Annotated in this window: 47 protein-coding genes and 1 tRNA gene; 33 read left to right on the top strand and 15 right to left on the bottom strand. The window is 55.3% G+C overall.

Annotated elements, in window-relative coordinates; genetic code table 11:
* Positions 1 to 149 precede the first annotated feature (149 nt).
* Positions 150 to 1,691, bottom strand: coding sequence for a catalase KatB (gene katB / locus GHN86_RS18475; protein ID WP_153379842.1), 1,542 nt, complete (start codon positions 1,689 to 1,691; stop codon positions 150 to 152).
* A gap of 270 nt (positions 1,692 to 1,961) precedes the next feature.
* On the opposite strand from katB, the gene mscL reads away from it, so the two are divergent.
* Positions 1,962 to 2,375 (top strand): large-conductance mechanosensitive channel protein MscL, encoded by a 414-nt coding sequence (gene mscL, locus GHN86_RS18470; protein WP_153379844.1) that lies wholly within the window; start codon positions 1,962 to 1,964, stop codon positions 2,373 to 2,375.
* 53 nt (positions 2,376 to 2,428) lie between these two features.
* On the opposite strand, the gene GHN86_RS18465 is transcribed toward mscL, so the two are convergent.
* On the bottom strand, positions 2,429 to 3,205 hold the full coding sequence (locus GHN86_RS18465) for a ferredoxin--NADP reductase (RefSeq protein WP_153379846.1): 777 nt from the start codon (positions 3,203 to 3,205) through the stop codon (positions 2,429 to 2,431).
* Between the two features lie 438 nt (positions 3,206 to 3,643).
* On the opposite strand from GHN86_RS18465, the gene GHN86_RS23985 reads away from it, so the two are divergent.
* Complete coding sequence (locus GHN86_RS23985; protein ID WP_323369990.1) at positions 3,644 to 4,273, top strand: autoinducer binding domain-containing protein; 630 nt, start codon at positions 3,644 to 3,646, stop codon at positions 4,271 to 4,273.
* 168 nt (positions 4,274 to 4,441) lie between these two features.
* Positions 4,442 to 5,566: a methyltransferase gene (locus tag GHN86_RS18455; protein ID WP_153379850.1), complete on the top strand. Its 1,125-nt coding sequence runs from the start codon at positions 4,442 to 4,444 to the stop codon at positions 5,564 to 5,566.
* A gap of 59 nt (positions 5,567 to 5,625) precedes the next feature.
* Here GHN86_RS18455 and glyA read toward each other — a convergent pair whose 3' ends face one another.
* Both glyA and GHN86_RS18445 read right to left on the bottom strand, forming a co-directional pair.
* Entirely contained in the window at positions 5,626 to 6,879 is a 1,254-nt protein-coding gene (gene glyA, locus GHN86_RS18450) for a serine hydroxymethyltransferase (protein WP_153379852.1), read from the bottom strand.
* Positions 6,880 to 6,978: 99 nt separating this feature from the next.
* Positions 6,979 to 10,425 (bottom strand): EAL and GGDEF domain-containing protein, encoded by a 3,447-nt coding sequence (locus GHN86_RS18445; RefSeq protein WP_153387087.1) that lies wholly within the window; start codon positions 10,423 to 10,425, stop codon positions 6,979 to 6,981.
* A gap of 280 nt (positions 10,426 to 10,705) precedes the next feature.
* Between GHN86_RS18445 and ettA the strand changes: the two genes are divergently transcribed.
* Entirely contained in the window at positions 10,706 to 12,373 is a 1,668-nt protein-coding gene (gene ettA, locus GHN86_RS18440; protein ID WP_153379856.1) for an energy-dependent translational throttle protein EttA, read from the top strand.
* A gap of 387 nt (positions 12,374 to 12,760) precedes the next feature.
* A complete protein-coding gene (gene gdhA, locus GHN86_RS18435) occupies positions 12,761 to 14,098 on the top strand; it encodes an NADP-specific glutamate dehydrogenase (RefSeq protein ID WP_153379858.1) in 1,338 nt (445 codons plus the stop codon).
* Here the strand turns inward: gdhA and GHN86_RS18430 are convergent.
* Positions 14,095 to 14,589 (bottom strand): GreA/GreB family elongation factor, encoded by a 495-nt coding sequence (locus GHN86_RS18430; protein ID WP_153379860.1) that lies wholly within the window; start codon positions 14,587 to 14,589, stop codon positions 14,095 to 14,097. The two genes, gdhA and GHN86_RS18430, sit on opposite strands and share 4 nt — an antisense overlap.
* Before the next feature lie 458 nt (positions 14,590 to 15,047).
* Here GHN86_RS18430 and GHN86_RS18425 point away from each other — a divergent pair, with 458 nt between their 5' ends.
* The 4 genes from GHN86_RS18425 (at position 15,048) to GHN86_RS18410 (ending at position 18,368) form a co-directional block, all read left to right on the top strand.
* Positions 15,048 to 15,896: a sugar phosphate isomerase/epimerase gene (locus tag GHN86_RS18425; RefSeq protein ID WP_323369397.1), complete on the top strand. Its 849-nt coding sequence runs from the start codon at positions 15,048 to 15,050 to the stop codon at positions 15,894 to 15,896.
* Positions 15,897 to 15,990: 94 nt separating this feature from the next.
* The gene (locus tag GHN86_RS18420; protein ID WP_323369398.1) at positions 15,991 to 16,704 is read left to right on the top strand and encodes an AzlC family ABC transporter permease; all 714 of its coding nucleotides are present in this window, start codon (positions 15,991 to 15,993) and stop codon (positions 16,702 to 16,704) included.
* Positions 16,701 to 17,036, top strand: coding sequence for an AzlD domain-containing protein (locus GHN86_RS18415; protein ID WP_153387085.1), 336 nt, complete (start codon positions 16,701 to 16,703; stop codon positions 17,034 to 17,036). Before GHN86_RS18420 ends, GHN86_RS18415 begins: the two co-directional genes overlap by 4 nt.
* A gap of 45 nt (positions 17,037 to 17,081) precedes the next feature.
* Positions 17,082 to 18,368, top strand: a complete 1,287-nt coding sequence (locus GHN86_RS18410; protein ID WP_153379864.1) for an aminotransferase class I/II-fold pyridoxal phosphate-dependent enzyme — start codon at positions 17,082 to 17,084, stop codon at positions 18,366 to 18,368.
* Between the two features lie 85 nt (positions 18,369 to 18,453).
* Here GHN86_RS18410 and GHN86_RS18405 read toward each other — a convergent pair whose 3' ends face one another.
* Together GHN86_RS18405 and GHN86_RS18400 are read right to left on the bottom strand one after the other, a co-directional pair.
* Entirely contained in the window at positions 18,454 to 20,307 is a 1,854-nt protein-coding gene (locus GHN86_RS18405) for a DUF4105 domain-containing protein (RefSeq protein ID WP_153379865.1), read from the bottom strand.
* A gap of 75 nt (positions 20,308 to 20,382) precedes the next feature.
* Positions 20,383 to 20,871, bottom strand: a complete 489-nt coding sequence (locus GHN86_RS18400; RefSeq protein WP_122785855.1) for a DUF3015 domain-containing protein — start codon at positions 20,869 to 20,871, stop codon at positions 20,383 to 20,385.
* Positions 20,872 to 21,143: 272 nt separating this feature from the next.
* On the opposite strand from GHN86_RS18400, the gene GHN86_RS18395 reads away from it, so the two are divergent.
* The gene (locus GHN86_RS18395; RefSeq protein ID WP_153379867.1) at positions 21,144 to 23,585 is read left to right on the top strand and encodes a Lon protease family protein; all 2,442 of its coding nucleotides are present in this window, start codon (positions 21,144 to 21,146) and stop codon (positions 23,583 to 23,585) included.
* A 259-nt stretch (positions 23,586 to 23,844) separates the two neighbouring features.
* Complete coding sequence (locus tag GHN86_RS18390; RefSeq protein WP_153379869.1) at positions 23,845 to 24,162, top strand: hypothetical protein; 318 nt, start codon at positions 23,845 to 23,847, stop codon at positions 24,160 to 24,162.
* Here the strand turns inward: GHN86_RS18390 and GHN86_RS18385 are convergent.
* Positions 24,159 to 25,991: a hypothetical protein gene (locus GHN86_RS18385; protein ID WP_153379871.1), complete on the bottom strand. Its 1,833-nt coding sequence runs from the start codon at positions 25,989 to 25,991 to the stop codon at positions 24,159 to 24,161. The genes GHN86_RS18390 and GHN86_RS18385 overlap by 4 nt on opposite strands.
* A gap of 139 nt (positions 25,992 to 26,130) precedes the next feature.
* Between GHN86_RS18385 and GHN86_RS18380 the strand changes: the two genes are divergently transcribed.
* On the top strand, positions 26,131 to 26,619 hold the full coding sequence (locus GHN86_RS18380; protein ID WP_153379873.1) for a TIGR00645 family protein: 489 nt from the start codon (positions 26,131 to 26,133) through the stop codon (positions 26,617 to 26,619).
* Positions 26,620 to 26,766: 147 nt separating this feature from the next.
* The gene (locus GHN86_RS18375) at positions 26,767 to 27,384 is read left to right on the top strand and encodes an FKBP-type peptidyl-prolyl cis-trans isomerase (RefSeq protein WP_122785850.1); all 618 of its coding nucleotides are present in this window, start codon (positions 26,767 to 26,769) and stop codon (positions 27,382 to 27,384) included.
* A gap of 62 nt (positions 27,385 to 27,446) precedes the next feature.
* Here the strand turns inward: GHN86_RS18375 and GHN86_RS18370 are convergent, their stop codons facing one another.
* The 3 genes from GHN86_RS18370 to GHN86_RS18360 form a co-directional block, all read right to left on the bottom strand.
* Complete coding sequence (locus GHN86_RS18370) at positions 27,447 to 27,719, bottom strand: hypothetical protein (protein WP_153379875.1); 273 nt, start codon at positions 27,717 to 27,719, stop codon at positions 27,447 to 27,449.
* Between the two features lie 189 nt (positions 27,720 to 27,908).
* On the bottom strand, positions 27,909 to 28,250 hold the full coding sequence (locus tag GHN86_RS18365; RefSeq protein WP_094999352.1) for a zinc ribbon domain-containing protein YjdM: 342 nt from the start codon (positions 28,248 to 28,250) through the stop codon (positions 27,909 to 27,911).
* Positions 28,251 to 28,395: 145 nt separating this feature from the next.
* Positions 28,396 to 29,364 carry a polyprenyl synthetase family protein gene (locus GHN86_RS18360; RefSeq protein WP_153379877.1) on the bottom strand — a complete coding sequence of 323 codons (969 nt, stop codon included), beginning with the start codon at positions 29,362 to 29,364 and terminating at the stop codon, positions 28,396 to 28,398.
* A gap of 240 nt (positions 29,365 to 29,604) precedes the next feature.
* Between GHN86_RS18360 and rplU the strand changes: the two genes are divergently transcribed.
* The 5 genes from rplU to GHN86_RS18335 all read left to right on the top strand — a co-directional run bounded on the left by rplU (position 29,605) and on the right by GHN86_RS18335 (position 33,371).
* The gene (gene rplU, locus GHN86_RS18355) at positions 29,605 to 29,919 is read left to right on the top strand and encodes a 50S ribosomal protein L21 (protein WP_007901869.1); all 315 of its coding nucleotides are present in this window, start codon (positions 29,605 to 29,607) and stop codon (positions 29,917 to 29,919) included.
* Positions 29,920 to 29,953: 34 nt separating this feature from the next.
* Positions 29,954 to 30,229, top strand: coding sequence for a 50S ribosomal protein L27 (gene rpmA, locus GHN86_RS18350; protein WP_003443913.1), 276 nt, complete (start codon positions 29,954 to 29,956; stop codon positions 30,227 to 30,229).
* Positions 30,230 to 30,426: 197 nt separating this feature from the next.
* Entirely contained in the window at positions 30,427 to 31,653 is a 1,227-nt protein-coding gene (gene cgtA / locus GHN86_RS18345) for an Obg family GTPase CgtA (RefSeq protein WP_153387083.1), read from the top strand.
* A gap of 123 nt (positions 31,654 to 31,776) precedes the next feature.
* The gene (gene proB, locus GHN86_RS18340; RefSeq protein ID WP_153379919.1) at positions 31,777 to 32,895 is read left to right on the top strand and encodes a glutamate 5-kinase; all 1,119 of its coding nucleotides are present in this window, start codon (positions 31,777 to 31,779) and stop codon (positions 32,893 to 32,895) included.
* Positions 32,896 to 32,909: 14 nt separating this feature from the next.
* Positions 32,910 to 33,371 (top strand): CreA family protein, encoded by a 462-nt coding sequence (locus GHN86_RS18335; RefSeq protein WP_153379881.1) that lies wholly within the window; start codon positions 32,910 to 32,912, stop codon positions 33,369 to 33,371.
* Positions 33,372 to 33,646: 275 nt separating this feature from the next.
* On the opposite strand, the gene rpsT is transcribed toward GHN86_RS18335, so the two are convergent.
* Complete coding sequence (rpsT, locus tag GHN86_RS18325; RefSeq protein WP_003443902.1) at positions 33,647 to 33,925, bottom strand: 30S ribosomal protein S20; 279 nt, start codon at positions 33,923 to 33,925, stop codon at positions 33,647 to 33,649.
* Between the two features lie 250 nt (positions 33,926 to 34,175).
* On the opposite strand from rpsT, the gene murJ reads away from it, so the two are divergent.
* The 6 genes from murJ (at position 34,176) to ispH (ending at position 41,565) form a co-directional block, all read left to right on the top strand.
* Entirely contained in the window at positions 34,176 to 35,714 is a 1,539-nt protein-coding gene (murJ, locus tag GHN86_RS18320; protein ID WP_153387081.1) for a murein biosynthesis integral membrane protein MurJ, read from the top strand.
* Between the two features lie 118 nt (positions 35,715 to 35,832).
* Entirely contained in the window at positions 35,833 to 36,783 is a 951-nt protein-coding gene (gene ribF / locus GHN86_RS18315) for a bifunctional riboflavin kinase/FAD synthetase (RefSeq protein WP_153379887.1), read from the top strand.
* Entirely contained in the window at positions 36,780 to 39,611 is a 2,832-nt protein-coding gene (gene ileS / locus GHN86_RS18310; RefSeq protein ID WP_153379889.1) for an isoleucine--tRNA ligase, read from the top strand. The genes ribF and ileS overlap by 4 nt, the downstream gene beginning before the upstream one ends.
* Positions 39,604 to 40,122 carry a signal peptidase II gene (lspA, locus tag GHN86_RS18305; RefSeq protein ID WP_153379891.1) on the top strand — a complete coding sequence of 173 codons (519 nt, stop codon included), beginning with the start codon at positions 39,604 to 39,606 and terminating at the stop codon, positions 40,120 to 40,122. Before ileS ends, lspA begins: the two co-directional genes overlap by 8 nt.
* Positions 40,115 to 40,552, top strand: a complete 438-nt coding sequence (gene fkpB, locus GHN86_RS18300; RefSeq protein WP_153379893.1) for an FKBP-type peptidyl-prolyl cis-trans isomerase — start codon at positions 40,115 to 40,117, stop codon at positions 40,550 to 40,552. The genes lspA and fkpB overlap by 8 nt, the downstream gene beginning before the upstream one ends.
* A gap of 65 nt (positions 40,553 to 40,617) precedes the next feature.
* On the top strand, positions 40,618 to 41,565 hold the full coding sequence (ispH, locus tag GHN86_RS18295) for a 4-hydroxy-3-methylbut-2-enyl diphosphate reductase (protein WP_153379895.1): 948 nt from the start codon (positions 40,618 to 40,620) through the stop codon (positions 41,563 to 41,565).
* On the opposite strand, the gene GHN86_RS18290 is transcribed toward ispH, so the two are convergent.
* Positions 41,562 to 42,077 carry a GspH/FimT family pseudopilin gene (locus GHN86_RS18290; RefSeq protein WP_323369399.1) on the bottom strand — a complete coding sequence of 172 codons (516 nt, stop codon included), beginning with the start codon at positions 42,075 to 42,077 and terminating at the stop codon, positions 41,562 to 41,564. The genes ispH and GHN86_RS18290 overlap by 4 nt on opposite strands.
* A gap of 251 nt (positions 42,078 to 42,328) precedes the next feature.
* On the opposite strand from GHN86_RS18290, the gene pilV reads away from it, so the two are divergent.
* The 5 genes from pilV to thiO are packed head-to-tail and all read left to right on the top strand — an operon-like array spanning position 42,329 to position 45,568.
* Positions 42,329 to 42,781: a type IV pilus modification protein PilV gene (pilV, locus tag GHN86_RS18285; protein ID WP_397462751.1), complete on the top strand. Its 453-nt coding sequence runs from the start codon at positions 42,329 to 42,331 to the stop codon at positions 42,779 to 42,781.
* Positions 42,778 to 43,473, top strand: coding sequence for a PilW family protein (locus tag GHN86_RS18280; protein ID WP_153379899.1), 696 nt, complete (start codon positions 42,778 to 42,780; stop codon positions 43,471 to 43,473). The genes pilV and GHN86_RS18280 overlap by 4 nt, the downstream gene beginning before the upstream one ends.
* A 7-nt stretch (positions 43,474 to 43,480) precedes the next feature.
* Positions 43,481 to 44,023 carry a pilus assembly PilX family protein gene (locus GHN86_RS18275; protein WP_153379901.1) on the top strand — a complete coding sequence of 181 codons (543 nt, stop codon included), beginning with the start codon at positions 43,481 to 43,483 and terminating at the stop codon, positions 44,021 to 44,023.
* Between the two features lie 11 nt (positions 44,024 to 44,034).
* Positions 44,035 to 44,436, top strand: a complete 402-nt coding sequence (locus GHN86_RS18270) for a type IV pilin protein (RefSeq protein WP_323369400.1) — start codon at positions 44,035 to 44,037, stop codon at positions 44,434 to 44,436.
* Between the two features lie 31 nt (positions 44,437 to 44,467).
* Positions 44,468 to 45,568 carry a glycine oxidase ThiO gene (thiO, locus tag GHN86_RS18265; RefSeq protein WP_153379903.1) on the top strand — a complete coding sequence of 367 codons (1,101 nt, stop codon included), beginning with the start codon at positions 44,468 to 44,470 and terminating at the stop codon, positions 45,566 to 45,568.
* 51 nt (positions 45,569 to 45,619) lie between these two features.
* Here the strand turns inward: thiO and GHN86_RS18260 are convergent, their stop codons facing one another.
* Positions 45,620 to 45,841 (bottom strand): PP0621 family protein, encoded by a 222-nt coding sequence (locus GHN86_RS18260; RefSeq protein ID WP_153379905.1) that lies wholly within the window; start codon positions 45,839 to 45,841, stop codon positions 45,620 to 45,622.
* A 119-nt stretch (positions 45,842 to 45,960) separates the two neighbouring features.
* Positions 45,961 to 46,974, bottom strand: coding sequence for an outer membrane protein assembly factor BamD (locus GHN86_RS18255; protein WP_153379907.1), 1,014 nt, complete (start codon positions 46,972 to 46,974; stop codon positions 45,961 to 45,963).
* A gap of 148 nt (positions 46,975 to 47,122) precedes the next feature.
* Here GHN86_RS18255 and rluD point away from each other — a divergent pair, with 148 nt between their 5' ends.
* From rluD to GHN86_RS18235, 4 genes are all read left to right on the top strand, one after another.
* A complete protein-coding gene (rluD, locus tag GHN86_RS18250; protein WP_153379909.1) occupies positions 47,123 to 48,085 on the top strand; it encodes a 23S rRNA pseudouridine(1911/1915/1917) synthase RluD in 963 nt (320 codons plus the stop codon).
* On the top strand, positions 48,082 to 48,816 hold the full coding sequence (gene pgeF, locus GHN86_RS18245; RefSeq protein ID WP_323369401.1) for a peptidoglycan editing factor PgeF: 735 nt from the start codon (positions 48,082 to 48,084) through the stop codon (positions 48,814 to 48,816). The genes rluD and pgeF overlap by 4 nt, the downstream gene beginning before the upstream one ends.
* A 120-nt stretch (positions 48,817 to 48,936) precedes the next feature.
* Positions 48,937 to 51,504 (top strand): ATP-dependent chaperone ClpB, encoded by a 2,568-nt coding sequence (gene clpB / locus GHN86_RS18240; protein WP_153379912.1) that lies wholly within the window; start codon positions 48,937 to 48,939, stop codon positions 51,502 to 51,504.
* A gap of 307 nt (positions 51,505 to 51,811) precedes the next feature.
* Positions 51,812 to 51,884 (top strand) — tRNA-Asn (locus tag GHN86_RS18235).
* Position 51,885 lies beyond the last annotated feature (1 nt).

The raw sequence follows: 51,885 nt of genomic DNA, 5'->3' as shown, positions 1-51,885 counted from the left end.
TATCAGGGAAATCGCTTCGCTAACTGTTCGCTATGTCTCCGAACAAAGTGTTCGCGATGTCCCCGGTCCATACACTCTCGGAGGGAGAGGGGACTGACACTCATCAGCTCCATCTCCCTGCGGGAGAGGGTTGGGGTGAGGGTAAAAAGTTAATCCACTAACTTGGCAGCCAGCGCTTTAACCCGCGCCAGATCCCCTTTTGCGACTTTGGTGACACCGGTGCCGTACTCAGGGTCAGCTTTGTAGAGGAACGACAGGATGATGTGCTTGCTGACGTCATCGGTGGTTGCCAACGAACCGCCAAAGCTTTCAATCAAATCACTGCGCTCTTTCTTGCTATACGAACGGTACAAATCACCCGCTTGCTTGAAGTTTTGCTCACGCTGGATCTTCGCTTGCTGGGTAGTGCCTGATACCGGCATCTGGCTGTAAAGGGCAGATTGCGGCTCTTCACGGGGCATCAAGCGGCTTGGCTGGTAGTTCACACCCGTGGTGGTGTGACCGGCATTCATCGCACCGTCCTGATTGCCGTTGTTCACTGCCACACGTGGGGCGTTGATCGGCAATTGCATGGCGTTCGCACCCAAACGGTACATCTGGGTGTCGGCGTACGAGAACACGCGACCTTGCAGGAGGCGGTCTTCAGACGGCTCGATGCCAGGCACCAGGTTTGCCGGCGCCATTGCAACTTGCTCGGTTTCCTGGAAAACGTTGGCCGGGTTACGGTTCAGCACCATTTGACCGACTTTACGCTCAGGGACGTTGGGCCAGATTTTAGTAGCGTCCAAGGGGTCAAAGTCGAAAGTTTTCAGGTCTTCAGGTTTGAGCACTTGTACGTAAAGATCCCATTTAGGGAAGTCGCCCTTGTTGATGTGCGTGACCAGATCATGGGTCATGTGGCTGTAGTCTTGCCCCTGAACCTGAGTCACTTGTTTTGGATCAAGGTTGTTCAGGCCTTGCAGGCTTTTCCAGTGGAATTTCACATAGCGCATATTGCCTTTGGCGTTAACCAATTTGTAGGCGTGTACACCGTTGCCGTCCATTTCGCGATAGCTGGCCGGTGTACCCGCGTTGGAGTACAGCTCGGTCAGCGTGCGGGTGGCTTCCGGGACGTGCGAGAAGAAGTCAAAACGGCGTGAGTCATCATCAAGGTTGGTGCGTGGGTCAGGCTTGAAAGCGTGAACCATGTCCGGGAACTTGATGGCATCACGGATAAAGAACGTCGGGAAGTTGTTGCCTACCAAGTCCCAGTTACCGTCAGCGGTGTAGAACTTGGTGGCAAACCCACGTGGGTCGCGCAAGGTTTCTGGCGAATGAGCGCTGTGCACCACGGCCGAGAAACGCACAAATACCGGGGTGGTCACGCCAGCGGCGAACACTTTGGCTTTGGTCAGGTCGCTCAGGTCGTTAGTGACGGTAAACGTACCGTGAGCACCCGTGCCGCGCGCATGCACGACGCGCTCCGGAATACGCTCGCGGTCGAAGCGTTGCAGTTTTTGCAGCAACTGCACGTCTTGCAGCATCACAGGGCCGTTGGCGCCAGCTGTTTGGGAGTTCTGGTTGTCGCCAACAGCGGCACCGTTGTCGCGCGTCAAGGTCGCTGCGTTAACTGAAACCGACAGCAGGCTGGCGCTTAAAACACACAGCAGGCGACCCTGCGAAAGCAGTCCTGAGCCTAGGGGGGTGGTCATGCGTAAGTCCTCTGGTTATTTGTCTGCGCATCAAGGCGCTGAGCAAAGGCTAGAGGCCTGGAGCGAAAACTCTAAATAGAAAGGTCGCACACACTCGATTGAAAAAAAGGTCTGGCCCTAACGCGCGTAAACGGTTATTTAGCGCGTCTTTTCTTAAACTTTTGCGCCCTCTGTCGGTCAATCGCTGAGCATAAAAGAGGACTGGCAGGCAAGATCTGTCAGGCTGATTTACACTTCACCCTCAACCTCATCTGTAACAAGGAATAACCTATGGGCGTGATAAGTGAGTTCAAGGCCTTCGCGGTCAAAGGTAACGTGGTCGATATGGCCGTTGGTATCATCATCGGCGCAGCGTTCGGCAAGATCGTTTCCTCCTTTGTAGGCGATGTGATCATGCCGCCCTTGGGGTTGTTGATCGGCGGGGTGGATTTCACGGATCTGGCCATTACCCTCAAAGCTGCAGCGGGGGATGCGCCTGCCGTGGTGTTGGCCTATGGCAAGTTTATCCAGAGTGTTATTGATTTTATTATCGTGGCCTTCGCCATCTTTATGGGTGTAAAGGCAATCAACCGACTTAAACGTGAAGAAGCAGTGGCTCCAAGTGCGCCACCGTTGCCTTCCAAAGAAGAAGAACTGCTGGGTGAGATTCGTGACTTGCTCAAAGTACAGAACACCAAGCCTTAAACGGTTTGTTTAAACAGCGGCGCCTTAAGGCGCCGTTGTTTATAGGGCCTGAATCACCAGTAGTTTTCAACGGCCACCTGACCGGGGCGGCGCGTCAGGCTAAGTTGCAAATTGCGCTCTTTAAGAAGTTTGCGCGTGTCGTCAATCATTTGCGGATTGCCGCACAGCATAACCCTGGAATGTTCAGGGCTTAGTTCAACGCCAGCAGCACGTTCTAACTCACCACTCTCAATCAATGTGGTGATGCGGCCATTGAGTGCCCCCGGCACGTGTTCGCGAGTCACTATCGGGATATAGGTCAATTTGTGCACGTGTTCAGCAAGGTATTCGCGTTGGGCCAAATCAGCTATCAGGTCCTGATAGGCCAGTTCGCGTGCTTCGCGAGCACTATAGACCAGCACGATCCGTTCAAATTTCTCCCAGACCTCAAAGTCCTGAAGGATCGACAGGAAAGGTGCCACTCCCGTGCCCGTGGCCAGTAACCACAAGTCACGACCGTCAATAAATCGGTCCAGCGTTAGATAGCCATACGCCTGTCGCTCAACCATTAGTGTGTCACCGACCTTGAGCCGGCTCAGCTCACTGGTGAATTCCCCTCCTGGCACCACGATGGAAAAGAACTCCAGAAACTCGTCGTAAGGTGATGAGACAACCGAATACGCTCGCCATACGGTGCTTCCATCGGCTTTGGTAACGCCCAGCTTGGTGAATTGCCCGGCGCGGAAACGAAACCCTCTGTCGCGAGTGGTGCGCAGCGTAAACAGGCTGGGTGTCAGAGGGTTTACCTCAAGCAGCGTCTGGCGTGTGAACTTGTCTGCACTGTCGGTCATGGGGCGCTCCGTGTTGGCTGAGGCGCTAGTGTCGCGCAAACCTGCTCGTGAGAACACCTGCAATGAGTGGTGGCTTAAGGCGTTCTGACGTGCCGCTTCTAACTATGCAACGAGTTATATAGTTGTAGCTCTCAACTAAAAATAGAGTATTCGCCCTATTTGTTTTTTCGCAAAGCAAAAAATTGACGCCATATATCTAACTAACGGGCGCTCTTTTAAGTACTTTTTAATATGTCGATCCGCTCATCAAAAAAGTTTATTTTTTTGTGCGGGGTGGTGTAATTTCCTACAGTGATTCTACTAGTACCCTACTCTAAATTCCGTATTCGTCATTCTCATTGGTGCGGTCTATCTCATGAGCATTAAGTGCATACCCGATGAAAAACAATATGTTATCAAGCTGAATCCGAATAGCTTATATGAATACACTCACCATGAATTCAGTGTTATGGGTTTGAGTATTTCTACTTGCGCTTCACTGCTCACCCAAAAGACACTCATATGAGTGTAAAAAATATTACTAACTATCCGAATGAACTTGCTGAGTATTATAAAAGGCTTGAAGCCTCTCTTAAAAATCCATTAGTCAGTCATTGCCAGCGTTCCATTGATCCACTTATTTGGAGTGAGTCCGTTTTTCGGGGCATCCCCGAACTCTGGAAAAAAACTCGGGCTCACGGGCTGAACTATGGCTGGTCACAAGCGGTGCATGACACTCAGGGCAGGACCAGTATTCTGAGCATGGCCAGAAGTAAACCGATTATTACGAAAGATGAATTTCATGAAAAAGCAGCCGATGTGTTGTGGTTGTGCAATCAATTACATAGCGCTGTGTTCGCCCAGCTTTCATCCGAACAAAAGCCTCACGCTCTTCTTGAGCCTTTGTCCCTGCGTGAGGCAGAGGTGTTGAGGTGGACAGCTCAAGGCAAAACCGCTTCGGATGTCGGCATGATTCTGGGGCTGACCACACGAACGGTGAATTTTCATATCAGCAGTGCGATCAGAAAACTGGGTACCAGCAATAAGACTTCCGCGGTAGTACTCGCTACTCAACGCGGTTTTATTTAGTTCAGCGCGCTTTAGAGCTGTTACCTCGTCAGCGCGCTCAATCGCATCAGGCAATTAGCCTTAAAAAAAAGTAAAATCAGCGGCATCTGTAAAACCCACCGGTCTCGATAGCCTGTCAAACCGCCCCAAGGCGATTTCATGGGTATCGATGCCCCAGAGTTTGTATAAATGCCTGTGCTCGAAAGCCCGTTCGCCCAACTCCGTTTGATCCGCCAACCTGAACAGCAGAATGAGCCGTTGCAGGCCTTTGATGCTGCGGATGAATATTTACTCAACCATGTGGCCGAACAGGGATTACCCGTTGATAGCCGGGTACTGATCCTCAATGACAGCTTCGGAGCACTGGCAATCAGCCTGGTGGCTACGATGAAGGTCACCAGCAGCAGCGACTCTTTTCTCGCCATTCAGGCGCTGGAGAAGAATCTGGTTCTCAACGGTCATGCATTTGATGCGGTCACGATTATCCCTGCCAGTGAGCCACTAACAGGCCCTTTCGACTGCGTGTTGGTGCGCGTGCCGAAAACCCTGGCGCTGCTTGAGGAACAGCTCATCCGTCTGCAAGGCCAACTGGCGCCGAACGCTCAGGTGATTGCGGGGGCGATGGTCAAGCATTTGCCGCGCGCTGCAGGTGATCTGCTGGAGCGATATATCGGGGCGGTGCAAGCGTCATTGGCGGTCAAAAAAGCCCGCTTGCTGATTGCCACCCCTGAAGTTAAAGAGCGGTTTGTTTCGCCGTACCCATCGCGCTATAAGCTGGACGAGCCGCCGATTGAGCTGCTCAACCATGCCAACGTTTTCTGCCGAGAAGGGCTGGATATCGGCACTCGCGCTTTTCTGCCCCATCTGCCCAAAAACCTGGGGGCTGGACGTGTTGCTGATGTGGGGTGCGGTAATGGGGTGTTGGCGATTGCCAGCGCTCTGAATAATCCTCAGGCTCACTACACGCTGGTTGACGAGTCGTTTATGGCGGTGCAGTCCGCCCGTGAAAACTGGCAGGCTATTCTGGGTGATCGTGAGGTCATTGTGCGGGCCGGTGACGGCTTGGCCGGGCAAGCGCCGAACTCTCTGGACGTGGTGCTGTGCAACCCGCCGTTCCACCAGCAGCAAGTGGTAGGCGACTTTCTGGCGTGGCGCATGTTCCAGCAAGCCCGTGAAGCGCTGGTCGTCGGAGGTGCTCTGTATATTGTCGGCAACCGTCATCTGGGTTATCACAGCAAACTGGCCAAGTTGTTTCGCGGTGTAGAACAAGTGGCGGCCACGCCCAAGTTTGTGATTCTCAAAGCCCGCAAGTAAGCCATCGCGCACAAAAAAGCCCGGCTCAAGAGCCGGGCTTTTTGTTCAGCGATTTACACTTAGTTGCCGTAAACCGGCAGCTTGGCGCAGATGGCTTTTACTTTTTCGCGAACAGCATCAATCACGGCTTCGTTATTAATGTCGTCGAGGATGTCGCAGATCCAGCCCGCCAGTTCACGGCACTCTTCAACTTTGAAGCCGCGAGTGGTGACTGCCGGAGTACCGAAACGCAGGCCCGAGGTTACGAACGGGGAGCGTGGATCGTTCGGCACGGAGTTTTTATTCACGGTGATAAATGCTTTGCCCAGTGCGGCGTCAGCGTCTTTGCCGGAGATGTCTTGCTTGATCAGCGACAGCAGGAACAGGTGGTTTTCAGTGCCGCCCGATACCACGTCAAAACCGCGCTCGATAAATACCGATGCCATGGCTTGAGCGTTTTTCACCACTTGCTGCTGGTAAACCTTGAACTCAGGTTGCAGGGCTTCTTTGAAGCAAACTGCCTTGCCCGCAATCACGTGCTCCAGTGGGCCGCCTTGCGAACCCGGGAAAACAGCCGAGTTCAGCTTTTTCTCTATTTCAGGGTTGGCTTTGGCCAGGATCAGGCCACCACGTGGACCGCGCAGGGTTTTGTGAGTCGTGGTGGTGACCACGTCTGCAAACGGCACAGGGTTCGGGTAAACGCCCGCGGCGACAAGACCAGCTACGTGAGCCATGTCGACGAACAGGTAAGCGCCTACTTTGTCGGCGATGGCGCGGAAGCGCGGGAAGTCCAGAATCTGCGAGTAGGCAGAGAAACCGGCCACGATCATTTTTGGCTTGTGCTCAACAGCCAGACGCTCGACTTCGTCGTAGTCGATCAGGCCGTTGGCGTCGATGCCGTACTGAATGGCGTTGTACAGCTTGCCCGAAGACGAAACGCTGGCGCCGTGGGTCAAGTGACCGCCGTGAGCCAGGCTCATGCCCAGAATGGTGTCGCCTGCCGACAGCAGCGCCAGGTAAACAGCGCTGTTGGCTTGAGAACCGGCGTGCGGTTGAACGTTGGCGTAATCGGCGCCGAACAGTTCCTTGGCGCGGTCGATGGCCAGTTGCTCAACCACGTCGACGTATTCGCAGCCGCCGTAGTAACGCTTGCCCGGATAACCTTCGGCGTACTTGTTGGTCAGTACCGAGCCTTGAGCTTCCATGACCGCAGGGCTGGTGTAGTTTTCCGAGGCGATGAGCTCAATATGTTCTTCCTGACGCTGAGCTTCTTGCTCCATGGCGGCAAAAAGGTCGGCGTCGAACTTGGCAAGTGTCAAATCACGGCTGAACATGGCGGTCCTCAAGGATCGGGGGGCAGAAAAGGAGGGCATTCTAACTCAATGGGTTTTTTCTGGCATATGAATGCGATTCATGGTGACGAGCTGCCAACTTCACGCGGTCAGCTCGCAGCTGGCTGCCTTTAGTTGCAAGGCTAACTGCTCGGCAGGCACCGGTCGGCCAAATAGATAACCCTGCACCTCATCGCAACCGTGCTCACGCAAAAAATTCAGTTGTTCATGGGTCTCGACGCCCTCGGCGATCACCGACAGGTTCAGGCTGTGGGCCATCGCAATTATGGCCCGGGCAATTTGCGCATCCTGCTCGCCCAGCGGCAGCCCATCGACGAAGGTGCGGTCAATTTTCAACACGTCGATGGGGAACTGTTTGAGGTAGTTGAGCGACGAGTAACCCGTGCCGAAGTCATCGACAGCAATACTCAGGCCGAGGTTTTTGAGGCTGGCCAGAATGTGCAGGGCTTCGCTGACTTCACGCATCAGGATGCTTTCGGTCAGTTCCAGCTCCAGACAGGCCGGAGGCAAGCCCGTCAGCTTGAGGATGTTGGCGATGCGTGTTCCCAGTTGCCCATCGGAAAACTGCCGCGCCGAGATATTGACCGACACTTTAGGGACCCGCACTTTGGTCTGGTGCCAATGTTTGAGCTGTCGACAGGCTTCTGTCAGCACCCAGTCACCCACTTCGACCACCAGCCCCAATTCTTCCAGCACCGGGATGAAGTCCCCCGGCGGCACTAGCCCGCGCCGCGGGTGATTCCAGCGCAGCAAGGCTTCGACCCCGGTCAGGCGTTTGCCGTCGCCGCTGAATTGTGGCTGGTAATAGAGGATGAACTCTTGCAGATCCAGCGCGTGGCGCAAGTCACTCTCAAGTTCGAGGCGCTCCAGCGCGCTGGCGTTCATGTCGGCCTGATAGAACTGGAAGTTGTTTTTACCGCGCTCCTTGGCGTGATACATCGCCGTGTCGGCGTTCTTCATCAGTTGGCTGAGTTCTTTGCCATCCTGCGGGCTCAGGGCGATGCCAATACTGGCTGTCACGAAGAACTCGCGGCTTTCGAGGACAAAAGGCTTCACCAGGCTGGCGAGAATTTGTTCGGCAACATGCACGGCCCGATTCAGGGCCAGCTCACGGGTATCGCGCGGCTCCAACAGTAACGTGAATTCGTCCCCGCCCATGCGGGCCACGGTATCGTCGTCGCCAACACAGGCCAACAAGCGAATGGCCATAGCTTTGAGCATGCGATCCCCTGCGGCATGCCCCAACGAGTCATTGATAGGCTTGAAACGGTCGAGGTCGAGGAACATCAATACCACCCACGATTTGTGCCGCTCGGCCTGTTGCAACGCCGTGTGCAGTCGGTCCTGAAACAGTGTGCGGTTCGGCAGATGAGTCAGGGCGTCGTAATACGCCAATCGATGAATGCGCTGTTCACTGGCCTTGCGTTCGCTGATGTCGCTGAAGAAACACACGTAACTGGCCAAATCGCCTTCATCATCCAGCACCGCGGTGATTCCGACCCACGCCGGATAGTGCTCGCTGTTGCGCCGTTTGAGCCACACCTCGCCTTCCCATGAGCGATGCTGGCTGAGTTGTTTGAAGATGTAGCGCAAGTGCGCCTGCTGTTCTTCGTCCACGGTGAGCATGGTGGGCAGTTGATCAAGTACCTGTGACACGGCGTAACCGCTGACTCGGCTGAAGGCTTCGTTGGCCTGCACGATAAACCCGTCAGGGTCCGTGATCAGGATGGCCGAGGTCGAGTGCTCGAACACGGTGGCGGCCATGCGTAAGGATTCGCTGGCTTCAACCTGGTCGGTGATGTCTTTGGCCACCCCGATGATCCGCGTGACCTGGTCGCGAGCGTTACGGGTCAAGGCCTGTTCGCGTATATCAAAACGTCGCCACATGCCCGTACGATGGCGAAAACGCAACTGGCACTGCAACAGTTGGCTGTAGGCGTTGGCACGTTGCAGGATGCGCCGCTGTTCGTAACGTTCGGCGTCCTCGGGGTGCAGCAGGATTTCCCAGAAATAAGCGCCCATCTGGTGCAATTCAACGTCGTTGTAGCCAAGGCTATAACCCAGATGGTGATTGCTGAAAATCATCATCTGACTATTTACGTCTTGAACGTACAAGTGGTCAGGCACGGTGCGCACGACTTCGGACCAGAAGCGTTCTCGCTCTTGCAGGGATAACTCAATCAGCTTGCGGCTGGTGATGTCGGTAATGCTCAGAATGACCGCGTGATAGTCCTGCTCGGTCTCCGGGACGCGAACCACCAGCCATAAGTGTTGGTCTTCACCCTTGGCATCACTCAGTTTAATTTCCAGCTCAAGCTGATGCTGATGGGTTATTACGGCTTCAATCAACCGATAACCAATCGCAGCAGTGTTTTTTGGGCAACCGTTAATCAGTTTTAACCAGGCGCCTTCTTCAGATTCGACCTGCAACAAGTGCATGGCCACCTGATTCACTTCGGTAATGCGCAACTGTTCAAATAATGACGGGTAATGCGCCGGGTTCGCGATCAGCCAGCGCGCCAGAGCGTCTGTACTGTTCAATTTTTCGCGCTCAAGAAAACCCGGCAAGCTGGCCAGATCAAGCACGCACAGCGCCACTCCGGTGCCTTCAAAAATATCGTGATAACGCCGACGTCCTTCATGTAACTGACGTTGGCGGCGGCGCATGTTCATCAGCGCGACAATCGGCAGTAATGAAAACAGCAAGCCCAGCAGGCACTTGCCAATCAGCCCGGGCAGTAAAGCTTCAAGGGTTTTCTGTTCGTTGAACAACCCCCGCAGTTGCCAGTCGCTGTGACTCAAGGGCGTCAGCAGTACGGTCTCTTCCTTATCCGCCAAAGTCATGGCTGAGCCCGGACGAACGGATTTGTCGCTATGGCTGAGCACTCTGCCGGTTTGCATGTTTTCAATCAGCCATTGCGGGCGGTTGGCTGCGGCGCTCTGGCGTGTCAGGTTTTGCAGCAAGTCCGGGGTCATGCGCAGCAGCCAGTAACCCTTGGTCGGGCCGCTGGGCTGACTCAGCAATAAATAAGCAAGACTGGCGTCACGGTTGCTGGCGTAGTAATAACCGTCGGTGCGGTGGTTGGGTTGACGGTATTTGATCCAGTCAGCGAGGAAGGCGGCATCGGGGCTAATGCCTGTGCTATCGATCAGCACTTCACCGCCCGGGGTTAGCCAGGCAAGGCTATGCAGGGACGGCAAGGATTGGCGCAGTCGATTGACCAGTGCTTGCTGCTGGCGCGGGGTGGTTGGCTGCTCGTACTGAGGTAACTGGTTCAACGCGATTTCGGCTCTGAGGGCCATATTCAGGCTGATGTTGTCAGCCAGATCCGCGCTGTAATTAATACTCCAAAGCCGCTCTTGCTGAAGCGTTTCCTGGAATTGCTCAATTAACAACCAGAACAACAAGCCCAGCAGCAGCAGCACCAGTGTCGCCAGTGCCCCTTTGAGCGTACCGCGCACAGGCGTGCCAGTGCGTTGGCCTGGGTTGGGTGCGCGAGTGGACGTTGACGCGTTGACGTTGGGCAAGCTGTGATCCTGCGGTTTGGCTGTATGGCTATAAGCCTACGCCCAGAGGACGCCTAGCATGCCTTGGGTTGTGGCAAAGTGCCAGCTCTGTGGTGTCGGTTGGTTTGCCCTGATCAGCGCATTCAGGTAGCTTTGCCGGTTACGCGGGAGCATTCGATCTCCTACACTTAGGCTTTTTGTGCGAGCAGGTATTGATCCATATCAATCCCTGACTGACCGCTATGGCCTGATCCGGGCATTGCTCGCGCTTTATTCATCAGTCACAGACGCTAGGTTCTCCATGGCCCAATACGTTTTCACCATGCATCGGCTGAGCAAAGTTGTTCCGCCGAAGCGGGAAATACTGAAAAACATCTCCCTGTCGTTTTTTCCGGGCGCCAAGATCGGCGTACTCGGTCTGAACGGTTCGGGTAAATCCACCCTGTTGAAAATCATGGCTGGCGTTGACACCGAGTTTGACGGTGAAGCCCGTCCAATGCCGGATCTGAACATAGGCTATCTGCCACAAGAACCGCAACTGGATCCAAGCAAAACCGTTCGCGAAGTGGTCGAAGAAGCCGTTAGCGTGATCAAGGACGCCCAGGCGCGTCTGGATCAGGTGTATGCCGAGTACGCAGACCCGGATGCCGACTTCGACAAGCTGGCCGCTGAACAGGCCAAGCTCGAAGCCATCCTGCAAGCGAGCGACGGTCACAACCTTGAGCGCCAGTTGGAAGTCGCAGCCGATGCGCTGCGCTTGCCGGCTTGGGATGCCAAGGTCGAGCACCTGTCGGGTGGCGAGAAGCGCCGTGTGGCTCTGTGCCGCCTGCTGCTGTCGGCCCCGGACATGCTGCTGCTCGACGAACCGACCAACCACCTGGACGCTGATTCGGTGGCCTGGCTGGAGCACTTCCTGCACGACTTCCCGGGTACCGTGGTTGCGATTACGCACGACCGTTACTTCCTGGACAACGTGGCGGGCTGGATTCTGGAACTTGACCGCGGTGCGGGCATTCCTTACGAAGGCAACTACTCGGGTTGGCTTGAAGCCAAGTCCGACCGTCTGGCTGCCGAATCCAAGCAGCAATCGGCCCATGAAAAGGCCATGAAAGACGAGCTGGAATGGGTTCGTAAAGGCGCGAAAGCGCGGCAGTCCAAATCCAAGGCACGTCTGCAACGTTTCGAAGAACTGCAATCGCAGGAATTCCAGAAACGCAGCGAGACCAACGAAATCTACATCCCGGCCGGCCCGCGCCTGGGTGACAAGGTTATCGAGTTCAAAAACGTCTCCAAGGGTTACGGCGATCGCGTGCTGATCGACAACCTGTCGTTCGCCATGCCTAAAGGCGCCATCGTTGGCGTGATCGGCGGTAACGGTGCCGGTAAATCGACCCTGTTCCGCATGCTGATGGGCAAAGAACAGCCGGATTCGGGCAGCATTGAAATCGGCGACACCGTGCAACTGGCCTGTGTAGACCAGAGCCGTGACGACCTGGATGGCAGCAAAACGGTATTCCAGGCTATTTCCGATGGTTCTGATGTGATCCGCATCGGCAACTATGAAATTCCGTCGCGTACCTATGTGGGTCGTTTCAACTTCAAAGGCGGCGATCAGCAGAAGTTCGTCAAGGACCTGTCCGGTGGTGAGCGTGGTCGCTTGCACCTGGCCCTGACCTTGAAAGAGGGCGCCAACGTGTTGCTGCTCGACGAACCGTCCAACGACCTTGACGTTGAGACCTTGCGTTCGCTGGAAGAAGCGCTGCTGGACTTCCCGGGCGCCGCCATTGTGATCTCTCACGATCGGTGGTTCCTTGACCGCGTCGCGACTCACATCCTGGCGTACGAAGACGATTCCCAAGCGATCTTCTTTGAAGGCAACTACACCGAGTACGAAGCGGACCGTAAAAAGCGCCTTGGCGAAGCGGCCACCTTGCCGCACCGTGTGCGTCACAAAAAACTGGCCCAGTAAGGGCGGTTGCAACACAAGACGGCGCCTTCGGGCGCCGTTTTTTGTTGGGGGCACTGACCTCATTTCGTAGCAGCTGCCGAAGGCTGCCTCCGGCGGCGAAGCCGTCGTAAAGGCAGTGTTTCTGTGAGTATGCGGATACGAACCTTGCGATCGCTTCGCAATCGGACGCAGCCTTCGGCAGCTGCTACGAATTGGGTTTCGATGGTGCAAAACTGGGTACAACAATCCCTTTTTTAGTGCGCAAAACTCCATAAAATCAGCTCTATTTATATAAAAGCACCATTTAAATTCAGAACTGCGACATTTTGCGCTGTCGCGGTGCGACATGAATTGATAAAGTTCTGGCCAATCGCCTTCTAACGACAACAAATTTGCCGAGACTTTTCCATGATCGAATCCGTCGACCACTTCCTTGCCCGCCTGAAAAAACGTGACCCGGACCAACCAGAATTCCACCAGGCTGTGGAAGAAGTACTGCGCAGCCTTTGGCCTTTTCTTGAAGCCAACCCGCACTACCTGACCTCAGGCATTCTTGAACGCATCTGTGAACCTGAGCGCGCCATTGTGTTCCGTGTCTCGTGGGTGGATGACGAAGGCAAAGTGCGGGTCAACCGCGGTTTCCGTATTCAGATGAACAGCGCCATTGGCCCGTATAAAGGCGGGTTGCGCTTCCACCCGTCGGTCAACTTGGGTGTGCTGAAGTTTCTGGCCTTTGAACAGACCTTCAAAAACTCCCTGACCTCGTTGCCCATGGGTGGCGGCAAGGGTGGCTCGGACTTCAACCCTAAAGGCAAAAGCGACGCAGAAGTCATGCGCTTCTGTCAGGCGTTTATGAGCGAGCTGTATCGTCATATTGGTTCGGATGTGGATGTCCCTGCGGGCGATATCGGTGTCGGCGCACGGGAAATCGGCTTTATGTTCGGCCAATACAAGCGTCTGAGTAATCAATTTACCTCGGTGCTGACCGGCAAAGGCATGAGCTACGGTGGCAGTTTGATTCGTCCGGAAGCCACCGGTTTTGGCTGTGTGTACTTCGCTCAGGAAATGCTCAAACGCAGCGGTCAGCGAATTGACGGCAAGCGGGTTGCAATCTCCGGTTCCGGTAACGTGGCGCAGTACGCGGCACGCAAAGTGATGGATCTGGGCGGCAAAGTGATTTCGCTGTCTGACTCTGAAGGCACGCTGTACTGCGAAGCGGGTTTAAGCGAAGAACAGTGGGAAGCACTGATGGCGCTCAAAAACGTCAAGCGCGGCCGTATCAGCGAATTGGCGACACAGTTTGGTCTGGAGTTTCTGGCCGACCAGCACCCGTGGAACCTGGCGTGCGACATTGCCCTGCCTTGCGCGACCCAGAACGAACTCGATGCTGATGCGGCACGTACGTTGCTGCGCAATGGCTGCGTGTGCGTGGCTGAAGGCGCGAACATGCCGACCACCCTTGAGGCCGTCGATCTGTTTATTGAAGCGGGTACGTTGTTTGCGCCGGGCAAGGCTTCGAATGCTGGTGGTGTGGCCGTGAGCGGCCTGGAAATGTCGCAGAACGCCATGCGTTTGCTGTGGACGGCGGGCGAGGTGGACAGCAAGTTGCACAACATCATGCAGTCCATTCACCATGCGTGTGTGCACTACGGTGAAGAGAACGGTCGCATCAACTACGTTAAAGGCGCCAACATTGCCGGTTTCGTCAAAGTGGCTGACGCCATGCTGGCACAGGGTGTGGTTTAAGCCGGTTCAATCCTGATGATTTCGACCTGCAGGTTACCAGCAGGTCGAACCCACAGCACCTCATCGCCCAACTGCGCGCCCAACAATGCGCGGCCCAGCGGTGAGCCCCAATTGATGAGGCCATGTGCAGCATCGGCCTGATCTTCGCCGACCAGTTGTACCCTCTGCTCAACGCCGTGTTCATCGGCAAACGTCACCCAACTGCCAATCTGCACCTCCTGCGTTGATGTGGCAGGTGGTACAACCTGGGCTGTTTTCACGCGTTGAATAAAGTAGCGCAAGTCGCGTTCAAGCTCGGCTATTCGCTGTTTATCGACCTGCTCGCCGCGCGCAGATTCTTCACTGTGCTGGCGCTGTAACTCGCTGACTTTGGACTGCAGGAGGGCAAGCCCCTCGGCGGTCACCCGGTTGGGCTGGTCGCTGATGTGGCGCTCGATGGGCGTGTTGGCCTGATCGGCAGCGTTGTCTTCATTTACAAAAGCACGACTCATGATTGGTCTTCCTTGTAAATAGGTAGTAGTTATATGAGCCCGTGCGGACGCAAGGGTTCAGAATAATAAATTACCGAAATATCAGGCGATCTAGGGGCAATAGCGCTGTGTGACTTTTGTGTGCGAGGGCTGGATAACTTGGTATTGTTTGTAGGGTTGTTATTAGAGAAACGTGTGAAAGTTTTCTTAAGTAGGTAAGTGGCTTTTAAGTGTCAAGCTGGCCGGCCGTTAATGCGCAGTGAGATTTAAGGGCACATGAAGTGCACTCATATTTTGTATTATTTGATGTTGGTTATTTTTGAGAGTGATCGTTTATGGTGGCTGTGTGCTTAGTGTTTGCGGATTTTAGTGATAAGTTTTTTTGCGTGCGCTAAATAAAGCGGGTGGTTGATGGCGAGTTTCGCCCTGGCTACGGGGCGCAAGTTAGTGTTGAATATATAAAAATGGAGAGTTGAACAGTGGATGTCATTAAGCATGCGGGCCAAGTGCCTTGGCCGTCATATATAAGTGCGGCAGCGCAACAAGATTATTTGAAAGCTGAAGACGGCATTCTGAAGGCGGCTGAGCAAGGCTACAGTCATTGGTACATAGATGGAAGTTTGCCTGGGGAACGGCCCGGTGACTGGAATAGCCAGCGTATTGGCACGCTCAATGAGACGATTGCAAAGGTCGGTGTAAAACCGATTTATCACGGTAATTTTAAGGCCCCTCTAGGCAGTGACGTTCCGGAGTTGGGGCGTGCGGCGTTAGAGTATATAAAACGCGAAGTGGATTTAAGCGCTGCAATAGGTGGTGCGCCCGTCATTGTCCATGGCGGCGGCATAGTTGAGCCTCGTCGTGTTATTGAAGCCCGGCGCAGTGGGTTGTCGATGTTGATCAAGAACGTGGCTGAGCTGGTTGAATACGCCCGTCAACAAAACGTGGAGATATGGCTGGAGAACTTGAGTAATTACACGCGGTTCCACCCGTTTTATTATGTGTGTGTGACGGAAGACGAATATGCAGAAGTCCTTGAAAGCGTGCCGGGACTAAAATTTTTCTTTGATGTGTCACATGCGCATGTGAATGACGGAGATCCAGTCAAGGTTTTCGAGCGGTTACACGGTTCTATGGTAGGCATGTCCTTTAGCGATAATAAGGGCGAACGTGATTCGCACTTCCCATTGGGGAAAGGTACGTTGGATTACTCGGGTCTTGTGTCCTGTATAAAGAAACATAAATGGCAAGGCTTGGTGGGTTTTGAAACGCGAGGCAGTGTGCTGTCAGAAAGCATGGCCTATCTAAACCGCCTAGGATGCGAAACGTAATACTCTCCCGTTTGGCGTCTGATACTGAAGAGGACTGTCTCTCTGCGATGGGTTTGAGATAAATATTTAACGATTCATATCTCAGGTATTTCAAGTGTTTGCATTGTTCAATAAAAATCGCGGCCGTGATAGAGACGATTTCGTACAGGGATGCATTGACTCAGCGCCTGTCTGTATTGCTTTTGTCTTTATGTTCTTCTCAATTGGCGTGCTGTTGGCGTCAGCAGGTTTTTCGTTCTTTGAGTCCGTCATGATGACGGTGTTGGTTCATGCTGCACCATTGCAAGTTTTTATCGGCCAGTCAGGTGGGGACGCAGGGCTGTGGGCATTAGTGGCAGTTACACTGTTAGTTAATTTCCGTTTTATGATTATGTCGTCAGTGTTGTGTGAGCAGTTCAAGTCGGTATCGCTGATGAAAATGATACTTTCCGTTCAGCTCTTGTCAGTGTCCACCTTTACATTAGCCAGCGCACGCAAAGATAAAGTGTTGGACAGTTATCGTTACTATCTGGGATGTGGTATTAGCAGTTTGTCCGTGGCGGTTATTTTTACAGGTGTCGGGTATGTTATGCGCACGGACTTGAATCCCATGATAATAAGTGTGATAAGTATGATACTCCCGATACACTTTACCGCGTTGGCGGCCATGTCATGGCCTAAGTGGCGACCTGTACTGGCGACGATAGCAGGGTTTGTAGCCACTCCTTTAGCAGGCGCAGGACTGGGCGCTTACCAAGTGTTTGTAGTGCCTTTAGTATTGGGTGCCCTGTTTTTAGCAATGGATAAGCTCAAGAGTAATCGCCCATGAGTAACTGGACATTGATTGCAGTAGCAGCGGCATTATCTTATGCGTTGCGTTTTTTGCCGGTGCTCATATTTCGTCGATTTAAAATCAATGGGCAAGGGAGTTTTTATCAATTCTTGAGCTATGCCGCCTGTGCTGTAATGGGTGGCATTATTTATACGATCGCCTTTGGCGATGCTCTATTTAACTATTGGTCAGGGCACTTTGAAGGTGATCGCCTCGTCAAGTTATTAATTATGGTACTGGCTTTTACTGTGGCGGCCTGGACACGCAGTGTTTTTAAATCCTTGATCTGTTGTGTGTCGATATACACCGGGGCGTTGTATGTGCTGTAAGCACGGAGCCGTTTTAAATTTCGTTTTCGTTGAGCGTATAAAAATATGACTATATTTACTGACGTTAAGTGCTCACCCGGCGATTTAACACGTGTTGAACTTGAAGCCTGTTATGCCCGCACCCTTGTGAACCCCTTTTCTATCAACATGACTCGCGGTTTACCTTCGTCTGAGCAGTTAGCGTTGGCAACTGATTTTCTGTTTCTGCCTGGGAGGGCTAGCTTTATTTCGCGTAATGGTGTGGACTGGCGTAACTATGGTTGTCTGCAAGGCTTACCGGAAGTCAGGGCTCTATTTTCAGAGACTCTGTTGGGACTGCCGACGGATCAAGTTGTTATCGCTGAAAACTCCAGCCTAGCTCTAATGTATGAGGCGTTGGGTTATGCATTCAGGTATGGAGTGCCGTGCCAAAATGAACCATGGAGCCAAGTAGCAACTCCTAAATTTCTGTGCCCTGTGCCAGGTTACGACCGACATTTCGCAATATGTGATGCCTATCAGATAGAAATGGTACCCGTACCAATGCTCGATACTGGCCCTGATATGGATATCGTAGAAAGGCTCGTGCTCGCCGACCCTTCTATAAAAGGTATGTGGTGTGTACCCAAATACAATAACCCCTGCGGCTCTACCTACAGCCCCGACACGGTGCGGAGGCTGGCGAGTCTGCCAACCGCCGCGTCAGATTTTGTTTTGTTCTGGGACAATGCTTATGCCGTGCATCATTTAACTGACGACGAAGTTTCCAATCAGCCAATTGCACAGTTGTGTGAAGCGGCGGGGTATGCGAACCGGGTATTTATATTTGCCTCAACTTCGAAAATTGTATTGCCCAGCGCCGGGTTAGCTTTTTTTGGTGCTTCACCTGCCAATATCGAGTGGTTTTTACGCCATCGTAAAAGCCGAACGATTGGCCCTGACAAAACTAACCAGTTGCGGCATTTACTTTTTTTTGGTGACCGCCAGGGTGTAGTTGCGCATATGCGTAAGCACAGAGTTCTGCTTGAGCCGAAGTTCAAGAGGCTGGAAGACGAGTTGTCCGCTGGGTTTTCAGGTGTTGAGTCGGTGACCTGGACTCGGCCCAAGGGCGGTTACTTCGTGAGCCTGAATTTACCCGAAGGATGCGCCACCCGAGTAGTCGAACTGGCATTGGTCGCGGGGTTGGCATTGACCCCTGCCGGGGCTACTTACCCCGGCGGAATCGATCCATATGACAGTAATATCCGATTGGCTCCCTCCTATCTTGATATCGAAACGCTTGGCGCAGCGGCACAAATTCTGGTTCTGTGTGTATTGCTGACTTTGGCGGAAAAAAACATCTCTCAACTTTAATTAGCGGTGCTTTAGACCCTGTAGGGCGTCGATCAAGACCCCTGCATGGTGAAACCGCATTTTCCAGCCATGGTTAGATGCTCTTTCAATAGTGATACCACTTCACTTCCAGCATCACTTCGTTGACGGGAGAGGTCAGCTTGCTGAACTCACGCTGCGCGCTCAACCGCACACCCAGGTTGCGAGACACTTCCCATTGCTGATTCAGGCTAAGACTGCGACGGATTTCGCCATTGGCGAAATAGTCACCCTTGGCCTCAAGGCTCAGATTACCCACGGGATTACGCCACAGCACGCCGGTATTAAAGCCTGCGGCGGGCGATACAAAGGCGGCGAAGTCATTGTTGTGTTCCACCCGTACGGTGCCCAGCGCAAAGCCGAGCATGTTTTCACTCAATTGCCAGGTGCCGCCCGCGCCGCCGTTGACATGACTCACCAGATTTTCATCGCCATGCTTGCCCAGTACCCGCTCAAGCCCGCCGCCGACTTGCCATGACCACGGCTTGAGTAGCTCGTTACGCGGCGTCAAGGAGCGAATATTGGCCAGATCCAGCTGCTGGACTTGCCATTTATTGCCTTCGTACTGACGTAACTTGAGTTGCAGGATTTCAATCTGCGCTCCCAGCGGGAAACCCGGCGCGTTGTCGTTCAAGTCGTGGTAGGCCATGCGCAAGCCGTACTCGGCAAAGGATTTGTCGTCACGGCTACCTGCGCCTAACTGCCAGGTGCGCGACTCGTGGCCGTTTTCCGGCAGTTCGGGTTTTTCAACTTCAAGTTCAGGCGCGGGGTTTTGGTTGATCGCCCGCAGCAGTTCAAAGCTGCGCTGCGAACGCCCCGTGTCACGTTCAAGGCCGTTGGCTCGATAGCGTTCAAGGCGATATGCCGCGTCAATAATCAACGCCTGACGTTCTTTGGGCAGCGCTTTGAAGGCCGGATTCTGCAACTGGGCTTGATCCGCGCTGACCTGCAAGACCCATTGCTGTTCTTCGGGATCAAGCACCTTGGCCCTGTCCAGTAACTCGCGTTCTCGGGAAGGGCGGTATTCAATGCTTTCCACCAGTCCAGCTTCCTTGACGGCTTTCACCGTGTCAGTCGGAATCGCAGTCAATGGAAATTGGGTGGTCAGTTGCAGACCGGGGCGGGCCACTTGCAGCAGTTCAAGCAGGCGATATGAGCAGTTTTCGTCAAAGAAAAAGTAGTCGAACTGAACCTGTTTAAGCTCCCACACATGCTCGACCATGCGTTGGGTTTCTTCAGGTGTCAGGTTAATTCGATATTCCCACAGGTCACGGTTTTCCAGGCTGCGGTATTCCGACAGCTTTTCTTGATAGGAGACCAGTGCGAACAGGCCGGGATAACCGCCGGCCAAGCCTTTCCAGGCATACAAAATGCTATTGTCAGAGCCTTCAATGTAAGCGCCAAAGTTGATCGCATAACTCAGCAGCGCGGTCTTGTTGCTCTGCACATCCGCTTGGTCGATACGCAATAAGGTATGACCAAACATGGAGGATGGGCTGTTCAGGTAGGCGGCTGGGAAAATCATCACCGTGCTGTGCGGCGCCACGTCTTTGAACCATTGAGTGAACTCTGCGCAATCGGCCTTGGGCAGGTCGGTCAGGTTCAGTTGAGCTTTGAGCCAACGGGTACGCGCCGGGTAGACGCACTGCGGATGTTTGTCGCCCAGGCTCAGGGGCGCATACAGCGCCTCCACGGTGGCGCGCAGTTCCGCATCCGGGTGATGAGCACCGTCAGGGGCGAGAAAGAATTTGTCCTCGCTGACATAGCTGCGCCAGCCGCCTAGCTTGCCAGCTTCGTAGTGGCCCAATGAGATCCAGAACGGATCATTGGCCAGTTGTTGCACACGTTGATTATCAAGCTGGGGAGAGGCATACAGCGGGGCGCAGGCACAGAGCGCCAGATAGGCAAGGCGTTTGAGCATGTTCGGCAACTGTTGTCAGACGAAGAGGGGTTAAGCAGGAGAATACCCGCTCCCGAGGGAGCGGGCAGGACTCATTTACGCAGCCGTTGCGTACTTGGACAGGCGTGCGTCGCTTTTCAGCACGGCCAGTGTGTTGTTGTGAATATCTTCTGCGGTGACGTCAGCTTTGCTGAAGATTTGCTGGAAGTGTTCGTGCGTGACAGCGGCGAAATGCTCGCGGTCTTCAGGGGCGACACCCAGCACCACCGCGTAGGTGGTCAGTGCTTCGCCATTGCCTTTGGCCATGTCTTCGGACAGCTCGTTCATCATGCCATTCATGGCAATCCACGATTTGCCGCCGTAGGTCAGGGCGTCTTTGGTGGTGCAACCATTGGTACCGGAGGTCATACCGAAGGTGGCGTTACCCGAGGTGCCGTTGGTGGTGGAGGCCAGGAAGTGGGCAGGAGTGCCACGCTGACCTTCAAACAACATGTTGCCCCAACCGCAGTTCGGGCCACCGGGTGCTTGCGCCATGGCATTGAGGGAAACAACCGTAAAGAGAGTACCGAGAAGAATCCGTTTCATAAGCTGTGATCTCTATGTGTATGCAACCAATGGACAAGGGTGTCTGGCCCTGTAGCGCCAGTACGGGCCAGTTATCAATCCAGCCGCGTAACACATAGGAGTCTAGGCACGATCAGCAGGTTCCGTGACTTTTTGTAAAACAATCGTGGTTTGAGCCCTTTTCAGGCCCGTAAATACGGGGGGGTAAGATTTCCCGCGTTGTGTGCCTTGCCAGTGATACACAGCCAGCGCCAGAATGCCTACATCTGCCCCGCCCGATGTAAGGAAGCCCGATGCCTGATTCTGTTGCTGCCAGCTTGCGTCTAGCGCCTGACGCGCTAACCCGTCCGTTCTCCGCTGAACAGTTCAGCTTCTCGACCACCAATGATTTGGAGCCCTTTCGCGGCATTCTCGGCCAGGAGCGTGCGGTCGAAGCGTTGCAGTTTGGCGTGGCCATGCCACGCCCCGGTTACAACGTGTTTGTCATGGGCGAGCCCGGCACCGGGCGCTTTTCGTTCGTTAAGCGCTACCTCAAAGCTGAAGGCAAGCGGCTCAAATCGCCCAGCGACTGGGTGTACGTCAATAATTTTGATGACGAGCGCGAACCCCGGGCTCTGGAGCTGCCTGCGAGCACTGCCGGTTCGTTTATCAGTGACATCAATGGCTTGATCGACAATTTGCTGGCGACGTTTCCGGCGGTGTTTGAGCACCCAACGTATCAACAACGCAAAAGCGCTATTGATCGTGGTTTCAACCAGCGCTACGACCGTGCGCTGGATGTGATCGAGCGCCTGGCGCTGGAAAAAGGCGTGGCGCTGTATCGCGACAGCAGCAACGTTGCATTTACCCCGATGAGTGACGGCAAGGCGCTGGATGAGGCCGAATTTTCACAGTTGCCCGAAGAAGAGCGTGAACGATTCCACGAGGATATTTCCGCGCTTGAAGAGCGTCTCAACGAAGAACTGGCCAGCTTGCCGCAGTGGAAGCGTGAGTCGAACAATCAACTGCGCCAGTTGAACGAAGAAACCATCACGCTGGCGTTGCAACCCTTGTTGGCACCTTTGTCGCAGAAGTACGCGGAAAACGCGGCCGTGTGCGGTTATTTGCAGGCGATGCAGGTGTACCTGCTTAAAACAGTGGTTGAGCAACTGGTCGATGACAGCAAAACCGATGCTCAAGCGCGCAAATTGCTTGAGGAGCAATACCTGCCGAGTCTGGTGGTCGGTCAGCCCATGAGCGGCGGTGCGCCGGTGGTGTTTGAGCCGCACCCGACCTACGACAACCTGTTTGGCCGTATTGAATACAGCACCGACCAAGGTGCGCTGTACACCACCTACCGGCAACTGCGTCCGGGTGCGCTGCACCGTGCCAATGGCGGCTTTTTGATTCTTGAAGCCGAGAAGATGCTGAGCGAGCCCTTTGTATGGGACGCGCTCAAGCGTGCCCTGCAATCGCGCAAGCTGAAAATGGAATCGCCGCTGGGTGAGATGGGGCGTCTGGCCACCATTACTCTGAGCCCGCAGGTTATTCCTTTGCAGGTCAAAGTCATCATCATTGGTGCGCGCCAGTTGTATTACACGCTGCAAGACCTTGATCCGGACTTCCAGGAGATGTTCCGGGTGCTGGTGGACTTCGATGAAGACATTCCGATGGTTGACGAGAGCCTTGAGCAGTTCGCTCAGCTGTTGACCACGCGCACCTCCGAAGAAGGCATGGCGCCGCTGACGGCCGATGCCGTGGCGCGACTGGCCACCTACAGTGCCCGTCTGGCCGAGCATCAGGGGCGTTTGTCAGCCCGTATTGGCGATTTGTTTCAGCTGGTCAGCGAGGCGGATTTCATCCGTCACTTGGCCAACGATGAAATGACGGATGCGGGGCATATCGAGCGTGCGCTGAAAGCCAAAGCCACGCGCACCGGGCGTGTGTCTGCGCGGATTCTCGATGACATGCTGGCCGGGATCATTCTGATCGACACCGATGGCGCTGCGGTCGGCAAGTGCAATGGCTTGACCGTACTGGAGGTGGGCGATTCGGCGTTTGGCGTGCCAGCGCGCATTTCCGCCACGGTATATCCGGGCGGCAGCGGCATTGTCGACATTGAGCGCGAGGTCAACCTTGGGCAGCCGATTCACTCCAAAGGCGTGATGATTCTGACCGGGTATCTGGGCAGTCGTTATGCACAGGAGTTCCCGCTGGCGATCTCGGCGAGTATTGCGTTGGAACAATCCTACGGCTACGTCGATGGAGACAGTGCGTCACTGGGGGAAGCTTGCACGCTGATCTCGGCGCTCTCGAAAACGCCCCTCAAACAGTGTTTTGCAATTACCGGCTCGATCAACCAGTTTGGTGAAGTTCAGGCGGTGGGCGGGGTTAACGAGAAAATCGAAGGCTTCTTCCGACTCTGTGAAGCACGCGGCCTGACGGGGGAGCAGGGCGCGATCATCCCGCAAGCCAACGTAGCGACGTTGATGCTGGATGAAAAGGTGCTGCAGGCCGTACGCGAGGGTAAATTCCACGTTTATGCGGTGCGTCAGGCGGATGAGGCGTTGAGTCTGCTGGTGGGTGAGCCTGCGGGTGAGCCCGATGCCGAGGGGCAATTCCCTGAAGGCAGCGTCAATGCCCGTGTGGTGGAGCGTTTGCGGGTGATTGCCGAGATGATCAGCGATGAGGACCTCAAAGAGGCCGAGAAAGAGCTGATTGCCGAAACCTTGGCGGCAACCAAAAAGCCAGCTTGAAAGCCCCTCACCCCAACCCTCTCCCGGAGGGAGAGGGGGCTTGATGTGTGGTGTTTTCAAATTCGCGTGCGGTCAGTTCCCTCTCCCTCTGGGAGAGGGCTAGGGTGAGGGTCACAGGCTCACCTTCCCTCCGTTTGTCACAACACCCCCGCCTGTCAAATATTTCTTCTATGCTCACCTCAAGGACCTCCACTGTAGTCAGCGGAATGATGCAGCCCGTTTTGAGCGGCTGATACAGGATCTACCGAGGGTCGCCGCCATGTCGCGCAACCTTTGCCTTACACGCCAATGCTTTGGCCTGGTGACCCGCATTGAATGCAGCGTTCGCCCGCTGGCAGGCAATACCGGGATGTGGACGCTGCTCTTTGCCGCAGGCTTGGCAGGCGAGCAACCGACCACGATCAAAGCCCAAGGCCCTTTTCCCGGCCCGTTCGCGGCTGAATCGACCCTTGAGTCCATCGTCGAAAGCCTGACACTGCATGGCTATCAAGTGGCCAATGATCCGCAAATCTGGTGTCTGCATGTGCAGGCCCAGTTGCGCGAGATCAATGGTAAGCGTGCTCACGCGTTCAGTTAGTGCGGCGCTGTAATATCCGGCACTTTGACGAGTTTGACTTCAAACCCGTATTCGACCGGGTTCAGATCAGTGCGGCTGTAGCTCTCTATCCGGGTCGGTTGCCCATAAAAGTAATGCACGTCAAATAATGCGGGGCCATCCGCTTCAGTGCTGTGGCTGACGGCCAGTACTTCTTTCAAATAGTTGCCGGTATCGTCCTTGGCGTAAAAGCGCCAGGTATCGGCTGGAAACAGCTTTTGATCAACAACCAGTGCATTGCCTTTGAGCTCGAGGCCTTTGGGCAACTGTGCGGTATTCAAGGTGTGTTTGTCGATGGAGGCGATAAACAGTGGCATCGAACCCACCGCATAAGCCGGTGTTTCGGGGAACAGGTTGAGGTCATAGGTGATAACGCCTGTATGCGGGTCGACATCAAACGCCTCGACAGGCAGTTCCAGCGGCTCGCTACGCTGGCCGTGCTCATCCTCAGCGAAGAAGGTGACAGGTGCCTCAGAGGTGTCTGGCAGTACGCCCAGCAATTCGTCATTGAATGTCGGCGGGTGGCTGAACTCAATCGTCGCTGCGCTGGCATCTTCCACCGATTGACTGATGACCACACTCTTGATCAGTTGCTCCGGCTCAAGTGCCGAACCCTTCAGGTAGCTGGCGGCCTGATCGTCATACACCACCACGGATAGCGGCAGCGTTTGGATGTCTTTGCTCACCACTGTCTTGTCGAGTTTGCGTACTGGTAAGTCAATGGTTTTGCGTGTGACGTTGGCGGTGGAGAAGTCGAGCACGCTGATATCCAGATTTTCGACTGTGCCGTTGAAATACACCTTGCTGTAGTGATGCGGGTGTTCGGCCTCAAAGGCTTTTTGCTCGTCATCCAACTGTTGGCCAAAGGCGTCGCTCCACGCAGTTTGCTTGAGCATTTCGGCCAGTTGCTGTTGATAAAACGCCAGTTGCTCGGCGTTTTCATTGATGGAACCGGCGCGTGACAGAAATTGCCCGGTATGGTCGCGGGCCTGAATGATCAGAGGGTTAAGCGCAGTGTCGCGGACTTCAGCGGCCAGCGGCGCACTGTTGATGATGTCGACTTCAGCAACATTTTTATCCAACGACAGCAGGGTCACACTGATCGTACCGTCGGTGCGGGTTTTACCCACGTCATCTCGCGTCAGGTTGAAGTTCACCACTTGACCGGGTGCGATCACCTCGACTTTACCGTGCAACATCAGGGGTTGCGGCTGTTGCGCGTTCGCAGTTTCGATCCCGTCGACGTAGGGGTAGGTGATGGTGAGGTCGTCAGGATTGCTCAAATTGGCACTGGAAGGACTGAGCTGGATGCCGGGGTCAGTTTCAGACCATTCAGGCTGGAAGGGCACCTCTTGTTTATTGCTCAGGGTCACGGATTGCCATTCCAGCGCATGGGGAAACGGGAACTCGGCATTGCTATTGGCTGGGAACGGAAAGACAGGCTCCAGATCGGTCAAGTAATCAGAGCTGGAGTTTTTGCGCAGCACAAACAGCCCATTGATATAGGTGTCGCTCAGCGCCTGGCTGTCGGGGTAATGCTTGAGCAACGCCAGGTCGTCGTTGCCGTATTCGGTTTCGACGGGCTTGTCCTGCAGCTTGATGCGCGCGCGTTCCAGCAGCAGCAGCGAGCCGCCAAGGTCTGCAACAGCGTCTTTGAGCTGTTGATCCTTGATCGAGTCGAGGGTCTTTTCGAACGCTGCGTTTCTGTCTTCCAGGCTGGCCTGCTTAGGTTTGTCGTCTGGCGAACAACCGCCCGTGATGAGCAGCGCTATTGAAAGCCCGAGACAACCCAAGGGGAATCGCAGATCCATTGTTCAGTTCCTGTGCGTAACGATGCCGAAGGGATGGACACTAGCAGAAAATGTTTTTACAGGCTGTTTCGAAGGCTTTATCTCTGTGCTTTTGTCACTGATATACTCGCGCCCATTTTTTAATACCCTGTGAGATTCAATGGAACGCTTTATCGAAAACGCAATGTACGCCTCCCGCTGGATTCTGGCGCCGATTTACTTTGGCCTGTCTCTGGGCTTGTTGGCTTTGGCATTGAAGTTCTTTCAGGAAGTGTTTCACGTCATTCCCAACGTGTTTGCATTATCTGAGTCGGACTTGATCCTGGTCATCCTGTCGTTGATCGACATGGCACTGGTGGGCGGTTTGCTGGTGATGGTGATGATTTCAGGCTATGAGAACTTTGTCTCGCAGCTGGACATCGATGAGCACAAGGAAAAGCTCAGCTGGCTGGGCACGATGGACTCAACGTCGCTGAAGATGAAAGTCGCTGCGTCAATTGTGGCCATTTCCTCGATCCACCTGCTGCGGGTGTTTATGGACGCGCGCAATATCGAGCCTCAGTACCTGATGTGGTACGTGATCATTCACATGACTTTTGTGGTATCAGCCTTTGCGATGGGTTATCTCGACAAGCTGACCAAGCATTAATCCGTGTTGAAACGCGTCGTACAAGAACCCGGACTTCGATGGCTTTAGGGGCTGTGATAGTCTGCTCGCCCTTTTTTGGATCCTGGCGCCCGGAAAGTGCCTGTTGAAAAACAGGTTTTCTTAAGCGCCCCACAGCGGAGCAGTGTTATGTCCGAAGTAAATCTGTCGACCGACGAAACCCGCGTTAGCTACGGCATTGGCCGTCAACTGGGTGACCAGCTGCGCGACAACCCACCACCTGGCGTAAGCCTGGACGCCATTTTGGCTGGTCTGACTGACGCTTTCGCAGGCAAGGAAAGCCGTGTAGGTCAGGAAGAAATGTCGGCCAGCTTCAAAGTGATCCGCGAGATCATGCAAGCAGAAGCAGCAGCCAAGGCAGAAGCCGCGGCTGGCGAAGGCAAGGCTTTCCTGGCTGAAAACGCCAAGAAAGACGGCATCACTACACTGGCTTCGGGTCTGCAATTTGAAGTCGTGACAACGGGCGAAGGCGCCAAGCCATCCCGTGAAGACACCGTGCGTGTTCACTACCACGGCACCCTGATCGACGGCACTGTGTTTGACAGCTCCTACGATCGTGGTCAGCCAGCCGAGTTTCCGGTGGGTGGCGTGATTGCGGGCTGGACCGAAGCCCTGCAACTGATGAACGCCGGCAGCAAATGGCGCATCTACGTGCCGAGCGAACTGGCTTACGGCGCTCAAGGCGTTGGCAGCATTGCTCCGCACAGCGTGCTGGTATTCGACGTTGAGCTGCTGGAAGTTCTGTAAGAACCCGGCTTTTTAACGTTGGCTGCGGGCTTGCTGGCAAACCCGCAGCTACACCGGGCGTTTCATATTTCGATCTTGGCGTGATGCTCGTGCGTCTCGCTCACGCCGGCAGGGCGCAATGCCCGGGCGTAGCAAAACAGAAATAAATTACGTACCAACTCTTTGAGCACCCCTGGCTCGCTTGAGTTGAGGCCATTGAAATCAAGATCACCTTGATCCTGAAGTTCGTTCAGCGCTTCTTCTTCCAGTACCGCACAGACTTCTCCGGTTTCCCGATGCAGGATTCGCAGGTACGGATGTGGGCGGTCCAGCCAGGCATCAATCAAATACGTCATGGTCGTCATCTCCTTGGTTAATACCAATGAGAATAATTCCTATTCAATTAATAGCAAGTGCCTATTGGCAGATTTCTGATCTTTGTGCGTTACAACTGCTGCGGATCAAAGTTGCTGGCTTTTTGATGTTGCGGGGCGAAGAGGGCGGAGCACCTTTCTGCGCCGGGCGCAGAAAGGCATGCAGCAGAATCAGACTTTACGCACGAACTCAGACTTGAGTTTCATCGGGCCGATGCCGTCGATTTTGCAGTCGATGTCGTGGTCGCCGTCGCACAGGCGGATGTTCTTGACCTTGGTGCCGACCTTGACCACCAACGAAGTGCCTTTGATTTTCAGGTCCTTGATCACGGTGATGGTGTCGCCGTCGGTCAGCACAGTGCCTGCGGAGTCTTTGTAGACTTTCACGTCATCGGCTGTTTCAGCGTCGCCGCTGGCAGACCACTCGTGGGCGCATTCCGGGCAGATCAGCTGTGCGCCGTCTTCGTAGGTGTATTCGGAATTGCATTTTGGGCAGGGTGGCAACGTGCTCACTAAAGCTCCTTAAGAATCAGGCTGGCTAAAAGACGCGCATTGTATAGGGTTTTAGCGGGGAAGGCGAAAGCCCTCTCCCAGAGGGAGAGGGGACTAACACCGCTAATCAGCTCCCTCTCCCTCCGGGAGAGGGTTGGGGTGAGGGTCAGTGCGTACGCGCGACCGCAAACTCGCTCAGCTCAACCAGCGCATCGCGGTATTCGCTTGGCGGCAGGGCTTCGAGGCACACAATGGCGCGAGCAACGAAGTCGCGAGCCAATTGGGCGGTGTAGTCCAGAGAACCAGAGGCTTCAACGGCCTCGCGAATGCTTTCAAGGTCTTCAATGCCACCTTTCTGGATGGCTTTGCGAACCAGGGCAGCCTGTTCGGGCGTGCCTTCGCGCATGGTGTAGATCAGCGGCAGTGTGGGTTTGCCTTCAGCCAGATCGTCACCGACGTTCTTGCCCAACGCTTCGGCGTCGCCACGGTAGTCGAGCAAATCGTCCACCAATTGAAACGCTACGCCCAAATGATCGCCAAAGGTGCGCAAGGCTTCGCATTGCTCTGGTGTTGCACCGGCCAGCGCAGCGGCGCTGTGGGTCGAGGCCTCGAAGAGCATCGCGGTTTTGCCGCGGATGACTTCCATGTAAATTTCTTCGGTCGTGCTGGCGTCACGTACCTTGGACAGTTGCAGCACTTCGCCTTCGGCAATGATACGGGTGGCTTGAGACAGGATTTTCATCACTGGCATCGAGCCCAGCTCAACCATCATTTCGAAGGAGCGTGAGTACAGAAAGTCGCCGACCAGTACGCTGGGTGCATTGCCCCAGGTAGCATTGGCCGTTTTGCGGCCACGGCGCATGCCGGACATGTCCACAACGTCGTCGTGAAGCAGGGTAGCGGTGTGCAGGAACTCAATGGTGGCAGCCAGCAGACGCAAGTCATCGCCTTCGCGACCCAGGGCCTTGCCACACAGCAACACTAATAAAGGACGCAGACGCTTGCCGCCGGCCGAAGTAATGTAGTCGCCGATTTTTGAGACCAGCGGTACGCGTGAAGTCAGCTGCTTCTTGATGATGCCGTCGACGGCGCTAAAATCGTCCGCCACCGCGCGGTAGAAAGCTTGGGGTTGCATCAGCGACAGGTGCTCCAGAAGGGTTGCGCGGCATGCTAGGTCGGGGGGCTGGGCGTGTCAAGGCGGATGGACGGCCCCTTGCAAGCCAGACCTGCCTTGCGTACAATCGCGCACCCTGAACTTCCTGGGCAGCACCTGCCTTACGCAATTGCATCTGGGCCGTTCCAGCCCCATGCAGCCATGCCAGCCAATACCTTTACCTATAAAGCGCTGGGTGAGCAGGATTATCGGAGAAATACCATGTCGTACGCAGTAATCGTTACTGGTGGCAAGCAGTACAAAGTAGCTCCAGGTGAATACCTGAAGATCGAAAAACTGGAAATCGCTACCGGCGAATCCGTAACTTTTGATCGCGTTCTGTTGGTTGCCAATGGCGACGACGTAAATATCGGCGCTCCAGTTGTACCTGGCGCCACTGTTGTGGCTGAAGTGATCTCCCAAGGTCGTCACGATAAAGTCCGCATCATCAAGTTCCGTCGTCGTAAGCACCACATGAAGCGTATGGGCCACCGCCAGTGGTACACCGAGATCAAAATCACCGGTATTCAGGCTTAATTTCAGCCTAATTCCTCACTAGGAGAATTGACTCATGGCACACAAAAAAGCTGGTGGTAGTACCCGTAACGGTCGCGACTCAGAAGCCAAACGCCTTGGCGTGAAGATGTATGGCGGCCAGGCTATCATTCCGGGCAACATCATCGTGCGTCAGCGCGGCACCCAATTCCACGCTGGCTACGGCGTTGGTATGGGCAAAGATCACACCCTGTTCGCGAAAGTGGAAGGCGTGATCAAGTTCCAGGTTAAAGGCGCCTTCGGTCGTCGCTATGTAAGCATCGTTCCGAAGACAGCAGTCGTCGCAGCGTAATAGCTTGGTAGCTGGAAGAGCCCTGTCTTGCGACGGGGCTTTTTCGTTTGTGGGGTGAGTCTCTTGCAAAACTGTTTGTATGGGCTGCTGGCGCTGGATTTAACGGTCGTTGATTGAGGTCGCTGCGCTCATTTTTGCAAGAGTCTTATGTCTTGGTTTTAATCGGCTCGTCCTGATGACGAGAGGCGTGTTTTGTTATGAAGTTTGTTGATGAAGTATCGATCAAAGTAAAAGCAGGCGACGGTGGCAACGGTTGCATGAGTTTTCGTCGCGAGAAATTCATCGAAAACGGTGGTCCTAACGGTGGTGATGGTGGTGATGGCGGCTCGATCTATATGGTCGCCGACGAAAACCTGAACACCTTGGTTGACTACCGTTACACCCGCCACTTTGATGCTCAGCGTGGCTCGAACGGCGGTAGCGCGGATTGCACCGGGCGTAAAGGTGAAGACCTGGAGCTGCGTGTTCCGGTCGGTACGACGGTGATCGATGCGGGCACTCAAGAAGTCATCGGTGACCTGACCAAGGCCGGTCAGCGTTTGATGGTGGTGCACGGTGGTTGGCACGGTCTGGGTAACACCCGATTCAAGTCCAGTACCAACCGCGCTCCGCGTCAAACCACGCCGGGCAAGCCGGGTGAGCAGCGTGACCTGAAGCTGGAATTGAAAGTACTGGCTGACGTCGGTTTGCTGGGCTTGCCGAATGCCGGCAAGAGTACCTTCATTCGCTCGGTGTCTGCGGCCAAGCCAAAAGTGGCGGATTATCCGTTCACCACTCTGGTGCCAAACCTGGGTGTAGTCAGCGTTGATCGCTGGAAGAGCTTTGTTATCGCCGATATTCCGGGGCTGATTGAAGGTGCTTCCGACGGCGCGGGTCTGGGGATTCGCTTCCTTAAGCACTTGGCGCGTACCCGTCTGCTGTTGCACCTCGTCGACATGGCGCCGGTTGAAGGCACTGAAAGTGCTGCCGATACCGCTGAAGTCATCGTTAACGAGCTGACCAAGTTCAGCCCGTCGTTGGCTGAGCGCGATCGCTGGCTGGTGCTGAACAAGTGCGATTCCTTGCCGCAAGAAGAACACGACGCTCGCGTTAAAGAAGTGGTTGATCGTCTTGAGTGGACTGGCCCGGTGTACGTGATTTCGGCAATTGCCAAGATCGGTACTGAAAAGCTGTGCCACGACATCATGCGTTACCTGGAAGATCGTGCTGATCGTCTGGCCAATGATCCGGCCTACAAGGCTGAGTTGGCGGATCTTGATCAGCGTATCGAAGACGAGGCGCGTGCTCAGCTGCAAGCGCTGGACGATAAGCGTGCCCTGCGTCGCAGCGGCGTGAAGAGCGTTCACGACATCGGTGATGATGACTGGGATGAAGAAGATGTTGATGACGAAGATGGTCCAGAAATCATTTACGTCCGCGACTGATTTGTTGCAGTAAACTACAGCGCCGCTCAATTGAGCGGCGTTTTAGCATCTGTGGTACAGAGGTCAAAATAATTCCATGGGCGGCGCTCGGTCGCGCTGCTCTCAGGCATAGGTTGAGTGATGATGCGGAGCAAGGTGACGGGTGCGCAACGTTGGGTCGTGAAGATCGGCAGCGCATTACTGACGGCAGATGGCAAGGGTCTCGATCGCGCAGCAATGGGTGTTTGGGTCGAGCAAATGGTCGCCCTGCACGAAGCGGGTGTGGAGTTGGTGCTGGTTTCGTCCGGTGCGGTGGCGGCCGGTATGAGTCGCTTGGGCTGGACGGTACGACCGAGTGCCATGCATGAGTTGCAGGCTGCTGCTGCCATTGGCCAGATGGGTTTGGTGCAGGCCTGGGAGTCGAGCTTTGCCGAGCACTCCCGCCACACCGCACAAATTCTGCTGACCCATGATGACTTGTCTGACCGCAAGCGCTATCTGAACGCGCGAAGCACCTTGCGGGCGCTGGTTGAGTTGGGTGTGATCCCGGTCATCAATGAAAATGACACGGTCGTTACCGACGAGATTCGTTTTGGCGATAACGACACGTTGGCCGCGCTGGTTGCCAATCTGGTGGAGGCAGATCTGCTGGTTATTTTGACGGATCGCGACGGCATGTTTGATGCGGACCCGCGCAATAATCCAGACGCAAAAATGATCTACGAGGCGCGTGCCGACGACCCTGCACTTGATGCGGTGGCGGGCGGTACAGGCGGTGCGCTAGGTCGTGGTGGAATGCAGACCAAGTTGCGAGCTGCGCGTCTGGCTGCGCGCTCGGGGGCGCACACCATTATTGTCGGGGGGCGGCTGGAGCGGGTGCTGGATCGGCTCAAGGCTGGCGAGCGTCTCGGTACCTTGCTTTCCCCTGAGCGCGGCCTGCTGGCTGCACGCAAGCAGTGGCTGGCCGGGCATTTGCAGACGCGCGGCACACTGGTGCTGGATGACGGTGCTGTCGCTGCTTTGTCCAAAGGTAATAAAAGTTTGTTGCCGGTGGGTGTGAAGGCGGTGCAGGGCGGTTTTCGGCGAGGCGAAATGGTGGTCTGCGTGGCGGCCGACGGGCGAGAGATTGCTCGTGGATTGGCTAACTACAGTGCACCGGAAGCGCAAAAAATTATTGGGCTGCCGTCGGATGCGATTGTCGGTGTGCTGGGGTATATGGCGGAGCCAGAGCTGGTTCATCGCGATAACCTGATTCTGGTTTGATATCGAGGTATGGCATGCGTTTGATTGGCGGTTTATTGGGGTTGATGTTGGCGATGCCGCTCATGGCATCCGCGGAAGAAATTGGCTCGGTGTCGACGGTCTTCAAATTTGTCGGGCCTAATGACCGTATCGTGGTCGAAGCATTCGATGACCCCAAGGTTGAAGGCGTGACCTGTTACCTCTCGCGCGCCAAGACGGGCGGTATGAAAGGCGGTTTGGGCTTGGCTGAGGATCGTGCCGAGGCGTCTATTGCTTGTCGCCAGACCGGTGCGATCAGCTTCAAGGGTGAGCTTAAAGACGGCGAAGAGGTGTTCAAGGAGCGAACGTCGCTGGTGTTCAAAACCATGCAGGTTGTTCGATTCCTCGACAAGAAGCGCAATACTCTGGTGTATCTGGTGTACAGCGACCGCTTGATCGAAGGTAGTCCGCAAAACGCCGTGACGGCCATTCCGATTCTGCCGTGGCCACAAGGCTAGTGCTCTTAAATAAAAAGCCGCGTCTCTCGCGGCTTTTTATTGCCTGCTTCTCCCTGTTTTGTAGTCGCTGAGGAGCGCAGCGAGGCTGCGTTCGAGCGCGAAGCGGTCGCAAATTCAGCGCGCGCCTTCAGTCTCGATGGTCGCAACCTGATGGTTTACGACGGCTTTGCCGCCGATCGCAGTCTCGCTGCACTCCTCAGCGACTACAGGATCGAGATCAATTTTCAGGCAATAAAAAACCGACCCTAAGGTCGGTTTTTTAAAAAGCTTATCGCTTAAGCGGCAGTCGCAAGGTTCAACGCCTTGACGTGGCCATTCAGGCGGCTCTTATGGCGAGCAGCTTTGTTCTTGTGGATGATGCCTTTATCGGCCATACGGTCGATAACAGGAACAGCCAGAACATAAGCAGCTTGCGCTTTAGCAGCGTCTTTTGCGTCGATGGCTTTAACTACATTCTTGATGTAGGTACGAACCATGGAACGCAGGCTGGCGTTGTGGCTGCGACGCTTCTCAGCCTGTTTTGCACGTTTTTTGGCGGAAGGTGTGTTGGCCACCGTCGAGCTCCTCGAAAGACTTTTGGGAAATAACAAACAAAATAGGCCGCGAATCATGCCGATGACGACAACTCTTGTCAAGGGCGATTGATACGATCCGCTGAGTGGTGGATCGAGGGAGACGGGAGATTTATTTCCGGCGCTTGACCTGTAAACTCGCGAGCTTGGCTCTGTGCTGTTGCGGCGCGCAGTATCGCATAAGTGGACGCTTTGTTCGCCTGCTCTTTCTCTATAGGCAAAAACTCTTTCAATGAATTTGCTCAAATCGCTAGCAGCCGTCAGCTCTATCACAATGATTTCAAGGGTTTTGGGCTTTATTCGGGACACCATCGTTGCCCGCACATTTGGTGCTGGAATGGCCACGGATGCGTTCTTTATTGCCTTTAAACTACCCAATCTGCTGCGCAGAATCTTCGCCGAGGGGGCTTTTTCTCAAGCCTTCGTGCCCATTTTGGCGGAATACAAAAGCCAGCAAGGCGAAGAAGCCACGCGCACCTTTGTGGCCTATGTGGCCGGTTTACTGACGTTGGTGCTGGCCATTGTCACCGTGCTGGGTATGTTGGCCGCGCCCTGGGTTATTTGGGCAACAGCGCCCGGGTTTGCCACATCACCAGAGAAATTCGAACTGACCTCCAGCATGTTGCGGGTCACGTTTCCTTACATATTGCTGATCTCGCTGTCATCGTTGGCCGGGGCGATTCTCAACACCTGGAACCGTTTTTCGGTGCCCGCGTTTGTACCGACGCTGCTAAACGTGAGCATGATTATTTTTGCTCTGTTTTTGACGCCGTACTTCGATCCGCCCGTCATGGCGTTGGGCTGGGCAGTATTGGTGGGCGGTTTGGCCCAGCTTTTGTTCCAGCTGCCGCACCTGAAAAAAATCGGCATGTTGGTACTGCCACGGCTCAATCTGCGCGACACCGGTGTGTGGCGGGTCATGAAGCAGATGCTGCCGGCCATTCTCGGGGTGTCGGTCAGCCAGATTTCGCTGATCATCAACACTATTTTTGCGTCATTTCTGGTGGCAGGCTCCGTGTCCTGGATGTATTACGCCGACCGCTTGATGGAGCTGCCATCGGGGGTGTTGGGTGTCGCGCTGGGCACGATCCTGCTGCCCACCCTGTCCAAAACCTATGCCAGCAAAGACCGTCAGGAATACTCACGGATCCTCGACTGGGGCTTGCGCCTGTGTTTTGTGCTGGTGCTGCCGTGCTCGCTGGCACTGGCCATTCTGGCCGAGCCGCTGACGGTCTCGCTGTTTCAGTACGGTCAGTTCAGCGCATTCGATGCGTCGATGACCCAGCGCGCACTGGTTGCCTATTCCGTTGGTTTACTCGGGCTTATTTTGATCAAAGTGTTAGCGCCTGGGTTCTATGCTCAGCAAAACATCCGCACCCCGGTCAAAATCGCCGTGTTCACGCTGATCATTACTCAATTGCTCAATCTGGTTTTTATTGTGCCGCTGCAACACGCGGGTCTCGCTTTGGCCATCAGCGTAGGCGCCTGCATCAATGCGGGATTGTTGTTCTGGCAGTTGCGTAAGCAAAAACTGTTTGTGGCGCAGCCTGGTTGGGCTAAGTACCTGTTGAAACTGGTGGTGGCAGTGTCGGTGATGTCCGCCGTATTGTTGGGGCTGATGCAATTGATGCCCGCCTGGGATCACGGTCATATGCTTGAGCGGTTTCTCCGTCTGGGCGCCCTTGTGGTGGCCGGCGTTGCGGTTTATTTCGGCATGTTATTGCTGCTGGGCTTGCGTTTGAGGGATTTCGCCCGCAAGTCACTTATGTAAGGTAATGACCTGTCAGACGTCCATTTTGTCGATTTCACCCGATTTGCCGTGTGCAGTTGCCTGTCGTAGCGGGCCGGGTGTGGTTATAATCGGCCACTTTATGAGCAAGAAGCGCGTTATGCAGCTGGTTCTAGGCCTACACAATTTGCGGCCCCAGCATCGGGGCTGTGTCGCCACTATTGGCAACTTTGACGGTGTACACCGTGGTCACCAGGCTATCCTGGAGCGACTGCGTGAGCGTGCACTGGAGTTGGGCGTGCCCAGCTGCGTGGTGATTTTTGAGCCGCAGCCGCGCGAGTTCTTTGCCCCTGAAACGGCCCCGGCCCGTCTGGCACGCCTGCGTGACAAGCTGCAGTTGTTGGCCGACGCCGGGGTTGATCGGGTCTTGTGCCTGGCCTTCAATCAGCGCCTGTGCAAGCTCAGCGCCGCCGAATTTGTCGATACCATTCTGGTGGATGGCCTGGGTGTACAGCATCTGGAAGTCGGCGACGATTTCCGCTTTGGCTGTGACCGGGTGGGCGATTTCGACTTCCTGCAACAAGCAGGGCTGATGCAGAAATTTACCGTGGAAGCAGCGCAAACCGTTGAGCTCGATGGCGTACGAATCAGCAGTACCAAGGTGCGAGACGCCTTGGCCAGCGCTGATTTCAGCCTCGCAGAACGGTTGCTGGGGCGCCCCTTCACCATTGAGGGCCGGGTTTTGCACGGTCAGAAACTGGCGCGCCAACTGGGCACCCCGACCGCCAATATCCAGCTCAAGCGTCGTCGCGCTCCGTTGACCGGTGTTTATGTGGTCAGCGTTGAAATCGACGGAAAAACCTGGCCGGGTGTCGCCAATATTGGCGTCAGACCGACCGTAGCAGGGGATGGCAACGCCCATCTCGAAGTACATCTATTGGATTTCGCCGGTGATGTGTATGGCCGACGATTGACCGTGGCATTCCACCACAAGCTGCGTGATGAGCAGCGTTTCGCCTCCCTTGAGGCGCTCAAGACGGCGATCAATGCGGACGTCGCCGCCGCCCGAGCCTTCTGGCTGGGTCAACCGCTTAAAAAGAGCCTGAAATGACCGACTACAAAGCCACGCTAAACCTTCCGGACACAGCCTTCCCAATGAAGGCCGGCCTGCCACAGCGCGAACCGCAAATTTTGCAGCGCTGGGACAGCATTGGCCTGTACGGGAAGTTGCGCGAGATTGGCAAGGATCGTCCGAAGTTCGTACTTCACGACGGTCCTCCCTACGCCAACGGCACGATTCACATCGGTCATGCGCTGAACAAGATCCTCAAGGACATGATCATCCGCTCCAAGACCCTGTCGGGTTTTGACGCGCCGTACGTGCCGGGCTGGGACTGCCACGGCCTGCCGATCGAGCACAAGGTTGAAGTGACCCACGGTAAAAACCTGAGCGCGGACAAAACCCGCGAACTGTGCCGTGCGTACGCGACCGAGCAGATTGAAGGCCAGAAATCCGAGTTCATCCGTCTGGGTGTGCTGGGCGATTTCGCCAACCCGTACAAAACCATGGACTTCAAAAACGAAGCCGGTGAAATTCGAGCCTTGGCCGAAATCGTCAAAGGCGGCTTCGTGTTCAAAGGCCTCAAGCCGGTGAACTGGTGTTTCGACTGCGGCTCGGCACTGGCTGAAGCTGAAGTTGAATATCAAGACAAAAAATCCGCTGCCATCGACGTTGCCTTCCCGGTTGCCGATGAAGGCAAACTGGCCGAAGCCTTCGGTCTGGCTGCCTTGAGCAAGCCGACCTCGATCGTGATCTGGACCACCACCCCGTGGACCATCCCGGCCAACCAGGCCCTTAACGTGCATCCTGAGTTCACCTACGCGCTGGTCGACGTGGGCGACAAACTGCTGGTGCTGGCTGAAGAACTGGTCGAGTCGAGTCTGGCCCGTTACAACCTGCAAGGTTCGGTCATCGCGACCACCACCGGTACAGCGCTTGAGCTGATCAACTTCCGTCACCCGTTCTACGACCGTCTGTCGCCTGTTTACCTGGCCGACTACGTTGAACTGGGCGCGGGCACAGGTGTGGTTCACTCCGCACCAGCTTACGGCGTAGACGACTTCGTGACCTGCAAAGCCTATGGCATGGTCAACGACGACATCATCAACCCGGTGCAAAGTAACGGTGTTTATGTGCCGTCGCTGGAATTCTTCGGTGGCCAGTTCATCTGGAAGGCCAACCAGAACATCATCGACAAGCTGATCGAAGTCGGTTCGCTGATGTTCACCGAGACCATCAGCCACAGCTACATGCACTGCTGGCGCCACAAGACGCCGCTGATCTACCGTGCTACTGCACAGTGGTTTATCGGCATGGACAAAGAACCCGTCGAAGGCGATACCCTGCGTACCCGCGCACTTCAGGCCATCGAAGACACTCAGTTCGTTCCGGCCTGGGGGCAGGCTCGCCTGCACTCGATGATCGCCAACCGTCCGGACTGGTGTATCTCGCGTCAACGTAACTGGGGCGTGCCGATCCCGTTCTTCCTGAACAAGGAAAGCGGTGAGCTGCACCCGCGTACCGTCGAAATGATGGAAGAAGTGGCCAAACGCGTTGAAGTTGAAGGCATCGAGGCGTGGTTCAAGCTGGATGCCGCTGAGCTGCTGGGCGACGAAGCGCCGCTGTACGACAAAATCAGCGACACACTGGACGTCTGGTTCGATTCGGGCACCACGCACTGGCACGTACTGCGCGGTTCGCACCCAATGGGTCATGAGACCGGCCCGCGTGCCGACCTGTACCTTGAAGGTTCCGACCAGCATCGCGGCTGGTTCCACTCGTCGTTGCTGACTGGCTGTGCCATCGACAACCACGCACCGTATCGCGAGTTGCTGACCCACGGTTTCACCGTGGACGAAGCGGGCCGCAAAATGTCCAAGTCCTTGGGCAACGTCATTGCGCCGCAAAAGGTCAATGACACCTTGGGCGCCGACATCATGCGCCTGTGGGTAGCTTCGACCGACTACTCGGGCGAAATCGCAGTTTCCGACCAGATCCTGCAACGCAGTGCCGACGCTTACCGCCGTATCCGTAACACCGCGCGCTTCCTGCTCTCCAACCTGACCGGCTTCAACCCGGCCACGGACATCCTGCCTGCCGAAGAAATGCTGGCACTGGATCGTTGGGCGGTGGATCGTGCATTGCTGCTGCAACGTGAGCTGGAGCTGCATTACGGCGAATACCGTTTCTGGAACGTGTACTCCAAGGTGCACAACTTCTGCGTGCAGGAGCTGGGCGGCTTCTACCTCGACATCATCAAGGACCGCCAGTACACCACCGGCGCCAACAGCAAGGCTCGCCGTTCGTGCCAGACCGCGCTGTTCCACATCTCCGAAGCATTGGTTCGCTGGATCGCACCGATCCTCGCGTTCACTGCCGACGAGCTGTGGCAATACCTTCCGGGTGAGCGTAACGAGTCGGTCATGCTGAACACGTGGTACGAAGGCCTGAGCGAATTGCCGGAAGGCACCGAGCTGGACCGTGCCTACTGGGAGCGGATCATGGCGGTCAAGGTTGCGGTCAACAAAGAGATGGAAAACCTGCGCGCGGCCAAAGCCATTGGCGGCAACTTGCAGGCTGAAGTCACCCTGTTTGCCGAAGATGACCTGGCGGCTGACCTGTCCAAACTCAGCAATGAGCTGCGTTTTGTACTGATCACCTCCACTGCCAGTGTTGCTCCGTTTGCACTGGCACCTGCCGACGCAGTGGTTACCGAAGTTCCGGGCCTCAAGCTCAAAGTGGTCAAGTCTGCACACGCCAAGTGCGCGCGCTGCTGGCATTGCCGTGAAGACGTGGGCGTTAACCCGGAGCATCCGGAAATCTGTGGTCGTTGCGTTGATAACATCAGCGGCGCCGGCGAGGTACGTCACTATGCCTAACACCAGCACTGCCGGGCGCTTCGGGCGCCTGGGCTGGCTCTGGTTGACTGTGCTGGTTCTGGTCATTGACCTGGCCAGCAAGGTCTATTTCGACAACGCGCTGGAGATGTACCAGCAAATTGTGGTGATTCCGGACCTGTTCAGCTGGACTCTGGCCTACAACACGGGTGCAGCTTTCAGCTTTCTGGCTGAAAGTGCGGGCTGGCAGCGTTGGCTGTTTGCTTTGATTGCTGTGGTGGTCAGCGCCGTGCTGTTGGTGTGGCTCAAACGCCTTGGGCGCAATGACACGTGGCTGGCCATCGCGCTTGCACTGATTCTGGGTGGCGCCCTGGGCAATCTGTATGACCGCATTGCCTACGGACATGTCGTCGATTTCATTCTGGTGCATTGGCAAAATCGCTGGTACTTCCCTGCATTCAACTTCGCCGACAGTGCGATTTGTGTAGGGGCCGTGATGCTGGCGCTGGATATGTTCAAAAGTAAAAAGTCCGGAGAACCCGCTCATGACTGAGCAACGTATTGGCCAGAACACGCAAGTCACTTTGCATTTCGCTTTGCGTCTTGAAAATGGCGACACCGTTGACAGCACCTTTGACAAATCGCCTGCCACTTTCAAGGTCGGCGACGGTAGCCTGTTGCCGGGCTTCGAAGCCGCTCTGTTTGGTTTTAAGGCTGGCGATAAGCGCACCCTGGAAATCCTCCCGGAAAACGCATTTGGCCAGCCTAACCCGCAAAACGTACAAATCATTGCGCGCTCCCAGTTCAACGACATGGAGCTGTCGGAAGGTTTGCTGGTTATCTTCAATGATGCCGCCAACACCGAGTTGCCGGGTGTGGTCAAAGCCTTTGATGATGAGCAAGTGACGATCGATTTCAACCACCCGTTGGCAGGTAAGACCCTGACCTTCGACGTGGAAATCTTCGAAGTCAAAGCGCTGTAACTCAGTGCCCGGCGAAAGCCGGGCCTGATAGGCATTATTTTTCTGCGCGTCCCACGAGGCCTAGCATGCACATCAAACTCGCCAACCCCCGTGGCTTTTGCGCTGGGGTGGACCGGGCGATTGAAATCGTCAATCGCGCTCTCGAAGTCTTCGGTCCGCCTATCTACGTCCGCCACGAAGTGGTGCACAACAAATTCGTCGTTGAAGACCTGCGCTCCCGTGGCGCGATCTTTGTCGAAGAGCTGGACCAGGTTCCGGACGACGTTATCGTCATCTTCAGTGCTCACGGTGTTTCCCAGGCCGTGCGTACCGAAGCCGCTGGTCGTGGTCTGAAAGTATTCGATGCCACCTGTCCGCTGGTGACCAAGGTGCATATCGAAGTGGCTCGTTACAGCCGCGACGGTCGCGAATGCATTCTGATCGGCCATGCCGGTCACCCGGAGGTTGAGGGCACCATGGGCCAGTACGACGCCAGTAATGGCGGCGCCATTTATCTGGTTGAAGATGAGAAAGACGTCGCCAACCTGCAAGTGAACAACCCGGGAAAACTGGCGTTTGTCACACAGACCACTTTATCGATGGACGACACCAGTCGAGTGATCGACGCTTTGCGCACCCGCTTTCCGGCTATTGGTGGCCCGCGCAAGGATGACATCTGCTACGCCACCCAAAATCGTCAGGATGCTGTCAAGCAACTGGCCGACGAGTGTGACGTGGTGCTGGTAGTGGGAAGCCCGAACAGCTCCAACTCCAACCGTCTGCGTGAGCTGGCGGAACGGATGAAGACTCCGGCCTACCTGATCGATGGTGCTGAAGACCTGCAAAAAAGCTGGTTCGACGGCGTTCAAAACATCGGCATTACTGCCGGTGCCTCTGCGCCTGAAGTATTGGTGCGTGGCGTGATCCAGCAATTGCACGCCTGGGGCGCAACCGGCGCGGATGAGTTGGCGGGTCGCGAAGAAAACATCACCTTCTCCATGCCCAAAGAACTGCGCGTTCGCTCGCTGCTTTAAGCACATAACGCCTGCGCGGCTTTATCGTTGCGCAGGCTGATACGCCCGGTTTTTGCCAGCACCACTTGATAGTGGCTCTGCGCTGTTTTTGCGTGGCAAATATGCAACGTTCCTGCCTGAAATGCCCCACCACTCAACAAGGGTTCACCCAGCGGGTTAAACCGCACGTAATGCTTGACCGGTGTGTTGCCGGCAATCGGAATACGTGAGTCGCCTTGTCTGTGTGTCAGCACTGGATTGCTGGGGTCCTGATGTCCTCGTCCACTCACATCCAGAATGACCCGCCAGCCTCGGCTCCAATCTTCACCTAATGCGTGAACCACTACCGTGTTATGACGCACCAGCGCCTCGACGCGGGCGTTGCGCAGGCTGCTCACCAACTGCTGTGCAACGACTTGCTGGCGTTGCTGTTCAATCAGAGCGTTATAAGCCGGACTGGCAAATTGAGCGGTTAGCGCGACGATCAGCAGAACGAATAGCAGTTGAATCAGACTCATACCTTGTTGGTTCACGAAGTCCTCCCTGGACTGGTTTTCAGGCGCACTCCTTGCGCTGTTCGTTGAGTATTTTCAGGTATAGCTCAGGGTTAAAAGGCCCGGGCTGGCAACCGTTGCATCATGTTTAAGACGCTTTTGAATTCACTTGAGGAGGAGTCTGTAAGCCTTGCCAGCCTTCTCCTACAGGTAGCCGCAAATTCCAAGGCTAGGCTTCATTTCTGACGGCACAGGAGGTGTCGCCCGGTGAATGCTTAAGGATGGGGCGCATGGCTAGATCACACAAATACCGTCAATGTGGAATGACCTTGATTGAGGTAATGGTCGCGACGTTGATTTTATCCAGCGGTTTGCTGGGGGCTGCGGCGGTTCAGATCAGCGCCCTCAAACACACAGACAGTGCGCTGATGACTTCCCAGGCCAGCTTTATTGCGTACAGCATGTTGGATCGGGTGCGCGCGAACCAGCAGGCTGATTACCTCTATTCAAGCGCTGGCGGCGCAGTACCGAGTGGTGTGGTTAATCAGGATTTGAATGATTTCAAGCGCAACATTCTCGAGTTCGGCGGGGAGACTGCGACCGGCATGATTGCGGCCACTGATCGCGAAGTGAGTATCACACTTGAGTGGAGTGACGCCCGCAGGGCTTCGCACATCGGCTCACGGCAAACCCTCACCCTGACCAGCCAGATTGCCATCGATACACTGGCAGCCGCTTTATGAAATTGCGTCATGCAGGGTTTGGACTGATTGAATTAATGGTCGCACTGGCATTGGGAATGCTCGTTGTTTTAGCGGTGACTCAGATGTTTTTGAGTGCCCGGCATACCTATCTAGCCCAGCACGCTGCGGCAATAGCGCAGCAGGATGCGCGTTTTGTCTTGAGCAAAATCGCTCAGGAAATCCGCATGACCGGCATGTTTGGTTGTCTGGCCACTGAGCACATTATCGATGCACCGTCTGCGTTTCAAATACCCATCACCTGGCAAGGCTCAGCAAGCTCGCGATCGCTGACATTGATCAGTGCGGATGTCGGGTTGCGCTCTTCACAACCCGATTGGACAGTGGTCTCGGACTGTAAAAGTTATGCACAGTCCTATCCGGGATCGCGGGCTGTTTTGGCGCCCGGAGAGACTGCTTTTGCGGTGCGTAAAAATTTTTATTGGTTCGAAGGCAGTCAGCTAAAAGTTGGGGCGAATAAAGCAGTACTGCTGGATAACGTCAGCGCATTCGATATGAGCTTCGGTGTTTCCGGTTCAGGCAGTGATCAGTCTGTTCAACGTTATGAGACCAACCCAACTCGTTTGAGCACTATTCGCAGTGTGCGCCTTACTCTTGCCCTGCGAGATCCGGGATTGCAGGTCAAAGATCAGGTCTACCACCTCGTTGTCGCGCTGCGTAATCGGTTGGGTTAGGCCGCTGATGACTTCTATTTCACGCCATCAGGCTGGCATGGCATTACTGGTTTGTCTGACATGTTTACTGATGCTGAGCTTGCTCGGCATTTCAGCCCTGCACAGCGCGGGGCAGCAGCAAAAAATCGCTGGCAGCGTCTTCTTCGCCCATCAGTCACTGCAAGCCGCAGAAACCGCATTGCGTAGGGGAGAGGCGCATGTTCAAGCCCAATGGTCGCGCTTGGTCGTGTGCGCCTCGGCGGTTCAATGCATTCCTCCTCAGGAAGCCCGTACTCAAGACTCGCCCGGTATTGATCCGGTGTCGCGGGTGATGTGGGAGCGTACCCCCGATGGCTTTTTTGGCATTCAGAGTTTGGGGGAGGGTGTGATGCCGGCAAACCTGCCGGGCATCACTGTCGGCCATTTTTATCGGGTAACTGGCATCGGGTTGCGCGGGTTGTCACGTACGGTTCTGGAGAGCGTATTGGTGAGTTATCAACAGGTGAGTGCAGAACCCGGGCAGCCCCCGAGTCTTGTCTTCAGGCGTGTGATGTGGCGTCAAATCCAATAGGAGAGCAGGTTGTGGGCAAGCATGGAGCAGGGTTTACCTTGATGGAAATCATGGTCGTGGTCGCTATTGTCGGCTTACTGGGGGCGTTCGTGTATCCGGTTTACAGCGACTCGGTGACGCGTGCTAACCGCTCGCAAATCGTGGTTTTGTTGTGGGAACAATCCCAAAGTCTCGAGCGTTTTTTCTCGAAAAATGGCGTATACAGAGGTGCGGAAAATCTGAGTGTGGGCAATAAGCATTACTGGATAACTCATGCGTTAGGCGATTACGACTTCCTGTTGACGGCGACCCGACGAGAAGGAGCCTCTATGGAAGACGATGCCTGCGGCAACTTCATATTGGCCCACACCGGTTTGATGACGATTGCCCAAGCCGCTCCGGACCTGACAGAGCAGCAGTGTTGGGGGCACTAACGTTTATTTTTTATGTGAGCTGAGTGGATTGATGGCTAAGCAGCAACGAGTGGTAATAGTAGGAGGCGGTGTTATTGGACTGCTGACCGCATTTAATCTGGCGGCTCAGGTTGAGCACGTCGTATTGCTGGACCGTAGCGGTGTAGGTCAAGAGTCGTCATGGGCCGGTGGCGGCATTGTTTCTCCGCTATACCCTTGGCGCTATAACACTGCGGTCACCGCATTGGCTCATTGGTCGCAAGACTTTTACCCCCAGTTGGCACGGCGCTTGTTAGCTGAGACGGGCCTGGACCCTGAAGTGCATACCACCGGCTTGTACTGGCTGGACCTTGAAGATGAAGCTCAAGCGCTGGCATGGGCAAAGCGCCAAGGGCGGCCCTTGAGTACAGTTGATATTTCAGATGTTGAACGTGCAGTGCCAGTGTTGGGCGCTGGTTATTCGCGCGCTATTTATATGGCGGGTGTCGCCAATGTTCGCAATCCGCGACTGGTTAAATCGTTAAGGGCTGCGTTGCAGGCAATGCCGAATGTCACGATTGAGGAACACTGCGAAGTTGAGGGGTTTATTCGCAAGGGTGAGCACATTCTGGGCGTAAAGACGGCCCAAGGGGAGCGTCGGGGTGACCAGGTGGTCTTGGCGGCGGGTGCCTGGAGTGGCGAGTTGCTGAGCAGTCTGGGGCTTGAATTGCCAGTGGAGCCTGTCAAAGGCCAGATGATTTTGTACAAGTGCGCGCCCGACTTATTGTCCAGCATGGTACTGGCAAAAGGACGTTACGCGATCCCGCGCCGAGATGGTCATATCTTGATCGGAAGCACGCTGGAGTATGAAGGCTTTGATAAAACTCCAACTCAAAGCGCCCTTGAAAGTTTGAAAGCATCGGCGGTTGAGTTGATTCCCGCATTGGCAGATGCTCAGCCCGTGGCGCATTGGGCCGGACTGCGGCCGGGTTCGCCAGAAGGTATTCCGTATATAGGCAGGGTGGCGGGGTTTGAAGGGTTATGGCTTAACTGCGGGCATTACCGTAACGGCCTGGTTTTGGCGCCGGCGTCTTGCCATCTGTTTGCCGATCTACTGTTGGGGCGAGAGCCAATCATCGACCCGCGGCCGTATGCCCCGCAGGGGCGGATTTAAGCGCCCTCGCGCGCAATACCTGAAGCCGCAGCTGTAGCGATGGTTTTGAATTTATTTCGGGCCTTTCTCAAGGTGACTCTGGGTGCAATACCACGCTTGCTGCTGGCTCAGTGCGCGATCACGGGGTAAGTGAACGCCGCAGTGGGCACAACGCACCATCGGCATTGCGCCGGGATCAACCGATTTTTTAGGTGCAGCCATACTCGCTTTGTATTTACGCCAGCACCACACGCCCACAGCAATCAGTGCAGCCCACAACAGTAGACGAAACATGGTTATTCGCTATTAGAAAGAAGATGCGTCAGTTTAGCCAAGGACTCAGCAGGCGCACAGGGCCAAATCGCAGATAAAAAAAAGAGCCCCGAAGGGCTCTTTCTTGTGGCGCGGATTGATCAGTCAAACAGACCAAAGGTCATGTAGCTCAACCACGAACGGCTTTTGCCTTCCGCTTCCGGCTCAGGGATCACGTTGCCGTCAGCGTCTTTTGGCTTCAGTTCGGCAGGAATCGAATCCTTCGCATCCTGATATTGCTTCTGAATATCAAGGTTGGCGCGGGTTTCACCCGGCGGCAGCGGTGTGCTCGATTCAATCAGGCCCAATGTAGCCTTGCTCAGCCACGAGCGGTTATCCGAATCGGACACCTTAGGCACAAACTGACCGTCAACCAGGCTTGGGTGGTTCGGGTAGTTGTCTTTCAACACTTCGAGGCTGGTGTTGGCCAGTTCATCGAGGTGCATGCGCTGGTAAGCCTCAACCATCACTGCCAGGCCGTCACCTACCGAAGGGGTTTCCTGGAAGTTTTCTACAACATAGCGTCCACGGTTAGCCGCGGCTACATAGGCCTGACGCGTCAGGTAGTAGTCGGCAACGTGAATTTCGTAGGCGGCCAGCAGGTTACGCAGGTAGATCATGCGTTGCTTGGCGTCGGGTGCGTAGCGGCTGTCCGGGAAGCGGCTGGTGAGCTGAGCGAACTCGTTATAGGAGTCGCGTGCTGCACCCGGATCGCGCTTGCTCATGTCCAGCGGCAGGAAGCGCGCCAGCAGGCCAACGTCCTGGTCGAACGAGGTCAGGCCTTTAAGGTAATAGGCATAATCGACGTTCGGATGCTGTGGATGCAGGCGGATAAACCGTTCGGCAGCTGATTTTGCAGCTTCCGGTTCGGAGTTTTTATAGTAGGCGTAGATCAGTTCGAGCTGAGCCTGATCGGCATAGCGTCCGAACGGATAGCGCGACTCTAAAGCCTTCAGCTTGGCGGTAGCACTGGTATAGCTGTGGTTATCCAGGTCGGCCTGCGCCTGCTGGTACAGCTCGACTTCGCTCAAGTTGTCGTCCACGACTTCTTTGGTCGACGAGCAGGCGGCGGTCAGTGCGAGGATGGCGATCAGCAGCAGGTGTCTCACTTGCATGGCGGCTTGCGTCCCTATGACGGCCGCTGTCTTGGGCGGGTCCGTCCTGTTATGATGAGCGCCCCGTGAAAAGCCTCGGGGCAAAAGACGCCGTATTTAACCACAAGCGCGCAGCCGAAACCAAAGGCTTGGCGCGGTCCTGATGAGCATGTCCGAGAAAATTCAACTTCGCGAAGAGGTGCCGTCCGAACTGGGTGGCCAACGCCTCGATCAAGTCGCTGCACAATTATTCGCTGAGCACTCGCGCTCGCGCCTTTCCGCCTGGATCAAAGACGGCCGCCTGACTGTGGACGGAGCCGTTGTTCGGCCCCGTGACATTGTTCACGGTGGTGCCATCCTGGAGCTGACTGCTGAGCAGGAAGCCCAGGGTGAGTGGGTCGCTCAAGACATCCCCCTGGACATCGTTTACGAAGACGATGACATCCTGGTCATCAACAAGCCTGCGGGTCTGGTGGTACACCCGGCTGCGGGGCATGCCGATGGCACTTTGCTCAATGCTTTGCTGCATCACGTACCGGACATTATCAATGTGCCACGTGCGGGTATCGTGCATCGCCTGGACAAAGACACCACGGGCCTTATGGTGGTCGCCAAGACCATTCAGGCGCAGACACAACTGGTTACCCAGTTGCAGAGCCGCAGTGTCAGTCGTATCTACGAGTGCATCGTTATCGGTGTCGTCACCGCCGGGGGCAAGATTGACGCGCCCATCGGCCGTCACGGCCAGCAGCGCCAGCGCATGGCGGTGATGGAAGGCGGCAAGCAGGCGGTGAGTCATTACCGTGTGCTTGAGCGCTTCCGTTCCCACACCCATGTGCGGGTCAAGCTGGAAACCGGCCGTACGCACCAGATTCGCGTGCATATGTCGCACATCAATTTCCCGTTGGTCGGAGATCCTGCCTACGGTGGTCGCTTCCGCATCCCCCCGGCAGCCAACGTGACAATGGTCGAGTCGTTGAAAAACTTCCCGCGCCAGGCATTGCATGCGCGTTTCCTTGAGTTGGATCATCCGACGACCGGTAAGCGCATGAGCTGGGAATCGCCACTGCCGGACGATTTTGTCTGGTTGTTGACGCTGCTTAAGCAAGACCGCGAGGCATTCATCGGGTGAATACGTTCCTGATTCCTGACTGGCCAGCGCCGGCAGGCATCAGGGCCTGCGTGACCACTCGTGCGGGCGGCGTCAGTCTGGCGCCGTTCGACAGCTTCAATCTGGGCGACCATGTTGACGACGATCCCCTCGCCGTTGCTGCCAATCGCCAACGCCTCACCCATATTTTTGACGTACAGCCCGCTTGGCTTAGCCAGGTTCACGGGGTTGTCGTTGTACCTGCTTCGCCCGAAAAAGTGCTGGAGGCTGACGCCAGTTGGACCTCCACCCCCGGCATTGCCTGTACGGTAATGACGGCCGATTGTCTGCCCGCCTTGTTCTGCACGCGGGCGGGTACCCGTGTCGCTGCCGCGCATGCCGGCTGGCGCGGATTGGCCGCCGGGGTACTTGAAGCCACCGCCCGCAGCCTCAATGTTGAGCCACATGAAGTGCTAGTCTGGCTTGGCCCGGCCATTGGCCCCAAGGCGTTTGAGGTAGGAAGCGAGGTCAGAGATGTCTTTCTACAAGACATGCCCCACGCCGAATCAGCCTTTGTACCGAGCGTCAATCCGGGCCGCTTTATGGCGGATATCTATGAGCTGGCGCGTTTGCGTCTGGCCCGTTGCGGTATCACAGCCGTGTACGGTGGCGGTTTTTGCACCGTGACCGACCCGCGATTTTTCTCCTATCGGCGCAGTCCCCGTACTGGCCGTTTCGCATCGCTGGTCTGGATCGAAAGACCGTCCAGCTGATCTGCGTCATTTGTGTCTGGCTTGAAACTTCCGTAATCGCCCGCATCTACTATGGTATCTGGCAGGTTTCTTCATTCAGGAGTTTCCATCCCTCCGGCCTGCTCATAAGGAAGGTGACGAATGCGTATAGATAGATTAACCAGCAAATTACAATTGGCGTTGTCCGATGCTCAATCCCTGGCGGTAGGGCTTGACCATCCAGCCATTGAGCCCGCTCATTTAATGCAGGCGCTGCTGGAACAGCAAGGCGGCTCGATTAAACCATTGCTGATGCAAGTCGGTTTTGATGTAAACAGCCTGCGTAAAGAGCTGACCAAAGAGCTCGATCAACTGCCAAAAATCCAGAATCCTACTGGCGACGTGAACATGTCGCAGGACTTGGCGCGTCTGTTGAATCAGGCGGATCGTCTGGCGCAGCAAAAAGGCGATCAGTACATCACCAGCGAACTCGTGTTGCTGGCTGCGATGGACGAAAACAGCAAGCTGGGCAAGTTGTTGCTGGGCCAGGGCGTGAGCAAGAAAGCCCTGGAAAATGCCATCAACAACCTGCGTGGGGGTGAAGCGGTCAATGATCCTAACGCGGAAGAATCGCGTCAGGCGTTGGACAAGTACACCATTGACCTGACCAAGCGCGCCGAAGAAGGCAAGCTCGATCCAGTGATTGGTCGTGATGATGAAATTCGTCGCACCATTCAAGTCTTGCAACGGCGGACTAAAAACAACCCCGTATTGATCGGTGAGCCGGGTGTGGGTAAAACCGCGATTGCTGAGGGTCTGGCCCAACGCATCATCAATGGTGAAGTGCCTGACGGCCTGAAAGGCAAGCGACTGCTGTCGCTGGACATCGGTGCGCTGATTGCGGGTGCCAAGTTCCGCGGTGAGTTCGAAGAGCGTCTGAAAGCTTTACTCAATGAGCTATCGAAACAGGAAGGGCAAATCATCCTGTTCATTGACGAACTGCATGTCATGGTCGGCGCCGGTAAAGGCGAAGGCGCAATGGATGCGGGCAATATGCTCAAACCAGCGCTGGCGCGAGGCGAGCTGCACTGTGTCGGTGCCACCACGCTCAACGAGTATCGCCAATACATTGAGAAAGACGCTGCTCTTGAGCGTCGCTTCCAGAAAGTACTGGTGGATGAGCCCAGCGAAGAAGACACCATCGCGATTTTGCGTGGCTTGAAAGAGCGCTATGAAGTTCACCACAAAGTGGCGATCACGGATGGCGCGATTATCGCGGCGGTAAAACTGAGCCATCGTTACATCACCGACCGGCAGTTGCCTGACAAGGCGATTGACCTGATGGACGAAGCGGCCAGCCGTATTCGCATGGAGATCGACTCCAAGCCAGAAGTGCTGGACCGTCTTGAACGTCGCCTGATTCAACTGAAAGTTGAGGCTCAGGCGCTGAAGAAAGAAGAGGATGAGGCTGCGAAAAAACGCCTCGAAAAATTGCAGGAAGAAATCGAACGCCATGAGCGTGAGTATTCTGACCTGGAAGAAATCTGGACTTCGGAAAAAGCCGAAGTGCAGGGTTCTGCCCAGATCCAGCAAAAGATCGAGCAAGCGCGCCAAGAGCTGGAAGTGGCACGCCGTAGCGGCAACCTGAACCGTATGGCCGAGTTGCAGTACGGGATCATTCCCGATCTGGAACGCAGCCTGCAAATGGTCGATGAGCACAGCAGCAAAACCGAGAATCAATTGCTGCGCAGCAAAGTGACCGAAGAAGAAATTGCTGAAGTGGTGTCGAAGTGGACCGGTATCCCTGTGTCCAAAATGCTCGAAGGCGAGCGCGACAAGCTGATGAAGATGGAAAGCTTGCTGCATGAGCGCGTGATTGGTCAGGACGAGGCCGTGGTGGCCGTGTCCAACGCCGTACGCCGTTCGCGCGCCGGGCTGAGTGACCCGAACCGCCCAAGCGGCTCGTTCATGTTCCTGGGCCCAACCGGTGTCGGTAAAACCGAATTGTGCAAGGCACTGGCCGAGTTCCTCTTTGATACAGAAGAGGCAATGGTACGGATCGACATGTCCGAGTTCATGGAGAAACACTCTGTGGCTCGACTGATCGGTGCGCCACCAGGGTATGTCGGGTACGAAGAAGGCGGCTACTTGACTGAAGCGGTACGCCGTAAGCCTTACTCGGTGATCCTGCTGGACGAAGTCGAGAAGGCTCACCCGGATGTGTTTAACGTGTTGCTGCAAGTGCTTGAAGACGGCCGCCTGACTGACAGTCATGGCCGCACTGTGGACTTCCGCAACACGGTGATCGTCATGACCTCGAACTTGGGCTCTGCTCAGATCCAGGAACTGGTAGGGGATCGCGAAGCGCAACGGGCAGCGGTGATGGATGCCGTCAGCACGCACTTCCGTCCGGAGTTTGTGAACCGGATCGACGAAGTGGTGATCTTCGAGCCTCTGGCCCGAGATCAGATTGCGGGTATTGCTGAAATTCAGCTGGGTCGTCTGCGTAGTCGTCTGGCTGAGCGTGACCTGAGCCTGGAGTTGAGTCAGGAAGCGTTGGACAAGCTTATTGCAGTTGGTTACGACCCTGTTTATGGCGCACGTCCTCTGAAACGTGCGATCCAGCGCTGGATCGAAAACCCGCTGGCACAACTGATTCTTTCGGGTCAGTTCATGCCGGGCACCACGGTAGTAGCCACTGTGAAAGACGACGAAATCGTCTTCACATAAGGCACTGCGGCGGTGTTTTAAGAGAGGCCTCGCCTTGCGAGGCCTTTTTTTTCTTAGAGTGTTGATCTGTAAGGAAAACGCTTGTAAGATGCGCCCCGCAGTAAGTCACCCGTAACGGCAAACTGGCCCAAACCAGCAAGCCCGCTAGAAGAGCTAAATCATTGTCTTCTAACGAAAAATAAGGGTTGACAAGGGTTTCAAAGGTTGTAAAATGGCCCGCCTCAGAGACGCAAGCGTAGCGATACGAAGAAGTCAAAGAGTGCTGCAAAGTTGTAAAGCAGTAATGTTGTAAATTGAAATATGTAGTTCCGCGATAGCTCAGTTGGTAGAGCAAATGACTGTTAATCATTGGGTCCCTGGTTCGAGTCCAGGTCGTGGAGC

The sequence above is a fragment of the Pseudomonas helleri genome, assembly GCF_009600315.1.
GTDB classification, from domain to species: Bacteria; Pseudomonadota; Gammaproteobacteria; order Pseudomonadales; family Pseudomonadaceae; genus Aquipseudomonas; species Aquipseudomonas helleri_A.
Note: the sequence above shows the minus strand (reverse complement) of the source record. Positions and strands in the feature narration are given on the sequence as shown.

What these genes read in the sequence shown, in the direction of transcription:
- GHN86_RS18370 (WP_153379875.1), bottom strand. Translation starts at nt 27,719, where the DNA reads ATGACGTATTTGATTGATGCCTGGCTGGACCGCCCACATCCGTACCTG.
- rluD (WP_153379909.1), top strand. Translation starts at nt 47,123, where the DNA reads ATGTCCGAGAAAATTCAACTTCGCGAAGAGGTGCCGTCCGAACTGGGT.
- GHN86_RS18430 (WP_153379860.1), bottom strand. Translation starts at nt 14,589, where the DNA reads ATGAGTCGTGCTTTTGTAAATGAAGACAACGCTGCCGATCAGGCCAAC.
- ileS (WP_153379889.1), top strand. Translation starts at nt 36,780, where the DNA reads ATGACCGACTACAAAGCCACGCTAAACCTTCCGGACACAGCCTTCCCA.
- lspA (WP_153379891.1), top strand. Translation starts at nt 39,604, where the DNA reads ATGCCTAACACCAGCACTGCCGGGCGCTTCGGGCGCCTGGGCTGGCTC.
- ispH (WP_153379895.1), top strand. Translation starts at nt 40,618, where the DNA reads ATGCACATCAAACTCGCCAACCCCCGTGGCTTTTGCGCTGGGGTGGAC.
- GHN86_RS18385 (WP_153379871.1), bottom strand. Translation starts at nt 25,991, where the DNA reads ATGGATCTGCGATTCCCCTTGGGTTGTCTCGGGCTTTCAATAGCGCTG.
- katB (WP_153379842.1), bottom strand. Translation starts at nt 1,691, where the DNA reads ATGACCACCCCCCTAGGCTCAGGACTGCTTTCGCAGGGTCGCCTGCTG.
- ettA (WP_153379856.1), top strand. Translation starts at nt 10,706, where the DNA reads ATGGCCCAATACGTTTTCACCATGCATCGGCTGAGCAAAGTTGTTCCG.
- GHN86_RS18395 (WP_153379867.1), top strand. Translation starts at nt 21,144, where the DNA reads ATGCCTGATTCTGTTGCTGCCAGCTTGCGTCTAGCGCCTGACGCGCTA.
- GHN86_RS18410 (WP_153379864.1), top strand. Translation starts at nt 17,082, where the DNA reads ATGACTATATTTACTGACGTTAAGTGCTCACCCGGCGATTTAACACGT.
- GHN86_RS18400 (WP_122785855.1), bottom strand. Translation starts at nt 20,871, where the DNA reads ATGAAACGGATTCTTCTCGGTACTCTCTTTACGGTTGTTTCCCTCAAT.
- ribF (WP_153379887.1), top strand. Translation starts at nt 35,833, where the DNA reads ATGCAGCTGGTTCTAGGCCTACACAATTTGCGGCCCCAGCATCGGGGC.
- fkpB (WP_153379893.1), top strand. Translation starts at nt 40,115, where the DNA reads ATGACTGAGCAACGTATTGGCCAGAACACGCAAGTCACTTTGCATTTC.
- GHN86_RS18375 (WP_122785850.1), top strand. Translation starts at nt 26,767, where the DNA reads ATGTCCGAAGTAAATCTGTCGACCGACGAAACCCGCGTTAGCTACGGC.
- GHN86_RS18405 (WP_153379865.1), bottom strand. Translation starts at nt 20,307, where the DNA reads ATGCTCAAACGCCTTGCCTATCTGGCGCTCTGTGCCTGCGCCCCGCTG.
- GHN86_RS18380 (WP_153379873.1), top strand. Translation starts at nt 26,131, where the DNA reads ATGGAACGCTTTATCGAAAACGCAATGTACGCCTCCCGCTGGATTCTG.
- GHN86_RS18415 (WP_153387085.1), top strand. Translation starts at nt 16,701, where the DNA reads ATGAGTAACTGGACATTGATTGCAGTAGCAGCGGCATTATCTTATGCG.
- GHN86_RS18275 (WP_153379901.1), top strand. Translation starts at nt 43,481, where the DNA reads ATGACTTCTATTTCACGCCATCAGGCTGGCATGGCATTACTGGTTTGT.
- cgtA (WP_153387083.1), top strand. Translation starts at nt 30,427, where the DNA reads ATGAAGTTTGTTGATGAAGTATCGATCAAAGTAAAAGCAGGCGACGGT.
- GHN86_RS18260 (WP_153379905.1), bottom strand. Translation starts at nt 45,841, where the DNA reads ATGTTTCGTCTACTGTTGTGGGCTGCACTGATTGCTGTGGGCGTGTGG.
- thiO (WP_153379903.1), top strand. Translation starts at nt 44,468, where the DNA reads ATGGCTAAGCAGCAACGAGTGGTAATAGTAGGAGGCGGTGTTATTGGA.
- mscL (WP_153379844.1), top strand. Translation starts at nt 1,962, where the DNA reads ATGGGCGTGATAAGTGAGTTCAAGGCCTTCGCGGTCAAAGGTAACGTG.
- GHN86_RS18255 (WP_153379907.1), bottom strand. Translation starts at nt 46,974, where the DNA reads ATGCAAGTGAGACACCTGCTGCTGATCGCCATCCTCGCACTGACCGCC.
- rpmA (WP_003443913.1), top strand. Translation starts at nt 29,954, where the DNA reads ATGGCACACAAAAAAGCTGGTGGTAGTACCCGTAACGGTCGCGACTCA.
- rplU (WP_007901869.1), top strand. Translation starts at nt 29,605, where the DNA reads ATGTCGTACGCAGTAATCGTTACTGGTGGCAAGCAGTACAAAGTAGCT.
- proB (WP_153379919.1), top strand. Translation starts at nt 31,777, where the DNA reads ATGCGGAGCAAGGTGACGGGTGCGCAACGTTGGGTCGTGAAGATCGGC.
- GHN86_RS18280 (WP_153379899.1), top strand. Translation starts at nt 42,778, where the DNA reads ATGAAATTGCGTCATGCAGGGTTTGGACTGATTGAATTAATGGTCGCA.
- GHN86_RS18360 (WP_153379877.1), bottom strand. Translation starts at nt 29,364, where the DNA reads ATGCAACCCCAAGCTTTCTACCGCGCGGTGGCGGACGATTTTAGCGCC.
- glyA (WP_153379852.1), bottom strand. Translation starts at nt 6,879, where the DNA reads ATGTTCAGCCGTGATTTGACACTTGCCAAGTTCGACGCCGACCTTTTT.
- GHN86_RS18465 (WP_153379846.1), bottom strand. Translation starts at nt 3,205, where the DNA reads ATGACCGACAGTGCAGACAAGTTCACACGCCAGACGCTGCTTGAGGTA.
- clpB (WP_153379912.1), top strand. Translation starts at nt 48,937, where the DNA reads ATGCGTATAGATAGATTAACCAGCAAATTACAATTGGCGTTGTCCGAT.
- GHN86_RS18455 (WP_153379850.1), top strand. Translation starts at nt 4,442, where the DNA reads ATGCCTGTGCTCGAAAGCCCGTTCGCCCAACTCCGTTTGATCCGCCAA.
- GHN86_RS18390 (WP_153379869.1), top strand. Translation starts at nt 23,845, where the DNA reads ATGTCGCGCAACCTTTGCCTTACACGCCAATGCTTTGGCCTGGTGACC.
- gdhA (WP_153379858.1), top strand. Translation starts at nt 12,761, where the DNA reads ATGATCGAATCCGTCGACCACTTCCTTGCCCGCCTGAAAAAACGTGAC.
- pilV (WP_397462751.1), top strand. Translation starts at nt 42,329, where the DNA reads ATGGCTAGATCACACAAATACCGTCAATGTGGAATGACCTTGATTGAG.
- murJ (WP_153387081.1), top strand. Translation starts at nt 34,176, where the DNA reads ATGAATTTGCTCAAATCGCTAGCAGCCGTCAGCTCTATCACAATGATT.
- GHN86_RS18335 (WP_153379881.1), top strand. Translation starts at nt 32,910, where the DNA reads ATGCGTTTGATTGGCGGTTTATTGGGGTTGATGTTGGCGATGCCGCTC.